General features: G+C 71.0%; 54 protein-coding genes and 1 pseudogene (2 of these 55 running past the window's edge). 38 read left to right on the top strand and 17 right to left on the bottom strand.

Annotation, left to right across the window (positions count from 1 at the left end; translation table 11 throughout):
* The 9 genes from steA to ACTMTI_RS20705 all read left to right on the top strand — a co-directional run.
* Positions 1 to 626, top strand: partial view of a putative cytokinetic ring protein SteA gene (gene steA / locus ACTMTI_RS20745; RefSeq protein WP_441122076.1) — the 3' portion only. Its footprint begins 571 nt before the window's first position; 626 of the gene's 1197 nt are visible here — the last part of the coding sequence; the start codon falls outside the window, past its left edge; it ends in the stop codon at positions 624 to 626.
* Entirely contained in the window at positions 623 to 1600 is a 978-nt protein-coding gene (locus ACTMTI_RS20740) for a copper transporter (protein ID WP_441122075.1), read from the top strand. The genes steA and ACTMTI_RS20740 overlap by 4 nt, the downstream gene beginning before the upstream one ends.
* A gap of 1 nt (position 1601) precedes the next feature.
* Positions 1602 to 2462, top strand: a complete 861-nt coding sequence (locus ACTMTI_RS20735) for a hypothetical protein (RefSeq protein ID WP_441122074.1) — start codon at positions 1602 to 1604, stop codon at positions 2460 to 2462.
* A gap of 127 nt (positions 2463 to 2589) precedes the next feature.
* Positions 2590 to 4200 carry a murein biosynthesis integral membrane protein MurJ gene (murJ, locus tag ACTMTI_RS20730; protein ID WP_441122073.1) on the top strand — a complete coding sequence of 537 codons (1611 nt, stop codon included), beginning with the start codon at positions 2590 to 2592 and terminating at the stop codon, positions 4198 to 4200.
* 342 nt (positions 4201 to 4542) lie between these two features.
* Positions 4543 to 6045 carry a glycosyltransferase gene (locus tag ACTMTI_RS20725; RefSeq protein ID WP_441122072.1) on the top strand — a complete coding sequence of 501 codons (1503 nt, stop codon included), beginning with the start codon at positions 4543 to 4545 and terminating at the stop codon, positions 6043 to 6045.
* Positions 6046 to 6222: 177 nt separating this feature from the next.
* The gene (locus ACTMTI_RS20720) at positions 6223 to 7206 is read left to right on the top strand and encodes a TerC family protein (protein ID WP_441122071.1); all 984 of its coding nucleotides are present in this window, start codon (positions 6223 to 6225) and stop codon (positions 7204 to 7206) included.
* A 107-nt stretch (positions 7207 to 7313) separates the two neighbouring features.
* Positions 7314 to 7955, top strand: coding sequence for a phosphatidylserine decarboxylase (locus ACTMTI_RS20715; protein ID WP_441122070.1), 642 nt, complete (start codon positions 7314 to 7316; stop codon positions 7953 to 7955).
* Positions 7942 to 8769, top strand: a complete 828-nt coding sequence (pssA, locus tag ACTMTI_RS20710) for a CDP-diacylglycerol--serine O-phosphatidyltransferase (RefSeq protein WP_441122069.1) — start codon at positions 7942 to 7944, stop codon at positions 8767 to 8769. The genes ACTMTI_RS20715 and pssA overlap by 14 nt, the downstream gene beginning before the upstream one ends.
* Positions 8770 to 8805: 36 nt before the next feature.
* Positions 8806 to 9081 (top strand): hypothetical protein, encoded by a 276-nt coding sequence (locus tag ACTMTI_RS20705; protein ID WP_441122068.1) that lies wholly within the window; start codon positions 8806 to 8808, stop codon positions 9079 to 9081.
* A 452-nt stretch (positions 9082 to 9533) separates the two neighbouring features.
* On the opposite strand, the gene ACTMTI_RS20700 is transcribed toward ACTMTI_RS20705, so the two are convergent.
* The 3 genes from ACTMTI_RS20700 to ACTMTI_RS20690 are packed head-to-tail and all read right to left on the bottom strand — an operon-like array spanning position 9534 to position 10984.
* Positions 9534 to 10190 carry an MBL fold metallo-hydrolase gene (locus tag ACTMTI_RS20700; RefSeq protein WP_441122067.1) on the bottom strand — a complete coding sequence of 219 codons (657 nt, stop codon included), beginning with the start codon at positions 10188 to 10190 and terminating at the stop codon, positions 9534 to 9536.
* The gene (locus ACTMTI_RS20695; RefSeq protein ID WP_441122066.1) at positions 10187 to 10621 is read right to left on the bottom strand and encodes a hypothetical protein; all 435 of its coding nucleotides are present in this window, start codon (positions 10619 to 10621) and stop codon (positions 10187 to 10189) included. Before ACTMTI_RS20695 ends, ACTMTI_RS20700 begins: the two co-directional genes overlap by 4 nt.
* Positions 10622 to 10639: 18 nt before the next feature.
* Complete coding sequence (locus ACTMTI_RS20690) at positions 10640 to 10984, bottom strand: maleylpyruvate isomerase N-terminal domain-containing protein (protein ID WP_441122065.1); 345 nt, start codon at positions 10982 to 10984, stop codon at positions 10640 to 10642.
* Positions 10985 to 11199: 215 nt separating this feature from the next.
* Between ACTMTI_RS20690 and uvrA the strand changes: the two genes are divergently transcribed.
* The 8 genes from uvrA to whiA all read left to right on the top strand — a co-directional run bounded on the left by uvrA (position 11200) and on the right by whiA (position 21289).
* Positions 11200 to 14040, top strand: a complete 2841-nt coding sequence (gene uvrA, locus ACTMTI_RS20685) for an excinuclease ABC subunit UvrA (protein ID WP_441122064.1) — start codon at positions 11200 to 11202, stop codon at positions 14038 to 14040.
* Between the two features lie 337 nt (positions 14041 to 14377).
* Entirely contained in the window at positions 14378 to 14782 is a 405-nt protein-coding gene (locus ACTMTI_RS20680) for a Rieske (2Fe-2S) protein (RefSeq protein ID WP_441122063.1), read from the top strand.
* Between the two features lie 102 nt (positions 14783 to 14884).
* On the top strand, positions 14885 to 15376 hold the full coding sequence (locus ACTMTI_RS20675; RefSeq protein ID WP_441122062.1) for a Rieske (2Fe-2S) protein: 492 nt from the start codon (positions 14885 to 14887) through the stop codon (positions 15374 to 15376).
* Between the two features lie 46 nt (positions 15377 to 15422).
* Positions 15423 to 15884, top strand: a complete 462-nt coding sequence (locus ACTMTI_RS20670; protein WP_441122061.1) for a Rieske (2Fe-2S) protein — start codon at positions 15423 to 15425, stop codon at positions 15882 to 15884.
* Between the two features lie 213 nt (positions 15885 to 16097).
* Entirely contained in the window at positions 16098 to 18002 is a 1905-nt protein-coding gene (gene uvrC, locus ACTMTI_RS20665; RefSeq protein ID WP_441122103.1) for an excinuclease ABC subunit UvrC, read from the top strand.
* A 209-nt stretch (positions 18003 to 18211) separates the two neighbouring features.
* On the top strand, positions 18212 to 19078 hold the full coding sequence (rapZ, locus tag ACTMTI_RS20660) for an RNase adapter RapZ (RefSeq protein ID WP_441122060.1): 867 nt from the start codon (positions 18212 to 18214) through the stop codon (positions 19076 to 19078).
* Positions 19079 to 19275: 197 nt separating this feature from the next.
* Entirely contained in the window at positions 19276 to 20235 is a 960-nt protein-coding gene (locus ACTMTI_RS20655) for a gluconeogenesis factor YvcK family protein (RefSeq protein ID WP_441122059.1), read from the top strand.
* 73 nt (positions 20236 to 20308) lie between these two features.
* Complete coding sequence (gene whiA, locus ACTMTI_RS20650; protein ID WP_441122058.1) at positions 20309 to 21289, top strand: DNA-binding protein WhiA; 981 nt, start codon at positions 20309 to 20311, stop codon at positions 21287 to 21289.
* Positions 21290 to 21599: 310 nt separating this feature from the next.
* Here whiA and ACTMTI_RS20645 read toward each other — a convergent pair whose 3' ends face one another.
* Positions 21600 to 22235 carry a hypothetical protein gene (locus ACTMTI_RS20645; RefSeq protein WP_441122057.1) on the bottom strand — a complete coding sequence of 212 codons (636 nt, stop codon included), beginning with the start codon at positions 22233 to 22235 and terminating at the stop codon, positions 21600 to 21602.
* A gap of 185 nt (positions 22236 to 22420) precedes the next feature.
* Here ACTMTI_RS20645 and gap point away from each other — a divergent pair, with 185 nt between their 5' ends.
* From gap to ACTMTI_RS20620, 5 genes are all read left to right on the top strand, one after another.
* Positions 22421 to 23425, top strand: coding sequence for a type I glyceraldehyde-3-phosphate dehydrogenase (gene gap / locus ACTMTI_RS20640; RefSeq protein WP_441122056.1), 1005 nt, complete (start codon positions 22421 to 22423; stop codon positions 23423 to 23425).
* Between the two features lie 151 nt (positions 23426 to 23576).
* Complete coding sequence (locus tag ACTMTI_RS20635; RefSeq protein WP_441122055.1) at positions 23577 to 24764, top strand: phosphoglycerate kinase; 1188 nt, start codon at positions 23577 to 23579, stop codon at positions 24762 to 24764.
* 1 nt (position 24765) lies between these two features.
* Entirely contained in the window at positions 24766 to 25551 is a 786-nt protein-coding gene (gene tpiA, locus ACTMTI_RS20630) for a triose-phosphate isomerase (protein WP_441122054.1), read from the top strand.
* 99 nt (positions 25552 to 25650) lie between these two features.
* Positions 25651 to 25881, top strand: coding sequence for a preprotein translocase subunit SecG (gene secG / locus ACTMTI_RS20625; RefSeq protein ID WP_441122053.1), 231 nt, complete (start codon positions 25651 to 25653; stop codon positions 25879 to 25881).
* A gap of 75 nt (positions 25882 to 25956) precedes the next feature.
* Entirely contained in the window at positions 25957 to 26301 is a 345-nt protein-coding gene (locus ACTMTI_RS20620) for an RNA polymerase-binding protein RbpA (RefSeq protein WP_090942943.1), read from the top strand.
* Between the two features lie 52 nt (positions 26302 to 26353).
* On the opposite strand, the gene ACTMTI_RS20615 is transcribed toward ACTMTI_RS20620, so the two are convergent.
* Together ACTMTI_RS20615 and ACTMTI_RS20610 are read right to left on the bottom strand one after the other, a co-directional pair.
* A complete protein-coding gene (locus ACTMTI_RS20615) occupies positions 26354 to 27961 on the bottom strand; it encodes an amidohydrolase (protein ID WP_441122052.1) in 1608 nt (535 codons plus the stop codon).
* 185 nt (positions 27962 to 28146) lie between these two features.
* Complete coding sequence (locus tag ACTMTI_RS20610; protein WP_441122051.1) at positions 28147 to 29523, bottom strand: NAD(P)/FAD-dependent oxidoreductase; 1377 nt, start codon at positions 29521 to 29523, stop codon at positions 28147 to 28149.
* 267 nt (positions 29524 to 29790) lie between these two features.
* Between ACTMTI_RS20610 and ACTMTI_RS20605 the strand changes: the two genes are divergently transcribed.
* Positions 29791 to 30813 (top strand): GNAT family N-acetyltransferase, encoded by a 1023-nt coding sequence (locus tag ACTMTI_RS20605; RefSeq protein WP_441122050.1) that lies wholly within the window; start codon positions 29791 to 29793, stop codon positions 30811 to 30813.
* A gap of 141 nt (positions 30814 to 30954) precedes the next feature.
* Here the strand turns inward: ACTMTI_RS20605 and ACTMTI_RS20600 are convergent.
* Positions 30955 to 31404: pseudogene (locus ACTMTI_RS20600) on the bottom strand (Clp protease N-terminal domain-containing protein); the annotation flags it as partial.
* Between the two features lie 72 nt (positions 31405 to 31476).
* Here ACTMTI_RS20600 and ACTMTI_RS20595 point away from each other — a divergent pair.
* The 3 genes from ACTMTI_RS20595 to ACTMTI_RS20585 all read left to right on the top strand — a co-directional run bounded on the left by ACTMTI_RS20595 (position 31477) and on the right by ACTMTI_RS20585 (position 33909).
* Complete coding sequence (locus tag ACTMTI_RS20595; RefSeq protein WP_441122049.1) at positions 31477 to 32241, top strand: hypothetical protein; 765 nt, start codon at positions 31477 to 31479, stop codon at positions 32239 to 32241.
* A 65-nt stretch (positions 32242 to 32306) separates the two neighbouring features.
* The gene (locus ACTMTI_RS20590) at positions 32307 to 33191 is read left to right on the top strand and encodes an oxidoreductase (RefSeq protein ID WP_441122048.1); all 885 of its coding nucleotides are present in this window, start codon (positions 32307 to 32309) and stop codon (positions 33189 to 33191) included.
* A gap of 142 nt (positions 33192 to 33333) precedes the next feature.
* A complete protein-coding gene (locus ACTMTI_RS20585; protein ID WP_441122047.1) occupies positions 33334 to 33909 on the top strand; it encodes a TetR/AcrR family transcriptional regulator in 576 nt (191 codons plus the stop codon).
* On the opposite strand, the gene ACTMTI_RS20580 is transcribed toward ACTMTI_RS20585, so the two are convergent.
* On the bottom strand, positions 33906 to 34652 hold the full coding sequence (locus ACTMTI_RS20580; protein WP_441122046.1) for a class I SAM-dependent methyltransferase: 747 nt from the start codon (positions 34650 to 34652) through the stop codon (positions 33906 to 33908). The two genes, ACTMTI_RS20585 and ACTMTI_RS20580, sit on opposite strands and share 4 nt — an antisense overlap.
* A 99-nt stretch (positions 34653 to 34751) precedes the next feature.
* Between ACTMTI_RS20580 and add the strand changes: the two genes are divergently transcribed.
* A complete protein-coding gene (gene add, locus ACTMTI_RS20575; RefSeq protein ID WP_441122045.1) occupies positions 34752 to 35774 on the top strand; it encodes an adenosine deaminase in 1023 nt (340 codons plus the stop codon).
* A gap of 7 nt (positions 35775 to 35781) precedes the next feature.
* Here add and pgl read toward each other — a convergent pair whose 3' ends face one another.
* The 6 genes from pgl to tkt all read right to left on the bottom strand — a co-directional run bounded on the left by pgl (position 35782) and on the right by tkt (position 43969).
* Entirely contained in the window at positions 35782 to 36555 is a 774-nt protein-coding gene (gene pgl, locus ACTMTI_RS20570; protein WP_441122102.1) for a 6-phosphogluconolactonase, read from the bottom strand.
* A gap of 2 nt (positions 36556 to 36557) precedes the next feature.
* Positions 36558 to 37472 (bottom strand): glucose-6-phosphate dehydrogenase assembly protein OpcA, encoded by a 915-nt coding sequence (gene opcA, locus ACTMTI_RS20565; protein WP_441122044.1) that lies wholly within the window; start codon positions 37470 to 37472, stop codon positions 36558 to 36560.
* A gap of 70 nt (positions 37473 to 37542) precedes the next feature.
* Positions 37543 to 39144 carry a glucose-6-phosphate dehydrogenase gene (gene zwf / locus ACTMTI_RS20560; RefSeq protein WP_441122043.1) on the bottom strand — a complete coding sequence of 534 codons (1602 nt, stop codon included), beginning with the start codon at positions 39142 to 39144 and terminating at the stop codon, positions 37543 to 37545.
* Between the two features lies 1 nt (position 39145).
* Complete coding sequence (locus tag ACTMTI_RS20555; protein WP_441122101.1) at positions 39146 to 40777, bottom strand: glucose-6-phosphate isomerase; 1632 nt, start codon at positions 40775 to 40777, stop codon at positions 39146 to 39148.
* Positions 40777 to 41868, bottom strand: a complete 1092-nt coding sequence (gene tal, locus ACTMTI_RS20550) for a transaldolase (protein WP_441122042.1) — start codon at positions 41866 to 41868, stop codon at positions 40777 to 40779. The genes ACTMTI_RS20555 and tal overlap by 1 nt, the downstream gene beginning before the upstream one ends.
* A 7-nt stretch (positions 41869 to 41875) precedes the next feature.
* Positions 41876 to 43969: a transketolase gene (tkt, locus tag ACTMTI_RS20545; RefSeq protein WP_441122041.1), complete on the bottom strand. Its 2094-nt coding sequence runs from the start codon at positions 43967 to 43969 to the stop codon at positions 41876 to 41878.
* A 274-nt stretch (positions 43970 to 44243) separates the two neighbouring features.
* On the opposite strand from tkt, the gene ACTMTI_RS20540 reads away from it, so the two are divergent.
* Genes ACTMTI_RS20540 through ACTMTI_RS20530 form a run of 3 tightly spaced genes read left to right on the top strand, consistent with a single transcriptional unit; the run spans position 44244 to position 46643 of the window.
* Positions 44244 to 45188, top strand: coding sequence for a heme o synthase (locus ACTMTI_RS20540; RefSeq protein ID WP_441122040.1), 945 nt, complete (start codon positions 44244 to 44246; stop codon positions 45186 to 45188).
* Positions 45189 to 45205: 17 nt separating this feature from the next.
* The gene (locus ACTMTI_RS20535) at positions 45206 to 45466 is read left to right on the top strand and encodes a hypothetical protein (protein ID WP_441122039.1); all 261 of its coding nucleotides are present in this window, start codon (positions 45206 to 45208) and stop codon (positions 45464 to 45466) included.
* Positions 45453 to 46643 carry a PrsW family intramembrane metalloprotease gene (locus tag ACTMTI_RS20530; RefSeq protein ID WP_441122038.1) on the top strand — a complete coding sequence of 397 codons (1191 nt, stop codon included), beginning with the start codon at positions 45453 to 45455 and terminating at the stop codon, positions 46641 to 46643. Before ACTMTI_RS20535 ends, ACTMTI_RS20530 begins: the two co-directional genes overlap by 14 nt.
* Here ACTMTI_RS20530 and ACTMTI_RS20525 read toward each other — a convergent pair.
* Together ACTMTI_RS20525 and ACTMTI_RS20520 are read right to left on the bottom strand one after the other, a co-directional pair.
* On the bottom strand, positions 46619 to 47293 hold the full coding sequence (locus ACTMTI_RS20525; protein ID WP_441122037.1) for a SanA/YdcF family protein: 675 nt from the start codon (positions 47291 to 47293) through the stop codon (positions 46619 to 46621). The genes ACTMTI_RS20530 and ACTMTI_RS20525 overlap by 25 nt on opposite strands.
* Positions 47294 to 47388: 95 nt before the next feature.
* Positions 47389 to 48375, bottom strand: a complete 987-nt coding sequence (locus tag ACTMTI_RS20520) for a COX15/CtaA family protein (RefSeq protein ID WP_441122036.1) — start codon at positions 48373 to 48375, stop codon at positions 47389 to 47391.
* A gap of 103 nt (positions 48376 to 48478) precedes the next feature.
* Here ACTMTI_RS20520 and ACTMTI_RS20515 point away from each other — a divergent pair, with 103 nt between their 5' ends.
* Genes ACTMTI_RS20515 through ACTMTI_RS20480 form a run of 8 tightly spaced genes read left to right on the top strand, consistent with a single transcriptional unit; the run spans position 48479 to position 56173 of the window.
* The gene (locus ACTMTI_RS20515) at positions 48479 to 49627 is read left to right on the top strand and encodes an NAD(P)/FAD-dependent oxidoreductase (protein WP_441122035.1); all 1149 of its coding nucleotides are present in this window, start codon (positions 48479 to 48481) and stop codon (positions 49625 to 49627) included.
* Positions 49624 to 49866 (top strand): (2Fe-2S)-binding protein, encoded by a 243-nt coding sequence (locus ACTMTI_RS20510; protein ID WP_441122034.1) that lies wholly within the window; start codon positions 49624 to 49626, stop codon positions 49864 to 49866. The genes ACTMTI_RS20515 and ACTMTI_RS20510 overlap by 4 nt, the downstream gene beginning before the upstream one ends.
* On the top strand, positions 49863 to 51563 hold the full coding sequence (locus ACTMTI_RS20505; RefSeq protein ID WP_441122033.1) for an NAD(P)/FAD-dependent oxidoreductase: 1701 nt from the start codon (positions 49863 to 49865) through the stop codon (positions 51561 to 51563). Before ACTMTI_RS20510 ends, ACTMTI_RS20505 begins: the two co-directional genes overlap by 4 nt.
* Positions 51564 to 51587: 24 nt before the next feature.
* Positions 51588 to 52481, top strand: a complete 894-nt coding sequence (locus ACTMTI_RS20500) for a dihydrodipicolinate synthase family protein (RefSeq protein WP_441122032.1) — start codon at positions 51588 to 51590, stop codon at positions 52479 to 52481.
* Entirely contained in the window at positions 52478 to 53479 is a 1002-nt protein-coding gene (locus ACTMTI_RS20495; RefSeq protein ID WP_441122031.1) for a proline racemase family protein, read from the top strand. Before ACTMTI_RS20500 ends, ACTMTI_RS20495 begins: the two co-directional genes overlap by 4 nt.
* A gap of 29 nt (positions 53480 to 53508) precedes the next feature.
* Positions 53509 to 54474 carry a proline racemase family protein gene (locus tag ACTMTI_RS20490; RefSeq protein WP_441122030.1) on the top strand — a complete coding sequence of 322 codons (966 nt, stop codon included), beginning with the start codon at positions 53509 to 53511 and terminating at the stop codon, positions 54472 to 54474.
* Positions 54471 to 55490 (top strand): ornithine cyclodeaminase family protein, encoded by a 1020-nt coding sequence (locus ACTMTI_RS20485; RefSeq protein WP_441122029.1) that lies wholly within the window; start codon positions 54471 to 54473, stop codon positions 55488 to 55490. Before ACTMTI_RS20490 ends, ACTMTI_RS20485 begins: the two co-directional genes overlap by 4 nt.
* Before the next feature lie 14 nt (positions 55491 to 55504).
* Positions 55505 to 56173: a GntR family transcriptional regulator gene (locus tag ACTMTI_RS20480; RefSeq protein WP_441122028.1), complete on the top strand. Its 669-nt coding sequence runs from the start codon at positions 55505 to 55507 to the stop codon at positions 56171 to 56173.
* Between the two features lie 10 nt (positions 56174 to 56183).
* On the opposite strand, the gene ACTMTI_RS20475 is transcribed toward ACTMTI_RS20480, so the two are convergent.
* Positions 56184 to 56616: the 3' end of an EamA family transporter gene (locus tag ACTMTI_RS20475; protein ID WP_441122027.1), read on the bottom strand. 488 nt of this gene lie beyond the right edge of the window; the window shows 433 of its 921 coding nt (coding positions 489-921); its start codon lies off the right edge, out of view; its stop codon occupies positions 56184 to 56186.

Raw genomic sequence — 56616 nt, 5'->3', positions numbered from 1 at the left:
TGGTCCGCGGTTACCACTACAAGGAAGACATCGCCACCCTGCGTCCCTACATCCGCGAATACCGGCCCGTGCTCGTCGGCGTCGACGGCGGCGCCGACGCGCTGCTGGAGGCCGGCTACCTGCCCGACGTGATCGTGGGCGACTTCGACTCCGTCTCCACCAAGGCCCTGACCTGCGGCGCCGAGCTGGTCGTGCACGCCTACCGCGACGGCAGGGCCCCCGGCCTGGAGCGCGTGCACCAGCTGGGCCGCGAAGCGGTGATCTTCCCCGCAACCGGCACCAGCGAGGACATCGCGATGCTCCTGGCCGACCGCAAGGGCGCCGAGCTGATCGTCGCCGTCGGCACCCACGGCACGCTGGAGGAGTTCCTCGACAAGGGGCGCTCCGGCATGGCCAGCACTTTTCTCACCCGGCTGATCATCGGCAGCAAGCTCATCGACGCCAAGGGCGTGAGCAGGCTCTACCGCAGCCGGATCACGACCTCCCAGCTGCTGCTCCTGGTGATCACCGCGTTGATCACCATGGGGGTCGCGCTCTTCCTCTCGCCGATCGGCCAGACCTGGCTGAACGGCCTGCAAGACGCCTGGAACTCGTTCATCTTCTGGCTGGTCGGACTCTTCTCGTGATCGATTTCCGCTATCACCTCGTCTCCATCGTCGCGATCTTCCTTGCCCTCGCGGTGGGAATCGTGCTGGGCACCACCCTGCTGCAGGAGCCCGCGGTCAAGTCGGCGCAGGAGGTGACCGCCCAGCTGACCAAGACCAAAGATGAGCTGCGGGCGCAGATGGACGTCCTGCAGAGCCGCGAGGCCGGCAACGACGCGGTCATCTCCGCCCTGACGCCCGCCCTGGTGGCAGGAGACCTGACCGGCCAGCGGGTGCTGCTGATCGAGACGCCGGGCTCCAGCGCCGCCGTGCGCGAGGCCACCCAGCAGGTGCTCGACCAGGCGGGCGCGGATGTCACCGGACGCGTGGCGTTGACGGAGAAGCTCCTCGACCCCGCGGGCAAAGGCGTCCTCGACGGCCTGGTCAACCAGTTCAAACCGGCCAACACGATCTTCCCGGCCACCACCACCAGCTGGGATCGCGCCGCCACACTGCTGGCCTCCGCCCTCGTCACCAACGACCCGGCCCAAGCGGGCACGCCCAACACCGCCACTCCCGACGTCGTCGGCACGTTCGAGGCGGGCGGGCTGCTCACCGTCGACGGTGACCCCACCAAGCGGGCCACGCTCGCGGTGATGTTCGCGCCGGAGAAGCCGTTCGAGGGAGACGACGCCGAGGTGATGGCCGGAGCCCTGGTCTCGGTCGCCGGCGGCTTCGACGCGGCGGACAAGGGCACAGTCGTCGCCGGGGCCGCCGCCACCACCGCCGTTCCCGGCGACGTCATCAGCTCCCTGCGCGACGACAGCGAGATCTCCAAGGGGGTCTCCACCGTCGACACCGCCGATATGCCGGTGGGCCGCGTCGTGCTCGTCGACGCTCTCCGGGAGCAACTGGCCGGTCGCGCGGGCCAGTACGGCATCGGCAGGGGAGCCTCCGTGCCGCTGCCCCCGTTGACGTCCGCCACTCCGACCCCCACCACCCAGTCAGGGAGCTGACATGCCTGCCAGCCGGGCCCGTGGCCTGCTCTACGCCCTCGCCGGTGCCGCGATCGGCGCCGCGGCCGCTCGCGCCGCCTACGCGGCGTTCACCCGCAACCGGCCGGCCGACCTGGGCGGCCGCTGGACGCGCAAGAACCACCGGGGCGAGCCCATCACGCTGCTCGAAGGCCCCGCGTTCGTGGCCGGCTCGGGCGCGGCGGCCGCTCTCACCCCCGGCCTCCCCGGCCGGCTGCGCCTGGCCGCCCTCGTCGCCGGCGCGGGCAGCGGCGCGCTCGGCGCCTACGACGACCTGTACGGCACCACGTCCTCCAAAGGCTTCAAAGGGCACCTGAGCGCGCTCGCCCGCGGCGAGGTCACCAGCGGCGCCGTCAAGATCCTCGGCATCGGCGCCACCGGGCTCGCCGCCGCCGCCCTCGTCTCCGAGGGCCCCGTGGACACCGTGGTCAACGGCGCTGCCATCGCCGGCGCCGCGAACCTCGCCAACCTCTTCGACCTGCGCCCCGGCCGCGCCATCAAGGTCGGCCTGCTGACCGGCGGGCCGCTGCTGGCCGCCGCCGTCTTCCGCGACTCGCGCGCCGCGGCGCTGGCCGCCGTGCCGATCGGCGCCGCCGCCGCGCTGCTGCCCGAGGATCTCGGCGAGCGCGCCATGCTCGGCGACGCGGGCGCCAACTCTCTGGGCGCCCTGCTCGGGCTCGCCGCGGTCACCAAGCTCGGCAGGCCGGGCCGCTACGCGCTGCTGGGCACAGTCGTGGCGTTGACCGCGGCCGCGGAGAAGGTCAGCTTCACCAAGGTCATCGCCGGGAACCCGGTGCTCAACCGCATCGACATGCTGGGCCGCCGCCCCGTCGACACCGTGTGACCCGACCGGCGCGATTGTCGGTGCGGCCTGCCAGGATGTCTGCTGCCATGCGGGTCCTGACCGGGTGTCGCCGCAACACGCGGGGCCGGATGGCGCAGGGCTTGGCGGTGCGGGCTGGGGAGGCCGGGTGGGTGTCGTGACGGCGCGGGGCGTCGCCGGTGGGGCCATGCTCATCGGCGCGATCACCGTGCTGGCGCGCATCACCGGCTTCGCCAAGCAGTACGCCTTCGCGCAAACGGTCGGCACCAACTGCCTGTCCACCGCCTACATGACGGCCAACCAGATCCCCAACATCGTGTTCGAGGTGGTCGCCGGCGGGGCGCTGGCCGGAATGGTCGTCCCGGTGCTGGCGGGTGCGGCGGCCGGGCGCGACTCCGACGGGCGGGTGAGCTGGATCAGCTCGGCGCTGCTGACCTGGGTCGTCGTCGTGCTGGTCCCGCTGGGCGCGCTCACCGCGCTGCTCGCCGGGCCGATCACCGGATTGTTCTTCGGCCCGACCCTCGATGACTGCCCGAACATCGAGGCGGTGACCACCATCGCCACCCGGATGCTGGTCGTCTTCGCCCCCCAGATCCCTCTGTACGGCATCGCCGTGGTGCTCTACGGCGTGCTGCAGTCGCACAGGCGCTTCGCCGGGCCCGCGGTCGCGCCGCTGGTGTCCAGCATCGTGGTCATCGTCGCCTACCTGCTGTTCGTGCCGCTCAGCGAGGGATATGACGACCCCGCCACGGTGCCGGGCCCCGCCGAGCTGGCGTTGTCCGTGGGGACCAGTCTGGGCGTGCTGTCCCTGGTGCTGACCGTGATCGGTCCCACGGCCGCGCTGGGGCTGCGGTGGCGGCCGACCCTGCGCTTTCCCGAGGGCGTGGCCGCGCAGGTGCGCAGGCTCGCCCTGGCCGGCATCGCCGCCCTCCTCGCCCAGCAGGTCGCCATGATCGTGGTGGTGGTGCTGTCCAACAGGGCGATCGGCAACGCGGCCATCACCGTCTACAACTACGCGTGGGCGATCTACCTGGTGCCGTACGCGGTGCTCGCCGTACCCATCGCCACCAGCGCGTTTCCCCGGTTGTCCGGGCAGGCGGGCGATCCGGCGGCCTTCTCGGCGCTCGCGGCGCGCACCACGCGCGCCGTGGTGCTGGTGTCCGGGCTGGCCGCCGGGGTGCTGGCCGCCGCCTCCGGGCCCGTCGCCGAGGTGTTCCTCTGGGACAAGAGCGAGGTGCCCGCCGTCCAGATGGCCAGGACGATCGCCCTGTTCGCGCCAGGATTGATCGGATACGGGCTCATCGCGCACCTCAGCCGGGTGCTGTACGCGGCCGGGCGCGGCCGGGCGGCCGCCACCGGCACGGTCGTGGGCTGGGCGGTCGTGGTGGTCGCACAGGTGGTTCTCGTGCCGGTGCTGCCCGAGGCGTGGAAGATCGGCGGGATGGCGCTCGGGATGAGCGTGGGCATGAGCGCTGGTGGAGCGCTGCTGCTCGGCTCCGTGGCCAGGGCACGGGGGAGCGCGGCCGTGGCAGGGCTGGCCAGGGCCGGGGGCGCGGCGGTGGCCGGGGGGCTGCAGGGATACCTGGCGGGGGCCGCTGTGGTGGGGTGGCTCGGCGTGCGGGGGCTGTGGCCGAACGTGTGGGCCACGCTGCTGGCCGCCGTCGTGGCGCTGGTGGTGGGAGCGCTGGTCGTGGCGGTGCTGGATCGGGCGGACGCGCGCGCGGTGGCCGGGCTCCTGAAGCGGGGCGGAGCGGGCTGAGGCCGGTCATGCGTGATGGAGAGCGGGCGGGACGCACTGAAGGCCGGTCATGCGTGATGGAGAGCGGGCGGGACGCACTGAAGGCCGGTCATGCGTGATGGAGAGCGGGCGGGACGCACTGAAGGCCGGTCATGCGTGATGGAGAGCGGGCGGGACGCACTGAAGGCCGGTCATGCGTGATGGAGAGCGGGCGGGACGCACTGAAGGCCGGTCTTGCGGGCCTACAGGCTGTAGGGGCGAGTCGGCCACCGCTGCTGCTGCGGTGGCCGGCCGGCGTGGGAGTGTGGTGGTGTGGCGGTCCCGGTGAGTGCGCGTTTGGGGCGGCCGAGGAAGGAGCGGGTTGTGCGGGTGGCTTTCGTGCTGGGCACCACGTCCGGTGGCACGGGGCGGTATGTCCGGATGCTGACCGAGGGACTGGTGGGGCGGGGGCACCGCGTACTCGTCGTGGGGCCGCGCAGCGTTGAGGAGCAGTTCTCGTTCGCCGGGGCGGGTGCCCGGTTCGTGGAGGTGGCCGTCTCGGATCGGCCGCATCCCGTCAACGACCTGCGTACGGTGCTCGCGATCAGGCGACTGACCCGGGACGCCGATGTCGTGCACGCTCATGGGCTGCGGGCCGGGGCGCTGGTCGCGCTCGGGGGGCGCGGGAAGAGGCTTGCCGCGGCACGGGGGCGGATGCTGGTCGTCACCTTGCACAACGCGCTGACGGCCGGCGGGTTCGTTGGGCTGGTCTATGGCGTGCTGGAGCGCATCGTGGCGCGGCGGGCCGATCGCGTGCTGGTGGTGTCGCCGGATCTCGGTGCGCGGATGGAGGGGCTGGGGGCTCGGGACGTACGGGCCGCCGTGGTGCCCGCGCCCCCGCTGCGGCCGGTGAAACGCACCCCCCAGGAGATCAGGGACGAGTTGGCGGCTGGGGAGCGGCCCATCCTCCTCACGATCGCCCGGCTCGCCCAGCAGAAGGGCCTCGAAACCCTCCTCGACGTGGCAGCAGGGCCGTGGAGGGGGCAAGACGCGGCGGCCGGGGCGGCGCGGGACAGTGGAGCGCAGGCACGCGCGGCCCAGGGCGCGGCTCGGGAGGGCGCGGCTCGGGAGGGCGCGGCTCGGGAGGGGGCGGCGCCGGATGGCGTGGCCTGGGAGGGCGTCGCTCGGAATGGCTACGGCGCGGCACCAGACGGCGCGGCAGGGGCAGGAGACGGCGCTTCTCCAGACAGCGCTTCTCCAGACAGCGCGGCACGGCATGGCGGGTCGCGGGATGGTGTGGCGCGGGATGGTGTGGCAGGCGGTGCTGCGGGAGGTGGCGGGGTCCGGGGCATCGCCGGGGACATTGGGACCGTAGAAAACGCTTTGGCGTCGGGGGACGCTGTGGCGGCGACGGACAGGGCAGTGACGGCGGGCGGTGCGACGGGGGCGCCCCTTTTCGTGGTGGCGGGCGAGGGGCCGTTGCGCGCGGAGCTGGAGCGCAGGATTGCGGCCGAGGGATTGCCTGTGAAGCTGCTCGGGAACCGGGACGACATCCCCGACCTTCTGGGCGCCGCCACCGCCGTGCTGGCAGCCAGCCGGTGGGAGGGGCAGCCGCTCAGCATCCGGGAGGCGCTCATGGCCGGGAAACCGGTGATCGCCACGGCTGTGGGAGGTATTCCGGAAATAGTGGGGGATGCCGGGATTCTTGTTCCGTACAGGGACGTTCAAGGGCTGCGGCAGGCCGTACGCACGCTGCTGGAGGAGCCCGGAGCTGCGGGAAGGCTGGCGGCGGCGGCCGCGCGGCGGGGGCGGGAGATGCCCGACGGTGACGCCGCGGTGGTGAGCGTGCTGGCCGGATACGCTTTTCAAGATCAAGAGGATGATTAGGTAGGGATAAGGCGTTCTCGTATACTGCCTGGGTTAGGGAGGGGAGTATCCCTTCGCGACAGCCTCGTCATCACGGTGCAGCCCCGATCCACGGGGCCCCCGGGGCTGCCGGTCCGCAGTTTCGGCGGGCGGGAGAGACCTCCGGCACTGAGTCCTGTATGCCGGAGGGTTTGTGACGTGATCGTACCCGCGTGGGCCTGGATCGCCGTGATCGGCGGTCTTCTTGTTGTCCTGGCCGTTGACCTTTGGATCGTTGACCGCGGAGAAGCTCGTGAGTTCTCCATGCGGCAGGCCGGTTACTGGGTGACGTTCTACGTCGTCCTCGCCGTGGCGTTCGGGCTGCTCCTGTGGGGCGTATACGGGGGGGACAAAGCCGGGGAGTTCTTCGCCGGATACATCACCGAATACAGCCTCAGCGTCGACAATCTCTTCGTCTTCTTCATCATCATGAGCAGGTTCGCCGTGCCACGGGCGTACCAGCACAAGGTTTTGCTCGTGGGCATCCTGCTCGCGCTGGTCATGCGCGGTATCTTCATCGCGCTCGGGGCCGCGGCGCTCGAGCGGTTCAGCTGGCTGTTCTACGTCTTCGGCGCCTTCCTCGTCTACACCGCGATCAACCTCGTCCGCCAGCACCTCAAGCACGAGGAAGAGGAATTCAAGGAGAACGTCCTGCTCAGGTGGGTGCGCAAGGCGTTCCCCACCACCGAGGGGTACGTCGGCTCCAAGGTCACCGTCAAGATCGACGGCAGGCGCATGGTCACGCCGATGCTCATCGTGATGATCGCCATCGGGAGCACCGATCTGCTGTTCGCCCTGGACTCGATTCCAGCGATCTTCGGGCTTACCAAGGATCCCTTCATCGTCTTCACGGCCAACGCGTTCGCCCTGATGGGACTGCGTCAGCTCTACTTCCTGCTGGGCGGGCTGCTGCAGCGACTGGTGTACATCAGCTATGGTTTGGCGTTCATCCTCGGGTTCATCGGGGTTAAGCTGGTATTGGAGGCCTTGCACGCCAGCCATGTCTCCTGGGCGCCCGAAATTCCCATCTGGGTCTCGCTCTCGGTCATCGGCGCCACCATGGTCATCACCACCGTGGCCAGCCTGGTCAAAGCTCGCATCGACGCACGCGAGGGCGAGGCAACGCACCCGGAGCAGGTCTAGCGAAATGGGCTTCGAGGCGCTTTGCTTGTGTAGTTGTGCCGTGTAATAGTTGCGGGTCCGTAACAGCGCGGCAAAGCGCCCAGTCCAGTAACCACCAAAGGTTGTACGTGTCAGACGATTCTGCTAAGTCGAGCCGCGTCAGGCTCGCGCGCGGGGTCTCCCCGTGGCTCTTCCCGACGGCGGCCGCAGCGGCCGCCACTGCGCTGCTGACGCGCAAGGACCGGCGATGGGCGCTCGCGGCGGTGCCGCTGAGCGCGCTCACCGGGGGGATGCTCTGGTTCTTCCGCGACCCCGACCGCACGCCGGGCGAGGGACGCATCCTGTCGCCCGCCGACGGTGTGGTGCAGAGCATCGACCCGTGGCCAGACGGCCGCACCCGGGTAGCGATCTTCATGAGCCCGCTGAACGTGCACGTCAACCGGGCCCCCCTTGCGGGAAATGTCGCCTCCGTGCAGCATGTGGCAGGTGGGTTCCTGCCGGCGTTCAACAAGGACAGCGACCAGAACGAACGCGTGGTGTGGCATTTCGAGACCGCGCTCGGCGACATCGAGATGGTGCAGATCGCGGGCGCGGTGGCGCGCAGGATCGTGCCCTACATGAGCGCCGGCGCGAAGGTCGAGCAGGCCGAGCGGATCGGGCTCATCAGGTTCGGTTCGCGGGTCGACATCTACCTTCCCGAAGGAATTTCTCCCGCGGTCTCCGTGGGGGAGAAGACGGTTGCGGGGGTGACCAGAATTGACCGCGGCTGACGCCGGCAGCTGGCAGGCGGAAGAGGAAGAACCTCGCGGCCCCGTCGGCAAGGCGTTCCGCCTCTCCGCCGCCGACTCCCTTTCGCTGGGCAACGCGGTCTGCGGCTTCCTCGCGGTGTGCGTCCTGGCGTACTCCGCCATCAAGCAGCTCCAGGTCGCGGGCGGTCACTTCGCGCCGGATCCGAGCTACTTCGCCACCGCCGTCGTGCTGCTGCTCATCGGGGCGACGTGCGACCTGTTCGACGGCCTCGTCGCGCGGCGCTTCCGCGCCTCCGCGATGGGCGCCGAGCTCGACAACCTGGCCGACGTCATCAGCTTCGGGTTCGCGCCCGCGTTCATGGTCGTGATCTGGGGCGGGTTCACCGAGCAGGTGCCGTTCACCGCTGTGCTGGTCGCCGCGGCGTCCGTGCTGGTCGCGGGGGTCGTACGGTTGGCGAGATTCGCCTGCGTCAAGACCAAGAGCGGCGACTTCATGGGGTTGCCCATCCCGATGGGCGCCATGACGGTGATCTCCATCGTGCTGCTGTTCCAGCCGAGCATCTGGGCCCTGCTCGCCGTGCTCGGCGTGGCGTGGCTGATGGTCAGCCGCATCGAATACCCCAAGCCGAAGGGGCAGCTCGCGGCGGTCGTCCTCGGGTGGATCATGGTCAATGTGGCGTTCCTCACCGTCTGGGTCGCCTGGCCCGAAGGTGGCGATCTGCCGATCAAGATCGGTGCGACCATGCAGATCGCGCTCGTGGCGGCGATCCCGCTGCGGATGCTGTTCTACAAGCGCGAGCAGCGCAAGGAAGCCGCCGAGCGGATCGGCAACTGACGAGATTTTTCGCCGGTTTTCGGCTTTGATGGAGCCATGTCGGCCACGCCGCGCGAGCACACGCGTACCTACTATCTCGGCAAACTGGCCGCGGAGCTGGAGCAGCGCGGGCTGACGGCCACGCTGCGCGCATATCCGCCCGCGTTGCGGATCAGCGATCCGGACACCGTCTTGCTGGCTGAGACCGTCGACTGCGTGCCGCTCTCCGAGGGGTGGTTCTACCGGTGGTCGTGGGGCGAGCTCGTCGGCCTGGCCGACGATCCCGCCCTCGCGGCCGACCGGATCATGCACGTTCTCGCCGCCCGTCAGTGAACGTCGCCGCCGGCCGGCTCCGCCAAGCCCCGGGACGTGTCGCCTCTCGCCAAGCCGGGCCGGGCGGCATTCGCATCGGTGCCTGCGCGGCCGGTCATCCCGCTGTGCCACACGATCAGGCGGCACAGGCAAGGGCACGGGCGAGGCGCATGCAGGCGCAAGCGGGCCACCGGCATAGTCAGGGCGCAGGCATGAGCGAGGCGCGAGCGGGGCGCGGGCAGGCGCGGGGCGCCGCCCGACCGGCGGCCGGGCCGGCTCGCGCGTCGCGAGGTCGGCGCGGCTCGGTGGTGTCGCGGAGTTGGCGGCGGCGCCGGCCGACGGCGTAAAGGGCGGGGCAGGCGCCGGAAGGACGGCGCCTCAGGATCGGCAGCGTCAGGTGCGGTTCGGCGGCGGTGTCGGTAGGGGCAGACGCCCCGCACGGGGTGGCTACCCGGTGCGGGACGGGTGGTCGGCTACCAGCCTCTGGCCTTCCACTCCGGGAGCGACGGGCGTTCGGCGCCGAGCGTGGCGTCCTTGCCGTGTCCCGGATAGACCCAGGTCTCGTCCGGGAGCCGGTCGAAGACGCGTTCCACCACGTCGGTGAAAAGCTGGTTGAAGCGCTCCGGGTCCTTCTGGGTGTTGCCGACGCCGCCGGGGAACAGGGAGTCGCCCGTGAACAGGTGAATGCCGGCCTCGCCCCCGTCGTACAGGAGGGCGATCGAACCCGGCGTGTGGCCGCGCAGGTGGATGACCTCCAGCGTGATCTCGCCGAAGGAGATCGTGTCGCCGTGCTCCACCGCGCGGTCCACCGGCAGCGGGAGGGCGGGAGCGTCCAGGGGGTGAGCGATCACCTGCGCGCCCGTGACCTTGGTCACCTGCTCCAGCGCCTGCCAGTGGTCGCCGTGCTGGTGCGTCGTGACGACGATGGAGATCGGCTGGTCGCCCATCAGGGCCAGCAGCCGGTCGGAGTCGGCCGCCGCGTCGATGAGCACGGCTTCACCGGTCCGCGCGCAGCGCAGCAGGTAGGCGTTGTTGTCGAACGGCCCGACGGCGAGCTTGCAGATCGTCAGCGCAGGCAGCTCGCGCACGTCGGCAGGGCCGCCGACCTGGACGTCACCTGTGTAGGTCATGGGTAGTCCTTTGGAGGCGTCGCGGGAAGATCAGCGGGGGCCGGCATCGTCAGCCACGGCGGCGGCGCGGGAAGCCCTGTGCCACCGGGGCCTTGAACGGACGGCTGTCCCACGGGCACCAGACTAACGCCCTTGCCGTCCGACCGACCGGTCAGCCAGGCGAGGACGTCAGCCGGGGAGCCCTCGACGGCGGGACCGGAGCCCAGGCCGTGCCAGGTCTCGACGATCTCGCCGCCGATTCTGAGCACGATCTCGCTCACCGTGCTCCGCTCGTACGGCCAGGCCTTCCTGCAGTCGTGCAGTTCGCGGCGGACGAACGGCTCCGGCCAGTTCGCGGGGCCGTACCCGGCGTCGAGGTCCACGTGGTGGATGTCCACTTCACGGAGGCGGCGGACCAGGATGTACCAGGCCGGGTGCGGGGGCGGCCGCATGCCCTCGACCGGCGCGGACTACGCCTCCTCGGGCATGTCGCGGATGGCGGCGGCCAGGCGGGCGGCGCTGTCCTCGATGCCGGCCAGGAGCCGGGCGGCCGGCTGGGCGGCGGTGACCGCGATCTCGGCGGCCCTGGACTCGAAGGATGTGTACTGGGGGGTTCGGATGCCGGTTCGCGCCCAGGTCAGGAGGTTGATGTAGGAGTCGGCGCTCTTCGCGACGTGGGTGAGCACGTGGCCTCTGGTCCAGCCGGGCAGGAGGGACGGGGCGGCGACGTCGGCGTCGGAGAGCGTCGCCGCCGTGGCCAGCAGCTGGTTGATGGCCGAGGCCAGCTCGGCCGACAGAGCGGATAGAACCGTCATGTCTAGATATTTCATCATCCGGGTGCCTGGGCCGGCGGCTGGCATAAAACCGCAGCTCAGATCGTTGCTTTCGGAAGGTCCCCTGCCAGATGGCGGATGGCCTTAACCTGTTAGGGACGGATTTTCGGGGGCCGCAGAACGGGCCGCCGAAATTGTCGGAGACCCCGTCTACCATCCCCCGTGGACCTATCCGCCTTTCGACATCCGGGATCACCGTGGCAGACCGCCTGATCGTGCGTGGTGCACGTGAACACAACCTCAAGGACGTCTCGCTCGACCTGCCGCGAGACGCGCTGATCGTCTTCACCGGCCTATCCGGCTCGGGCAAGTCGAGCCTGGCCTTTGACACGATCTTCGCTGAGGGGCAGCGGCGCTACGTCGAGTCCCTGTCGGCGTACGCGCGCCAGTTTCTCGGCCAGATGGACAAGCCCGACGTCGACTTCATCGAGGGCCTGTCACCGGCGGTGTCGATCGACCAGAAGGCCACCAGCAAGAACCCCCGCTCGACCGTCGGCACCATCACCGAGGTCTTCGACTACCTGAGGCTGCTGTGGGCCCGCATCGGCAAGCCGCACTGCCCGGTGTGCGCGCGCCCGATCGCCAGGCAGATGCCGCAGCAGATCGTCGACCGGGTGATGGACCTGGAGGAGGGCACCAGGTTCCAGGTGCTCGCCCCCGTCATCAGAGGCCGCAAGGGCGAATACGCCGAGCTGTTCCGCGAGCTGCAGACCAAGGGCTTCGCCAGGGCCAGGGTCGACGGCACCGTCGTGCGGCTGGAGGAGCCGCCGACGCTGAAGAAGTACGAGAAGCACGACATCGAGGTCATCGTCGACCGCCTGTCGGTCAAGGAGACGGCGAGGCGCAGGCTCACCGACTCGGTCGAGACGGCGTTGCAGCTGTCCGGCGGCACGATCACACTCGAGTTCGTCGACCTGCCCGAAGACGACCCGGGCCGGGAGCGCTTCTACTCCGAGCACCTCTACTGCCCCTACGACGACCTGTCGTTCGAGGAGCTGGAGCCGCGCTCGTTCTCGTTCAACTCGCCGTTCGGCGCCTGCCCCGAGTGCACGGGTCTGGGCACGAAGATGGAGGTCGACCCCGACCTCGTGGTGCCCGACCCGGAGCGGACGCTCGGCGACGGCGCGCTCCACCCCTGGTCCGGTGGCCACACCAGCGAATACTTCGTCAGGCTGATCGAGGCGCTGGGGCACACGGTCGGGTTCACCCTCGACACGGCGTGGGAGCGGCTGCCGAAGAAGGCGCAAAAGGCGCTGCTCTACGGCTACGACGAGCAGGTCCACGTACGCTACAGCAACCGTTACGGCAGGCAGCGCTCCTACTACACCACCTACGACGGCGTCATCCCCTGGGTGCAGCGCAGGCACGCCGAAGCGGAGAGCGACTCCAGCCGCGAGCGGTTCGAGGGCTACATGCGGGAGATCCCGTGCCCCGCCTGCAAGGGAGCCAGGCTCAAGGCGGTGACCCTGGCCGTGACGGTGGCCGACAAGTCGATCGCCGAGGTGGCGGCGATGTCGATCGGCGAGTGCGCGAAGTTCCTGGCCAACCTCAAGCTGTCCGACCGTGACATGCACATCGCCGAGCGGGTCGTCAAGGAGATCAACGCCCGCCTGGGCTTCCTGCTCGACGTCGGCCTCGACTACCTGACCATGGACCGCGCCGCCGCCACCCTCGCGGGCGGCGAGGCGCAGCGCATCAGGCTCGCCACCCAGATCGGCTCCGGCCTGGTCGGCGTCCTGTACGTGCTCGACGAGCCGTCCATCGGCCTGCACCAGCGCGACAACATGCGGCTGCTCGACACGCTGATCAGGCTGCGCGACATGGGCAACACGCTGATCGTGGTCGAGCACGACGAGGACACGATCGCGGCCGCCGACTGGGTGGTCGACATCGGCCCCGGCGCCGGCGAGCACGGCGGTCAGGTCGTCGTGTCCGGCACCGTCCAGGAGCTCCTGACCAGCGAGGAGTCCCTGACCGGCCAATACCTGTCCGGCCGCAGGAGCATCCCCATCCCTGCCCAGCGCCGCAAGCGCGACAAGAAGCGGCAGATCACCGTCAAGGGGGCGCGCGAGCACAACCTCAAGGGCGTCGACATCGAGTTCCCGCTGGGCGTCTTCACGGCGGTGACGGGTGTGTCCGGGTCGGGTAAGTCGACGCTGGTCAACGACATCCTCTACAACGCGCTGGCCAAGGAGCTCAACGGGGCGCGCACGGTGCCGGGGCGGCACTCCCGGATCAACGGCATGGACCAGGTGGACAAGGTCGTCCACGTCGACCAGTCGCCGATCGGGCGGACGCCGCGCTCCAACCCGGCCACGTACACCGGCGTCTTCGACCACATGCGCAAGCTCTTCGCGGCCACGACGGAGGCGAAAGTGCGCGGCTACCAGCCCGGGCGCTTCAGCTTCAACGTCAAGGGCGGGCGCTGCGAGGCATGCGCCGGCGACGGCACCATCAAGATCGAGATGAACTTCCTGCCGGACGTCTACGTCCCCTGCGAGGTCTGCCACGGAGCCCGCTACAACCGGGAGACGCTGGAGGTCCACTACAAGGGCAAGACCATCGCCGAGGTCCTCGACATGCCGATCGAGGAGGCCCTGGAGTTCTTCGACGCGATCCCCGCGATCAAGCGCCATCTGAAGACGCTCAACGACGTCGGGCTCGGTTACGTCCGCCTCGGACAGCCGGCCACCACGCTGTCCGGAGGTGAGGCGCAGCGCGTCAAGCTCGCCTCCGAGCTGCAGCGGCGGCAGACCGGGCGGACGATCTACGTGCTGGACGAGCCGACCACCGGCCTGCACTTCGAGGACATCCGCAGGCTGCTCGGGGTGCTCGGGCGGCTGGTCGACAGCGGGAATACCGTGATCGTCATCGAGCACAACCTCGACGTGATCAAGACGGCCGACTGGATCATCGACATGGGGCCCGAGGGTGGGTCCCGTGGCGGGACGCTGGTGGCCAGTGGCACGCCTGAGGAGGTCGCGCTGGTGGAGGACAGCCACACGGGGCGGTTCCTGCGGAAGATCCTCTCCTTCTGACCCCGCTTATCCTGCGGTTCCTCCGCGCTGGGTGATGACGACCGGGCGATCGAGGCCGGCCGGGCGGGTGCCGAGGGCCTCGGTCGGCCCCGGCCCGTCGGCTCCGCCATCGGCCGGGGATGGCTCTTCCGCCATCGGCCGGGGATGGCTCCTCCGCCATCCGTCGGGGATGGCCCTTCCGCCCTCCGGCGGCGTGGATCCCGTCCGGTCGGTGAGCCGATCGCCGGACCGAGGGGTGGCGCCAATAGAGTTGTCCCAGTTAGAACCTGGCCTGCAGGGGGTCAGCGGCAACGCGGAGGGTCAGCGGTACATGACGGTTACGGGGTGGGGCGCAGCCATGCCCGAAAACGGGCTCGGGCGGCGGGAGATGCTGGGCGCGGCCGGGGTGGCGGCGTGCGGGCTGGCGCTGGCCGGATGCAGTGTGGAAGACACCAAGGCTCAGCAGAGCCTCAAAGGCAAGGTCATCGCGAAGACGGCCGACGTGCCCGTGGGCGGCGGCATGGTGATCGAGGACCTGAAGATCGTGCTGACGCAGCCCGCGCAGGGCGTCTACAAGGCGTTCAGCGCGATCTGCACCCACAAGGGCTGCGCGGTCAGCACGCCCAAGGAAAACGTCATCCGGTGTGCCTGCCACGGCAGCGAGTTCGCCGCCGACTCCGGGAAGGCCACCAAGGGCCCCGCCATCGCCGGGCTGGCCGCGTTCCAGGTCAAAGTCGAGGGCGACGGGATCGTGGTGGCCTGAACAGGTAATTGTGCGTAGTGACCAGGATTGGGCTCGGGCACGCTGAACCGGCGCCAGGGCGCTGGCCGTACCTGAAGTGAAGACAACCTGGGAGGACGCACCATGACGGAAACGACGCGCCGGACGATGGTGCTCGGCGCCGGTGGCGCCGGGCTCGCGGCGGTTCTGACGGCGTGTGCGAGCTACGGTTCGCCGACGATAGAAGCGAGCGCTGAGCCGCCGGCCGAGGAGCCCGCGGAGGAGCCCGTGGAGGAGCCTGCGGAGGAGGCGTCGTCCGACGCACCGAAGAAGAAGACCCAATCGAAGGCCAAGGCGCTGGCCGACACCAGCGACATCCCGCAGGGGGGCGGGAAGATCTTCGAGGACCAGAAGATCGTGGTCACCCAGCCGACCGCCGGCGAGTTCAAGGCGTTCAGCGCGGTCTGCACCCACGCGGGCTGCACGGTCGCCAGCATCTCGAACAAGACGATCAACTGCCCCTGTCACGGGAGCAAGTTCAACATCAACGACGGGTCCGTGGCCGACGGGCCCGCGAGCGAGCCGCTGGCGGAGAAGAAGATCACGGTGGACGGGGACAAGATCAATCTCGCATAGCGGGCGTCTCATAATTTTCTCACCTGAGTGCGGTTGGGTGAGGCGCATGGGAAATGACCTTCAGAGCCGCCGGGCGGTGATCGCGGGCGTGGGCGTGGGTGGCCTGTCGCTGGCGATCACCGCCTGCAGCGGTGGCGCCGATACCGCGGCGACGACCGACGCCACCGCCGAGTCGAGTGCCCCCGCATCCAGTGCCCCCGCGTCCAGTGCGCCGCAGGCCGGTGGCGCGCTGGCCAAGACCGCCGACATCCCCGTCGGCGGCGGCACGATCTTCAAGGACCAGAAGATTGTCGTGACGCAGCCCACCGCGGGCGAGTTCAAGGCGTTCAGCGCGGTCTGCACGCACAAGGGTTGCGCGGTCGGCAGCGTCGAGGGCGGGGCGATCGTCTGCCCGTGCCACAACAGCAAGTTCAACATCACCGATGGTGCGGTGACGGCCGGGCCGGCCGAAAAGCCGCTGCCCGAGCAGCAGATCAAGGTCGAAGGCGACGAGATCACACTCGCGTAGCTCCGGCCGAAGGCCGCTGGAGAGGGCGATCAGGTGAAGGGCCACTGGTCTTCGGCGGCCCGCGGTGTGGGCGGCCCGCCGCCTGGTGGGCCGGAGGGAGCTCGTCGTGCCCGGGGGTGTACGGCGGGCCGCTCCGGCGCCCGGCCCGCGACGGGTCACCTTGTCGGTCAGGGCTACTAGGCTTTGGGCGTGGCGAGATCTACTGGCAGCCCCTTGAGTTTCCGGCCCAAGCCGGGTTCGATCCCCGATTCGCCGGGGGTCTACCGGTTCAGGGATGCGCACGGCCGGGTGATCTACGTGGGCAAGGCCAAGAGCCTGCGCCAGCGGCTCAACTCGTACTTCGCGGACTTCTCCGCGCTGCATCCGCGCACGCAGTCGATGCTGACCACGGCCGCCGACGTCGACTGGACCGTCGTCGGCACCGAGGTCGAGGCGCTGCAGCTCGAATACTCCTGGATCAAGGAGTTCGACCCGCGCTTCAACGTGAAATACCGCGACGACAAGTCCTATCCCTACCTCGCGGTCACCATGGGCGACGACTTCCCCCGGGTGCAGGTCATGCGCGGGGCCAAGCGCAAGGGCACGCGTTATTTCGGGCCCTACTCGCATGCCTGGGCCATCAGGGAGACCGTCGACCTGCTGCTGCGGGTCTTCCCCGTACGCACGTGCAGCGCCGGGGTGTTCAAGCGGGCCGGGCAGATCGGCCGGCCATGCCTGCTCGGCTACATCGACAAGTGCTCGGCGCCGTGCGTCGGCCGGGTCACCCCGCAAGAGCACCGTGAGCTGGCCGAGGACTTCTGCGACTTCATGGCGGGCAATACCGGTCGCTTCATCAAGCGGCTGGAGAAGGAGATGCGCGACGCCGCCGCCGAGCAGGAATACGAGCGCGCGGCCCGGCTCAGGGACGACATCCAGGCGCTGCAGCGGGCGCTGGAGAAGCAGGCGGTCGTGCTGGGCGAAGGCACCGACGCCGACGTGATCGCGCTGGCCGAGGACCCGCTCGAAGCCGCCGTGCAAGTCTTCTACGTGCGCGGCGGCCGCATCCGCGGCCAGCGCGGCTGGGTGGTCGACAAGGTCGAGGAGACCACGCCCGGCGAGCTGGTCGAGCAGTTCCTGCTGCAGATGTACGCCGAGGCGAGCCCTGAGTCGATGCCCCGCGAGGTGCTCGTGCCCGCCCTGCCGCCCGACAGCGAGGCGGTCGCCGAACTGCTGGCCGAGCAGCGCCGCGCCCGCGTCGAGCTACGCGTGCCGCAGCGGGGCGACAAGCGGTCGCTGATGGAGACCGTCGAGCGCAACGCCAAGGAGTCGCTGGCGCAGCACAAGATCCGCCGCGCCAGCGACCTGACCACGCGCAGCAAAGCGCTGCAGGAGATCGCCGACGCGCTGGACCTCGACCAGGCGCCGCTGCGCGTCGAGTGCTACGACGTCTCCCACCTGCAGGGCGAGAACGTCGTGGCGTCGATGGTGGTCTTCGAGGACGGACTGGCGCGCAAGAGCGAATACCGGCGCTTCGCCGTCAAGACCAAGGAGGGCGACGTCGCCTCGATCCACGAGGTGATCATGCGGCGGTTCCGCCGCTACCTGGAGGAGCGCTCCGCGACCGGCGAGCTGGCCGCCGACGACGACAACGGTCACGGCCCCATCGATCCCGAGACGGGCAAACCGCGCAAGTTCGCCTACCCGCCCAACCTGGTGGTGGTCGACGGAGCCGGACCCCAGGCGGCCGCCGCGCAGCGGGCGCTGGACGAGCTCGGCATCGACGACGTGGCCGTGTGCGGGCTGGCCAAGCGGCTGGAGGAGGTGTGGCTGCCGGGCGACGACCAGCCGGTGATCATGCCCCGGTCAAGCGAAGGTCTCTACCTGCTGCAACGTGTGCGGGACGAAGCGCACAGGTTCGCCATCACCTACCACCGTTCCAAGAGGTCGAAGACGGTGAAGGAGAGCGCGCTCGACGGCGTGCCCGGCCTCGGTCCGGCCCGCAGGCAGGCGCTGCTCAAGCACTTCGGCTCCGTGAAGAAGCTGCGCGAGGCCACTGCCGCCGAGATGTGCGAGGTCCCCGGCATCGGCCCGTCCCTCGCCGAGGTCATCGTGTCGACGCTGAAGGGAGACTCACCTTGATCCCGCCACGAGGCTCCGGCCCGTACGCCGGAACCCACGGCCGAGCCGCTATGGTGGATGGCGTGCCGCGATGACCGAGCCGGGCGTGTGGGACGGCCGCCGTGCGGCGAGCGCCCAGGTCGTGGGGCCGGCCGATGGCGCCGGCCGGAAGGGGCGTTGACATGGACACCCGCGGTGCCGGTGACCGGGCTGACGGACGGAGTGAGGCGATGAGCAGCGACCGGGCGTTCGTCATCGTGACCGGCATGTCCGGGGCGGGGCGGAGCACCGCGGCCAAAGCGCTCGAGGATCTGGGCTGGTTCGTCATCGACAACCTGCCGCCAGGGCTGCTGTTCGCGATGGCCGAGGAGGCAGGCAAGGTCAAGCTGGCCGCCGACAAGGTGGCGGCCGTCGTCGACGTGCGCAGCCTGGCCTTCACCACCGACCTCAACGCGGCCATCGAGGAGCTCGAAGGGCGCGGGGTGGGGGTCCGGGTGGTGTTCCTGGAGGCCAGCGACGAGGAGCTGGTGCGCCGGTTCGAAAACGTCCGCAGGCCGCACCCGCTGCAGGGCGAGGGGCGGCTGGTCGACGGGATCGCCCGCGAGCGGGGCATCCTCCGCGAGGTGCGGGCCAACGCGGACCTGGTGATCGACACCTCCAGCCACAACGTCCACGAGCTGCGCAACAAGATCGTCACTTATTTCGGCGGCGAGGACCGGCCGGGGCTGCGGCTCAACGTGGTGTCCTTCGGGTTCAAATACGGCCTGCCGGTCGACGCCGATCTCGTCGTGGACTGCCGGTTTTTGCCCAACCCGCACTGGGTGCCCGAACTGCGGCCGATGAACGGGCTGGAGGCCGCCGTCAGCGACTACGTCCTGGGCCAGCCTGGGGCCAAGGAGTTCCTGGACGCCTATGAGGAGGTCTTGCGGGTGGTCGCCGGCGGATACGCCCGCGAGGGCAAGAGCTACGCGACGCTGGCGGTGGGCTGCACGGGCGGCAAGCACCGCAGTGTGGCCATGGCCGAACAGGTCGCCGCCCGCCTGCGCGACCGCGGGATGGAAGTCCAGGTGAGCCACCGGGATGTGGGGCGGGAGTGACCGATGAAGGCTTCACACCCGCGGCTTCGCCGGATCCGGTAGCGGCGGACTCGGGCGGTGGCCCGATCCCGCCGGTAGATCTTTCGCGCTCGGCCGGGGCCGGCGGTGGCGTGTCTCCGGTGGGCGGCGCGCGATCGGTGGAGATCGGGGCGTCTTCTGCGCGGGGTTCGCGCTCGGCTGAGGAAGGGTGGGATGGCGTGCCGTTCCCGCGCGGGCAGTACGCGGAGTTCGGACCCCGCGTGGTGGCGCTGGGCGGGGGGCACGGGTTGTTCGCGTCCCTGTCGGCATTACGGGTCGTCACCGACCGGCTGACCGCGGTGGTGACCGTGGCCGACGACGGCGGCTCCAGCGGGCGGCTGCGCCGTGAGCTCGGCGTGCTGCCGCCCGGCGACCTGCGGATGGCGCTGGCCGCGCTGTGCGGCGACGACGAGTGGGGCAGCACCTGGAGCGAAGTGGTGCAGCACCGCTTCCGCAGCGAGGGCGAGCTGCACGGGCACGCCGTCGGCAACCTGCTCATCGTGGCGCTGTGGGAGCTGCTCGGCGACCCTGTGGCCGGGCTCGACTGGGTCGGGCGGCTGCTGGGTGCGCACGGCCGGGTGCTGCCGATGGCGTCGGTGCCGCTGGACATCGTGGCCGAGGTGGAGCTCGACGGCGTCATCTCGACCGTGTGCGGGCAGGTCGCGTGCGCCTTGACGCCCGGTCGCGTCCAGGCCATCTCCCTGGTCCCGGAGGACCCGCCCGCGCGGCCCGAGGCCGTCACGGCGGTGCTGGAGGCCGACTGGGTGGTGTTCGGGCCCGGGTCGTGGTTCACCAGCGTGCTGCCGCACCTCAAGGTGCCCGAGCTGGCCAGGGCCCTGCACGAGACCAGGGCCAAGCGGCTCGTCACGCTCAATCTGGCACCCCAGGTAGGCGAGACCGACGACTTCTCCCCGCAACAGCATCTCGAGGTGCTCGGGCAGCACGCGCCCGACCTGTCCATTGACGTCGTACTCGCCGACACCGGAGTGGTCGACGACCCCGGCGCGCTGGAGAAGGCCGCCGCCGCGCTCGGCGCCCGGCTCGTCATGGCCGACGTGGCGGCCGCCGACGGCTCTCCGAGGCATGACCCACGACGTCTTGCCTCCGTCCTGGACGAGATTTTCCTCCAGAAGCGTTGATCCTGGTCGGCGTGGCGCGAAGGTGCGAGAGACTGACGAGAGCCGGTCTGAATGGGGGAGAGGACTAACGCTTATGGCAATGACAGGTGTGGTGAAAGATGAGCTGAGCCGCCTGCCGGTGCTGAAGCCGTGCTGCCGCAAGGCGGAGGTTTCGACGCTGCTGCGGTTCGCCAGCGGCCTGCACCTGGTGGGCGGGCGGATCGTGATAGAGGCGGAGCTCGACACCAACGCCACCGCACGGCGACTGATCAAGGACATCGGCGAGGTGTTCGGCCACAAGGCGGAGGTGCTCGTGCTCGCGCCTGCCGGCCTGCGCAAGGGCTCGCGCTACGTGGTGCGCGTCTACCGCGACGGTGAGGCGCTCGCCCGCCAGACGGGCCTGATCGACAATCACGGCCGCCCGGTGCGCGGCCTGCCGCGCCAGGTCGTGGCGGGCGCCGCGTGCGACGCCGAGGCGGCGTGGCGGGGCGCGTTCCTGGCGCACGGCTCGCTGACCGAGCCGGGGCGGTCGATGTCGCTCGAGGTCACCTGCCCGGGGCCGGAGGCGGCGCTCGCGCTGGTGGGCTCCGCGCGGCGGCTGAAGATCCATGCGAAGGCGCGCGAGGTGCGGGGGGTTGACCGGGTCGTCGTGCGCGACGGTGACGCGATCAGTGCGCTGCTCACCCGGCTAGGGGCGCATGACAGCGTGCTGGCTTGGGAGGAACGGCGGATGCGCCGCGAGGTGCGGGCCACCGCGAACCGGCTGGCCAACTTCGACGACGCGAACCTGCGGCGCTCGGCGCGGGCCGCGGTGGCGGCGGGCGCGCGGGTGCAGCGGGCGCTGGAGATCCTCGGTGAGGAGGCCCCTGACCACCTGGTGGTGGCCGGGCGGCTGCGGGTGGAGCACAAGCAGGCGTCTTTGGAGGAGCTGGGACAGATCGCGGATCCGCCGCTGACCAAGGACGCGATCGCCGGGCGGATCCGGCGGCTGCTGGCCATGGCCGACAAGCGCGCCTCTGATCTCGGCATCCCCAACACCGAGGCGAATCTGACCGTCGACATGCTCTCCCCATGAGGGGCGCCGTTCTGACGGCTGAGGAAGCGGGCCGGTCGTGCCGTAGGCGTGCCCGGGGGTTTCATGTTTTACGGCCGGCGGAGTGAGCCGCACGCGCCGACGTCGGTGCCCGTCTGTCATGGCCGGTCGTGAAGGCTCACGGGGTGCTCGCCGTGACGAGCGCACGCTTGGCCGGTTTCCGCGGTTGTTCTGACCGCGGTTCTCGGGAGGATGGGGTGGCTGGTCCCCGGGCACTTCGGGTGCGTCGGGGAGGGGGCTCGGCGTGGCCGGGTGAGTGATGCGTTTGTGCGCGGACTGCGCGATGTGACGGTCAGCCCCCGGCGGGGTTGCGTGGGGTGAACAGGTCGCCGGCGGGCTTGTGGGCCGGGGACTGGGCGGGCTCGAACGGGGCCCGGTACTCCGGCTCTTGCGTCTCCTCCTGGGCCTGCTCGGCCGCGTGCGTGCGCTGGGCGCGGCGGACGCGGGCCACTCGCAGAGTGACCAGCATGAGCGCGGCCAAGGCTGACATGGCGATGTAGAGCCAGGCCGGCCACGTCTCCGTCAGCGGTTCGCGGTAGAGGGAGAGCGCTTGGGGGAGGCCCGCCCTGACGTTGTCCGTGGTGATGTCTGCCAGGTCGGCCGGGGTGCCCTTGCCGCGCAGGGCGGAACCGATCATGATCGACGAGCCCGCGATCTGCCCGGCCACCACGGCCCCGCCCGCGTACAGTGCGGCCATGGGAGGCAGGATGCCGCTGCGCGGGCGTACCGCGCCCATGCTCAGAGAGATCAGCAGGGCGATCGCGAGGGACAGCGCCAGGGAAAGAGGCACGCCGTTGCCGAACGCCGTGAGGGCGACGGGCAGGCGCCCCTGGAACAGCACGGCGGCCCCCAGCGCGGCCGCGCAGATCAGTGCGGCGACGAGACCGATGACGAGTCCGGGAAGCAGGCCGGACCGCTTATGTGACATCTCAGCCCCCAGAGAATGCACGAATTTACTCCGACGAGTCGGGCACTTTACTCGAAGCGCACAAATCATGCCTCCGAAACCGTGATACGCAGGGCGGGGGCTGTAGTGGTCTAAACCAATTTGGGTCCGATAAGGTTCGTGGTTGAGGTTTCAGCCCGGCATCTGATACGAGGAGATCGGTTCCCGTGAGCATCCGCGTAGGCGTCAACGGCTTCGGCCGCATCGGTCGCAATTTCTGGCGCGCTGTCGCCGCCAGTGGCAAGGACATCGAGATCGTCGCGGTCAACGACCTGACCGACAACGCGACCCTCGCTCACCTGCTGAAGTACGACAGCATCCTCGGCCGCCTGCCCTACGAGGTGAAGGCCACCAGTGACGAGATCACGGTCGACGGCAAGGCGATCAAGGTCTTCGAGGAGCGCGACCCCGGCAAGCTGCCCTGGGGCGACCTCGGCGTGGACGTGGTCCTGGAGTCCACCGGCCTGTTCACCGACGCCACCAAGGCCAAGGTGCACGCCGACAACGGCGCGAAGAAGGTCATCATCTCCGCCCCGGCGAAGAACGAGGACTTCACGGTCGTCATGGGCGTCAACGACGGCGGCTACGACCCGGCCAAGCACACCATCATCTCCAACGCCTCCTGCACCACCAACTGCCTGGCGCCGATGGCCAAGGTCCTGCACGACTCCTTCACCATCGAGAAGGGGCTGATGACCACCATCCACGCCTACACGCAGGACCAGAACCTGCAGGACGGCCCGCACAAGGACCTGCGCCGCGCCCGCGCCGCCGCGCTCAACGTGGTGCCCACCTCCACCGGCGCCGCCAAGGCCATCGGCCTGGTCCTGCCCGAGCTCAAGGGCAAGCTCGACGGCTTCGCCATGCGCGTGCCGATCCCCACCGGCTCGGCCACCGACCTCACCGTCGACGTCAGCCGTGACGTCACCGTCGAGGAGGTCAACGCCGCGGTCCGCGCCGCCGCCGAGGGCCCGCTCAAGGGCATCCTCAGCTACACCGAGGACGAGATCGTCTCCTCCGACATCGTCACCGACCCGGCCTCCTGCATCTTCGACGCCGGCCTCACCAAGGTCATCGGCAACCAGGTCAAGGTCGTCGGCTGGTACGACAACGAGTGGGGCTACTCCAACCGCCTCGCCGACCTCATCGAGCTGGTGGGCCGCGGCCTCTGACGCCGGTGCCGACACCATGAGCCCGCGAGGGAGTGCCGTTGCCTGGAGGAGCGGCGGGAGCGTAGCGACCAGAGCGGGGGAAGGTGGCGGCATTTGGCGACCGAGCCGCCTCACGGAGTGAGGCCATGAGCACGATTAGAGGAGCATGAGCATGCGCACGCTCGACGATCTCGACGTGAAGGGGCGGCGCGTGCTCGTGCGCGCCGACCTCAACGTCCCCCTCGACGGGGAGACGATCACCGACGACGGCCGCATCCGCGCGTCGGTGCCGACGATCAAGGCCCTGGTCGACCGGGGTGCCAAGGTCGTCGTCTGCGCCCATCTGGGCAGGCCCAAGGGCAAGGCCGAGCCGAAATACTCGCTCCGGCCGGTGGCCGCGCGGCTCGGCGAGCTGCTCGGCCAGGAGGTGGCCTTCGCCGCCGACGTGGTGGGCGACAGCGCCCGGGGCACCGTTGAAGCGCTCCAGGACGGCCAGGTGGCGCTGCTGGAGAACCTCCGCTACGAGCCGGGCGAGGAGTCCAAGGACGACGCCGCGCGCGGCGCCTTCGCCGAGAAGCTGGCCGGGCTGGCCGAGCTCTACGTCGGGGACGGGTTCGGCGCGGTGCACCGCAAGCACGCCAGCGTCTACGACGTGCCCGAGCTGCTGCCGCACGGGGCGGGCGGGCTGGTCGTGGCCGAGGTCGAGGTGCTGAAGAAGCTGACCGAGGACCCCGCGCGGCCCTACGCGGTGGTGCTGGGCGGCGCCAAGGTCTCCGACAAGCTCGGCGTCATCGCCAACCTGCTGACCAAGGTCGACCGGTTGCTGATCGGCGGCGGCATGGCGTACACCTTCCTCAAGGCCCAGGGCCACGAGGTCGGCAATTCGCTGCTCCAAGAAGACCAGCTCGATCAGGTGCGCGGCTTCCTCGACGAGGCCGCCAAGCGCGGCGTCGAGCTCGTCCTGCCCGTCGACGTGCTGGCCGCGGTCACCTTCGCCGCCGACGCCGAGCACGACGTGGTCGAGGCCACGGCGATCCCGGCCGACCGGGAGGGGCTCGACATCGGGCCCAGGACCCGCGAGCTGTTCGCCGCCAAGCTGGCCGACGCCAGGACCGTGTTCTGGAACGGCCCCATGGGCGTGTTCGAGTTCGACGCGTTCTCCGGCGGCACCAGGGCGGTGGCCGAGGCACTGATCGCCTCCGACGCGTTCACCGTGGTCGGCGGCGGCGACTCCGCGGCCGCGGTGCGTAAGCTGGACCTCCCCGAGGATGGTTTCTCGCACATTTCCACCGGTGGCGGAGCCAGCCTCGAATACCTTGAGGGCAAGACCCTCCCCGGACTCGCCGCCCTGGAGACGTGAGTTGACACAGCAGCGCAAGCCGCTCATCGCCGGCAACTGGAAGATGAACCTCAACCACCTCGAGGCCATCGCGCTGGTCCAGAAGCTGGCCTTCGCTCTCAATGACAAGGACTTCGACAAGGTCGAGGTCGCCGTCCTGCCGCCGTTCACCGACCTGCGCAGCGTCCAGACCCTGGTGGACGGTGACAAGCTCAGGATCGTGTACGGCGCGCAGGACCTGTCGCAGCACGACGGCGGCGCCTACACCGGTGAGGTGTCGGGCGTCATGCTGGCCAAGCTCGGCTGCTCCTACGTCGTGATCGGCCACTCCGAACGGCGGCAGTACCACGGTGAGGACGACGACCTCGTCAACGCCAAGGTGCAGGCCGCCTACCGGCACTCGATCACCCCCATCCTGTGCGTGGGCGAGGGCCTTGCGGTGCGCCAAGAAGGCGGCCACATCGCGCACAGTCTCGGCCAACTCGACGGAGCGCTGCGCAAGATCTCCGCCGAGCAGGCAAAATCGATAGTGGTGGCCTACGAGCCGGTGTGGGCGATCGGCACCGGCGAGGTGGCCACCCCCGAGGACGCCCAAGAGGTCTGCGGCGCATTGCGAATCAGACTCGCTGAGCTCTATGACTCCGAAGTGGCCTCGGCGATCCGTATCCTTTACGGAGGCTCGGTCAAGTCAGGCAACATCGCAGGGATCATGGCACAACCGGATGTCGACGGCGCGCTCGTGGGCGGTGCCAGCATCGACGCCGGGGACTTCGCGAAGATCTGCCGGTTCTCCGATATGCCGGGCTAACTGAGTCGTTCTGGGGGTGCGACTTGACAGCAGGTCGTACCCTCAAGAGGCAAGTTTGAATCGTCACGCGTAACAGAGCATTGAAGGAACAGGCATACCGTGGAAATCGGAATCTCCATCGCCCTCATCCTGGCGAGCCTTCTCATGATCCTGCTCGTCCTGCTCCACAAGGGCAAGGGTGGTGGCCTGTCTGACATGTTCGGCGGCGGTTTCTCGTCGAACTTCGGTGGTTCCTCGGTGGTGGAGCGCAACCTCGACCGGCTGACCATCATCACCGGCACGATCTGGTTCGTCTGCATCATCGCTCTCGGCCTGCTCGTGCGGCCCTGAGCAAACAAAGTTAACGCGTGACAGTGATTCTCCCCCCGTGTTCTTACGCGGGGCGATCGAGCGAGGAGTTCATCCGTGGGTAGTGGCAACGCGATCCGTGGCAGCCGAGTCGGCGCCGGCCCTATGGGGGAGGCCGAGCGCGGCGAGGCAGCTCCGAGAGTGCGGGTCTCGTTCTGGTGCGCCAACATGCACGAGACGCGCCCCAGTTTCGCCAGCGATGCGGCGGTCCCCGAGCTGTGGGATTGCCCACGTTGTGGCCTCCCAGCCGGACAGGACGAGGAGGCCCCGCCTGCCCCGCCTAAGAACGAGCCGTACAAGACGCACCTGGCTTATGTGAAGGAGCGCAGGAGCGACAAGGACGGCAAGGCGATCCTCGAGGAGGCACTGGAGCGCCTGCGTAACAACAAGTCCCCCTGGTAATAACGCATGGCGAAGGGCCCCGGGCACGTGTGCCGGGGCCCTTCGGCATCCGTCAGGGGCGTTCGTAGACCGGCTCGCCGTCCACGAACGTCATCCGCACCCGCGTCGTCCAGATGTCCCGCGGCGCGAGCTCGAACGGATCCCGGTCCAGGACCACCAGGTCGGCCGGGCGGCCCGGCTCGATGACGCCCGCCGGGGAGCAGTTGATCCAGGCCGAGCCGGCGGTGTACGCGGTCATGGCCGTGGCCAAGTCGAGGCGCTGGCCCGGCAGGAACGGCGTCTGCGCGGTCGGGTAATCGGCGTGGACCGAGCCGCCCGGCTCCGTACGGTTCACCGCCACGTGCATGCCCTGCAGCGGGTCGGCGCTGGAGACCGGCCAGTCACTGCCCGCGCAGAATCGCGTCCCGTGATCGAGCAGGTCCTTGAACGGATACTGCCAGGACGAGCGCGGCTCCCCGAGGTAGGGCAGCGTCAGCTCGTCCATCTGCGCGTGGTGCGTGGCCCACAGCGGCTGCAGGTTGGCCGTGACGCCCAGGGCGGCGAAGCGCGGCACGTCCGCGGGCTCGATGATCTGCAGGTGGGCGATGTGGTGGCGGTTGGCGGGGTTCGTGCCTTCGAAGCTGTCCAGCGCCTCGCGCACGGCCCGCTCGCCGATCGCGTGGAAATGCACCTGGAAACCCAGCCTGTCCAGCTCCGCCACGTACTTCTTGAGCTTGTCCGGCTCCACGTACGACAGGCCCGTGCCACCACACAGGCAGTACGGCTCAAGTGTCGCGGCCGTGAAGTTCTCCGTGATGCCGTCCTGCATGATCTTGACCGAGGTGGCCTTGAAGCGGTCGAGGCCCTCGGCCGAGGCCCGGCGCCGGACCAGGTCGTCGAGCTGGTCCAGGCCACGCGTCCGGTCCCACCACAGGGCGCCCGTCACCCGCGCCCGTAGCCGCCCCTCGCGGGCCGCCGCCAGGTAGGTGGGCAACTGGTCGCCGGAGCCCGCGTAGGAGCCCACGATGGCGTCCTGCCAGCCGGTGACGCCCAGCGAGAACAGGTGCCGCTGCGCGTCCGCCAGCGCGTTGTCCAGGTCCTGGGGGGCCGGGCGGGGGGTTCGCAGGCCGACCAGGTCCATCGCGCCCTCGTGCAGGACACCGGTGGGGGTGCCGTCCGGGTCGCGCTCGATGCGGCCGTCCGCCGGGTCGGGGGTGTCCTTGGTGATTCCGGCCAGATCGAGGGCGCGGGTGTTGACCCAGGCGGCGTGGTGGTCGCGCTGGATCAGGTAGGCCGGGCGGTCGAGGAAGTCCAGGTGGTCGCGATGGGGGAGGCCGTTCGGGAACGCCGACATGTCCCAGCCACCGCCATCAATCCACTCTTTCTCACGATTTTTCGCGGCATAGTCGGCGATCTTCGCTATGTACGCGTCTAGGCCGTAAATCTCCGACAAATCGCACTTCGCCCGTTCCAGGCCCGCCTGGATCGGGTGGATGTGCGCGTCGATGAATCCCGGCGTCAGCAGGGCACCGGCCAGATCCACCGTCTCGTGGGACGGCGCCTGACGGGCCAGCTCCTCCTCGCGGCCCATCGCGGCGATCACACCATCGGTGACCAGCACGGCCGCCGCCACGACGCCACCGGGGGCGAAGACGCGCCCTCCTCGGAAGAGGATGTTCATCCAGGGTCTTCCTCTCATGGGTCACACACACTTTGCGGGCGCCGGCTGCACCACCGACGCCCATCCTTCGTCACCGTCCCATCCTCCCGGCGGTGCGTGGGCCACCGGCGTACGCCGCCATGCCGGGGGCCGTGCGCTGTTGGGTCGCACGCCCCGGGTGGCGGGGCGTGCGGCGGCGCCGCCCTTCAGTGGCCGGTGATGAGGTCGGCGAGGCGGGCCAGGGCCGAGGTGCGCGGGCGGGAGCGTTCGCGGTGGTCGGCCACGCGGTACAGGCGGTACATCGTGTGCACGCCGAGCCATCGCAGCGGCTCCGGCTCCCACGGGCGGACGCGGCGGCCGACCCAGGGCAGCGTCGTCAGCTCCGTCTCCTCACCGAGGACCAGGTCCCGGAGCGTGCGGCCGGCCAGGTTCGTGGTGGTGACGCCGTGCCCGGTGTAGCCGCCGGCCCAGCCCAGGCCCGTGGCCGGGTCGACGTGGACGGTCGAGCACCAGTCGCGCGGCACCCCGAGCACTCCCGACCAGGCGTGCGCGACCGACGAGGAACGGGCGGCGGGGAAGAACTCGGTCAGCAGCCGCCACAGGGCCTCGACCGTCCACTCGTGCGTGTGGCCGCGCGCGTCGATACGGGAGCCGTACAGATAGGGCCGGCCACGGCCGCCGAAGGCGATGCGGTCGTCGGCGGTGCGCTGGGCGTACATGTAGTAGTGCGCCATGTCCCCGAGCAGCTCGCCGCCGCGCCAGCCGACCTCCTCCCAGAACGACGGAGGGAGGGGCTCGGTGACGATCATGGAGCTGTTCATGGGCAGCCACTGGCGGCGCAGGCCGCGCAGGCGGGCGGTGAAGCCCTCCGTCGCGCGGATCACGTGGCCGGCCGTGACGGTGCCGTACGGGGTGACCGCGCGATGCGGGGCGATCTCCGTCACCGGGGTGCGCTCGTAGATGGGCACGCCGAGGTCGCGGACGACCCTGGCCAGCCCCTGGGCGAGCTTGGCGGGCTGGATGCGGGCGCAGTGCGGGCTCCAGGAGGCGGCCAGCGCCCCGGCCACCCGTACGTGCTCGCCGGGGTCCACCAGGCGCAGGTCGGGCTCGCCGATGCCCCAGGCGCGGGCCGCCGACACCGTCTCGCGCAGCCGGGCCGCCTGGGCGGGGGTGCGGGCCACGTTGACGACGCCGCCCTTGACGAGGTCGCAGTCGATGGACTCCTTCTCGCAGACCGCGATGACCTCGTCGATGGAGGCGTACATCACGCGCTGCAGCCGCCGCGCGCCCTCGCCGTAGCGCGCGTGGGAGCCCGCCAGGTCGCCGGTCAGCCAGCCGCCGTTGCGGCCGGAGGCGCCGAATCCGGCGAACTCCTGTTCCAGCACCACCACGCGCAGGGACGGGCGGGCACGCTTGAGGTAGTACGCGGTCCACAGGCCCGTGTATCCGGCGCCGACGATCGCCACGTCCGCCTGCAGGTCGCCGTCCAGCCTGGGGCCGGGGGCGGGCACGCCGGTGGACCGGTACCAGAAGGACACGTCACCGTTCACGAACTCAGACGACAAGGGAACACGCACGCTCATGCTCCCGTATCCTGCTATATCCGGACACTGTGTCGCATCTCGCGACGAAATTCGTGACAGAGCCTCTATCGGCCAGTTCCTCAGCGCTCCCCGCCGTCCCGTCGGCGCCGCCCGTCGTGCCGGTAGCCGCCGCCCCGCGCGGGCGATGGCCGGCCGCGCCCGGTGGGCGTCGAGGCGAAGCACGGCAATATCCGGATATATGGGTTCATTCCGCGATGAAACACGTCGTTAGCGGACGTGTAACAGTCGCCAGGCATGCTCAAACGCATGGGATTCTTGCGCATCCGCACCACGGTGGACGAGCGGCCAGGACGGCTGGCCTCCCTCGCCTCGGCCCTGGCCGAGAGGGGTGGCAACATCCTCGGCCTCAGTGTTCAGTCCGACGCCGACGGAACCGTTGACGAGTTCGTCGCCGACATCCCCGCCAGCCCCGAGACCGTGCGCGAGGCCCTGGAGGCGGCCGGCGGCCGCCGGGTCCAGGTGGTGCCCGCGACCGCCCACGAGCTGACCGACGAGCCCACCAGAGCGCTGCTGCTGGCCTCCAGGCTGCGCGCCATGCCGTGGCGGCTGCCCGAGCTGCTGGCCGAGCTGCTGCGCGCGGACGACGCCAGGTGGATCTATGGTGAAGCGGTGAGTGATCTACCCGACCCGACCCAGCTCGTCGTGCCCGTGGCGGCCCGCCGTGCGGTCCGCCTGCGCCGCGCCGAGCTGCCCTTCACCCTGACCGAGGCGGCCAGGGCCGCGTCCTTCGCCAGGCTCGCCCAGCCGGCGGGTGAGCAGAGCGGCACCGAGCGCGCGGTCAAGCTCGCCGACGGAGTGGAGGTCACCGTACGCCCGCTGACCTCGATCTACCGCGAGGCCGTACGCGACCTGCACGACCGCTGCTCGCCCGAGTCGCGCAGGTTCCGCTACTACACCTCGATGCCCGCGCTGCCGTCGCGCATGTTCGACCGGCTGTGCGACAGGAGCAGGGGATATTCGCTGGTCGCCGGGCATGACGGGCAGGTCGTGGGGATGGCCAACCTGATGTTCACCCCCGACCCCGGCATCGCCGAAATGGCCGTCCTCGTCGAGGACCGCTGGCAGGGGCGCGGCCTGGGTGCCGCGATGGCCAGGATGCTCGTGTGCTCCGCGCGCGACCTGGGGTACGCCGAGGTCCGGGCCACCATGCTCTCCGACAACGTCAGAATGCGCAGGCTGCTGATCTCCCTGGGCGCCACCCTCGGCTACACCGAGGACCCCGGCGTGGTGGAGGCCAGGCTGCCCGTCGGCGCGCTGGCGTCAGCCTAGGCCCTCCTCGTCCTGCCGCTCCGCGGGCTCCTGCCGCGCGGGCGGCTGGATGCCCAGGTGGCGCTCGATGCGTTCCAGGCTCTCCTGGATCTGGGTGAGCCGCTCGTTCATCGCGTGGGGGCCGGAGAAGAACATCTCGGTGGGCCGTTCCTTGGAGCTGCGGCGCAGCTCGTCGAGCAGGCGCTGGCGCAGGTCGGCCAGGTCCGCGCCGGCGTCCGTGAGCGCCCGGGCCGCCAGCCCCTCGCCTTCCCTGATCAACCCGAGCAGGATGTGCTCGGTGCCGATGTAGTTGTGGCGCAGCTGGAGCGCCTCGCGCAGCGACAGCTCCAGCACCTTCTTGGCGCGCTGGGTGAAGGGAATGTGCGCCCCCGGCGGCTTGCTGTCGTGGCCCGTCTCGCGCTGCACGAAGGCGCGTACGTGCTCGAGCTCCACGCCGCAGCCGTCGAGCACCAGTGCCGCCAGCCCCTCGCCCTCTCTGATCAGCCCGAGCAGGATGTGCTCGGTGCCGATGTTGTTGTGGACCATCATCCGCGCCTCCTCCTGGGCGAGGACGACGACCCTGCGCGCGCGGTCGGTGAAGCGTTCGAACACCGGGGCCTCCGTTCGGCTGGGGCTGTCTCCACTATGCGCTAGAAACCAGCGGATGTGGGGTATTTGTGCTGTGTGGATCTTGACGAGGTGGCCGACCGTCTTTACGCGCTCCCGCCGCCGGAGTTCACCGCCGCCCGCGAGGCCGAGGCCCGCGCGGCCAAGGACGCGGGCGACGCAGGGCTCTCGCGCGACATCGCCAAGCTGCGCAAGCCCACAGTGTCGGCCTGGGCGGTCAACAGGATCGCCCGCGAGCACCCGGAGGAGCTGGCCGAGCTGCTCGACGTGGGGGAGCGCCTGCGCGCGGCCTGGCAGGAGCAGGACGCCGACGCACTGGCCGAACTGACCCAGCGCCGCGGCGTGGTCACCGGCAAGCTGGGCCGGCTCATCAGGCAGGTGGCGGGCCTGTCTCCGGCGGCGGCCGCCGAAGTGGACCAGACCCTGGACGCCGCCGTCGTCGACGCCGACGCGGCCGCTCAGGTGCGGCAGGGCCACCTGGTCAAGCCGCTCAGCTACAGCGGCTTCGCGCCCGCCCCCATCCTGCGCGAGCGGCCCGCCGCCAGGCGGAAGAAGACCCCTGAGGACCAGGCCGCGGAGGCGAGGGAACGCGAGGAGACCGAGGCCAGGAAGGCCAGGGAGCGCCAGGAGGCCGAGGCCGCGCACCGCGAGTGGCGCGAGGCCGTGGAGGCCGCCACCGAGGAGTACGACGAGTGCGCCGAGCGCGTCGCGACCCTGGAACGCAAGCTCGCCAAGGCCCGCAAGAAGCTCGACGACAGCCGCCATCGGCTGGAGGTGGCGCAGCGGGAGGAACGGCGGGCACGGCAGCGGCTCGATCAATGAGCTATGGTGTACGAAACGGTTTCGTACACCACGAGCCGCGTACGCACCCACACCTTGGAGCGGCGATGACCACCTGGACCCCTGCCTCCATGCCCGACCTGACGGGCAAGACCGCCATCGTGACCGGCGCCAACAGCGGCATCGGCCTGCCCACCGCGCTGGAGCTGGCCCGGCACGGCGCGCGCGTCGTCGTGGCCGCGCGCTCGGCCGGCAAGGGCGGCGCGGCGGTCGACCTGATTTTGCGGGAGGTGCCCGGCGCGCAGGCCGAGTACGCCCACCTCGACCTGGCCGACCTGGCCTCCGTCCGGGAGTTCGCCGCGGGCGTGGACCGGGTCGACCTGCTGATCAACAACGCGGGCATCGGCCTGATCCCCAGGCAGGAGACCAAAGACGGCTTCGAGCTGCAGTTCGGCACCAACCACCTGGGCCACTTCGCGCTCACCGGCCTGCTTCTGCCGCTGCTGCTCGCCCGCCCCGGCGCGCGCGTGGTGACCGTGTCCAGCGTCGCGCACACCATGGGCAAGATCGACTTCGATGACCTGGGCCTGGAGCGCGGGTACAGCCGGTTCAGCGCGTACGGGCGGTCCAAGCTCGCCAACCTGCTCTTCATGCTGGAGCTGCAGCGGCGCGCCCAGCGGGCGGGGACGGGCCTGATCTCCGCGGCCAGCCACCCGGGCACCACCGCCACGAACATCGTCAAGCTGGGGCCGCTGCAGCCTCTCCTGGGCGTGTTCTTCCAGTCGGCCGAAGCCGGGGCGCACCCTTCGCTGTACGCCGCCACCTCGCCCGACATCCGCGGCGGCGAGTTCGTCGGCCCCAAGTGCAAGATCCTCACGCCTTCGGAAAGGGCCAGGTCCGAAGAGGACGCCCGTCGGCTCTGGGATGTGTCCATCGAACTGACGGGCGTGCGATTCGAGGAGATCGCCTACAGGCCGACTTCTCAGCCCTGAAGCTTGCCCGCCACCCGGGCACGTGCCGCGCCGCGGCGCCGGCAACAGGCCGTTGAGTAACATCAGAGCCGCAAAGAACAAGCCGGTTGACCCGGGTGGGACGCCCGAGGTCGCCGAACCGATAGTGCTGAAGGACGTGTACGTGGCTCCACTCGACCCTGAGCGTGACAGGGCCATTCTCGACGCCACGATGGAACTGCTGTCGGAAGTCGGCTACGACCGGATGTCGGTCGACCAGATCGCCAAGCGGGCCAGGGCCAGCAAGGCCACCATCTACCGGCGCTGGGCGGGCAAGCCGGAGCTGGTGGTGGACGTCATCTGCCGCAGGTTCGACATGGACGCGCCGCCGGGGCAGGACACCGGCTCGCTCCGCGGCGACCTGGCGTCCATCTTCGCGGGTCTGTGCGAGGCGGTGGAGCGCAAGCACACGGTGGTCATCGGGCTGTCCTCGACGCTGGTGTCCAACCAGGAGCTGGCGCGCACGCTGCGCGCGCACATGCCGACGAAGAACCTCGGCGACGTACGGGCGCTGGTCGAGCGGGCGGTGGAGCGCGGTGAGCTGGGCGCGCCCGTCGATGCCGCGCGGCTGTTCGCGGTCGCCGAGGCGCTGGTGTGGCATCGGATGATCTTCACCGGGCCGCCGTTCGGCGCGGAGTTCGTCGCGGAGTCCGTGGACGGTGTGCTGATGCCGGTGGTGACCGCCTGGTCGAAGGGCTAGCCCGGGCAGCGGGTCGCGTGCGCCAGGTAGGCGCACACCGGGAAGCCGTCGCGCTCGTATGGTGCCGTGAGCCGGATGTAGTGGGCTCTGATCCGCTCCACGACCTCCGGCGGCTGCCTGCCGATCACCGCGAACCGCTGGCCGCCCGCCTGCACGATGTCCGTCCACCAGGCCCCGGGATCCACCTGGTGGCACCACCGTACGGTCTCCACGGCCGCCCCCACGAACCCCGCCTCGGCGAGCAGGGCGGTGAAGCGGTCCGGGGTGTCGCTGGCCGTGAACGGCCGGGGCGGCGGCTCGTACGGGACCCCGGCCGCGGTGATGGCGTCGGCGAAGACGTTGGTGGCGGTCATCTCGTCGGCCTTCCACCACGTCAGGGCGAGCGTCCCGCCCGGGCGCAGCACGCGATGCAGCTCCTTGAGCGAGTCCCCAGGGTCGGAGACGTGATTGATGACGAAATTTCCGGCCACACCGTCAAAAGACCCGTCCTCGAACGGGAGCTCGGGAAGCGCGGCCTGCCGGATCGTCGCGTAGGGGTGCCGGCGGGCGGCCAGCTCGATCATGTGCGGATCGGCGTCGACGGCGATGACCTCGGCGCCTAAGGCGAGCGCGGCCGCCGTCACCACGCCGGTGCCGCAGCCGACGTCGAGCAGGCGGGCGGCATGCGCCCGGTCGAGGAGGGGGCCGACGGTGTGGGAGCTGAGCTGAGCGAAGCCGCGATCGTACGCTTCGGCGTTGGTCACGTGATCCAGGGTATCCCAGCCGCAGAACCTAACATCTTCCTGTGAAGTTTCGCCAGAAAGGCTATTAAGTCGGGAAATGTCGCGTCTAAGGTCGTCCCCATGACCCTCGACGCCTTCATCGACGCGCTGCCCAAGGTCGAGCTCCACGTCCACCTGGTCGGCTCGGCCTCGGTCCCCACCGTGCTGGAACTGTCGCGCCGCCACCCCGGCAGCACGGTCCCCACGACGGAGGAGGAGCTGCGCCGCTTCTACAGCTTCCGCGACTTTCCGCACTTCGCCCGGGTGTACCGAGCCGTCAACCAGCTCGTCCGCGAGCCGGAGGACGTGGCGACGCTCGTGCTCGGCCTGGCCCGCGACCTCGCCCCCCAGGGCGCCCGCTACGTGGAGCTGCAGGTCACGCCGTACGCCCACCACGTGGTCGGCATGCCCATGCGCGAGGTCACCGAGGCCCTCGACCTGGCCGCCCGCCGCTCGCTGGCCGAGCACGGCGTGGAGATGACGTACATCTTCGACATCCCCGGCGAGTACGGCGAGGAGGCCGCGAAGGTCACCCTCGATCACGCGCTCCAGGAACCTCCCGCCGCATTGGTAGGTTTCGGCATAGGCGGGATAGAGCAGGAACGCCTGAAATATCGGGACGCCTACCGTTCGGCGTTCTCCGCGGCCCGCGCCGCCGGACTGCACAGCGTCCCGCACGGCGGCGAGATGACCGGACCCGAGAGCATCTGGGAGGTCATCGAGGGCTACGGCGCCGAGCGCATCGGCCACGGCATCAACTGCCTCGCCGACCCCCGCCTGGTCGCCCACCTGCGCGAGACCCAGCTGCCGCTGGACGTCTGCCCGACCTCCAACGTGTGCACCGGCCAGATCACCCGCATCGCGGACCATCCGCTGCCCCGGCTGCTGGAGGAGGGCCTGTACGTGACGCTCAACAGCGACGACCCGCCCATGTTCGCCACCACCCTGGCCGGCGAGTACCGGGTCGCGGCGGAGGCCTTCGGGCTCGGGAAGGAGGAGCTGGCCCAGCTCGCCCGCAACGGCGTCCGGGCCTCCTACCTGGCCGAGGACCGCAAGCAGGCGCTGCTCAAAGAGATCGACGACCTGCTCGCGGCCGGGAACTGAGACCGGATCAGGGCGACGCCAGGCGCCCCAGCCCCGGCGGGATCTTCCCCGCCGCCGCCCGGTCGAGCAGGAACAACGTCCGCCCACGGCCCCGGGCGCCCGCGGCAGGCACCTGCACGGGACCGGATTCCGACAGCGCCAGGCGTACCGCGCCCGACTTCTCCTCGCCGGCCGCCACCACCCACACCTCGCGCGAGGCCTGGATGGCGGGCAGCGTCAAAGAGATCCGGATGGGCGGCGGCTTGGGGGAGCCGTGCACGGCCACCACCGGGCGCGTGTCGTACAGCGCGGGCATGCCCGGGAACAGCGAGGCCACATGCGCGTCCGGGCCCATGCCGAGCAGCATCACATCGAAGCTCGGCACCGGCCCGTGGTCCTCGGGGCGGGCGGCGGCGCGCAGCTCGGCGGCGTAGGACTCGGCCGACTCCTCCGCCGTCATGCCCGCGTCGGGACCGCGCATGACGTGCACCCGCTCCTGGTCCACGTCCACGTGGTCGAGCAGGGCCGCGCGGGCCCCGGTCTCGTTGCGTTCCTTGTCGCCGGAGGGCAGGAACCGCTCATCGCCCCACCAGACGTCCAGGCGCCGCCAGTCGACGGCGTCGCGGGCGGGCGTCGCGGCGATGGCCGCCAGCGTGGCGACGCCGACCGTGCCGCCGGTCAGCACGATCGACGCCGACCCCTTGGCCGACTGCAGGTCGACCAGCCGCGTGATGATCCGCGCCGCCACCGCCTTGGCGAGGACGTCGGCGTCGCGGTGTACGACTACGTTGGGAACGCTCACCATCATCCCTTGTACGTGCGGGCGAAGCACTTGACCGCGGTCTCGTAGATCTCGTCGGTGTCGAGCCTGCGCAGCTCCTCGGCCATCAGCTCCGAGGTGTGCCGCCGGGCCAGGGCCACGTTCCTGTCCGGCTGCCCGGGCCGCGACAACGTGGCCAGCCGGGCGTCCGTCCTGACGACGGCGAGCTCGCCCTCGTCCAGGAGCAGGCGTACGGCGGTGATCCCGGGGCCGGCCGAGTCGACGACCTTGATGTGCAGCCCGAGCCGCTCCGACAGCCAGGCGGCCAGCAGCGTCGCGCTCGGGTTGCCCGGAGAGGCCTCCACGACGCCCTCGAGCACCTCGCCCACCGGCTGGTCGAACGCGGCCGCCAGCAGGCTGCGCCACGGCGTCAGCCGGGCCCAGGACAGGTCGGTGTCGCCGCGGTCGTACCCTCTGGCCCTGGTCAGCAGCGACTTGACGCCGCCGTCGTCGAAGCCCCGGGCGTCGGTGATGCGCCGCTGCGCCAGCGCCCCGATGGCGTCCTTGGACGGCACGTCGGGGGCCGTGCCCGGCCACCACGCCACCACCGGCGTGTCGGGCAGCAGCAGCGGGCTCACCACGGAGTCGGCGTGCTGGGTCAGCTCGCCGTACAGGCGCAGCACCACCACCTCGCCCGGCGTGGACTCGCCGATGCGCAGCTCCGCGTCCAGCCTGATGGCCTCCTCGGGCTCCCGCTTGATCACCACGATGATGCGCGACGGGTGCTCGCGGGCCGCCTCGGTGGCCGCGCGCAGGGCGTCGTACTGGTGGCGCTCCTCGCAGACCACCACGAGCGTCAGCACCATGCCGACGGCGGGCGCGCCCATCTGGTGGCGCAGGTGCGTGAGCTGCGCCGAGATCTTCCCCGCCGTCGTGTCCGACAGCATGAACGTCGTCACGAGCCCTCCTTCGTCGGTCTCGCGACGACAGTCGTGCTGTGTCTCATTGTTCCCTCGCTACGCCCAGTCACTAGAGTCTCCTCCACACGCGCCCGTCGCGGGCCATCATGGCGTTCGCGGACTCCGGCCCCCACGAGCCGGACTCGTACGGCTCCGGCTGGCCCTGCGTGGCCCAGAACTCCTCGATCGGGTCGAGGATCTTCCACGACAGCTCCACCTCCCGCTGGTGCGGGAAGAGCGGCGGGTCGCCGATCATCACGTCGAGCAGCAGCCGCTCGTACGCCTCCGGCGACGACTCCAGGAACGACTCGCCGTAGGCGAAGTCCATGGAGACGTCGCGCACCTCCATCGCGGTCCCCGGCACCTTCGAGCCGAACCGCACGGTGATGCCCTCGTCCGGCTGTACCCGGATGACCAGCGCGTTCTGGCCGAGGATCTCCACGTCGTCCTTGCTGAACGGCAGGTGCGGCGCCCGCTGGAACACCACCGCCACCTCCGTCACCCGGCGGCCCAGGCGCTTGCCGGTGCGCAGGTAGAACGGCACCCCCGCCCACCGCCGGTTGGCGATCTCCAGCTTGATGGCGGCGTACGTCTCGGTGGTGGAGTCGGTCGAGATCCCGTCCTCCTGCAGATAGCCGACGACCTTCTCGCCGCCCTGCCAGCCCGCGGAGTATTGCCCGCGCGCGGTGTTGAGACCCAGGTCGGCCGGCAGTTGCACGGCCTTGAGCACCTTCTCCTTCTCCCGCCGCAGCGCGGAGGCCTCGAAGGAGGTCGGGTCCTCCATCGCGACGAGCGCGAGGAGCTGCAGCAGGTGGTTCTGGATCACGTCGCGGGCCGCGCCGATGCCGTCGTAGTAGCCCGCGCGCCCGCCGATGCCGATGTCCTCGGCCATCGTGATCTGCACGTGGTCGACGAAGCCGCGGTTCCAGATGGGCTCGTAGAGGTTGTTGGCGAACCTCAGCGCCATGATGTTCTGGACGGTCTCCTTGCCCAGGTAGTGGTCGATCCGGAAGATCGAGCTCTCCGGGAAGGCCGAGGTGGTGATCTCGTTGAGCTCGTGCGCCGACTGCAGGTTGTGCCCGAACGGCTTCTCGATCACCACCCGCCGCCACGATCCGTCGGGCGCGTCGGCCAGCCCGGTCCGCTTGAGCTGCTCCACCACCAGGGGGAAGAACTTCGGCGGCACCGACAGGTAGAACGCGTAGTTTCCGCCCGTGCCGCGGGTCTGGTCGATCTCAGCCAACGCCATGGCCAGCGCGTCGAACGCCCCGTCGTCCGAGAACTCGCCCGGCACGAAATGGATGCCCTCGAGGAGCTGCTTCCAGACCTCCTCGCGGAACGGCGTCCTGGCGTGCGCCTTGACGGCGTCGTGCGTCAACTGGGCGAAATCCTGGTCCTTCCAGTCCCGCCGGGCGAAGCCGACCAGCGAGAAACCGGGTGGCAGCAGCCCCCGGTTCCCCAGGTCGTAGATCGCCGGCAGCAGCTTGCGCTTGGCCAGGTCACCGGTCACGCCGAACAACACCATCACGCACGGTCCCGCCACCCGTGGCAGCCGCTTGTCGCGCGGGTCGCGCAGCGGGTTGGCGGCGGCCACTTCGATCGTGGTGGCGGTGCCCGCGACGGCCGCCGCCGCGGTGATGGCTTCCTCAACGGGTGCTGCCGGGTCTGTCATCTCAAACCTCCTGTGCGGCTGCGAGCAGGCGCGCGACGCCTGCCGCGCGGTCGGTCAAATGCAGGCGTACGGCGGGCCGCCCGCGCGTTTCGAGCGCCTCCAGGTCGGCGAGCGCCTGGGCGAGCTGGAGGCGGCCCAGCGTGCGGGGGCGGCCGGGAACCGCGACGTCCTCGGCCACCGCCCCGGTGATCTGCAGGAACACGCCGTTCGGCGGCCCGCCCTTGTGGTATTGGCCGGTCGCGTGCAGCAGCCGCGGCCCCCACCCGAACGTCACCGGCCGGTCGGTACGCATCGCCAGCAGCGCCCGCAGCGTGGCCGGGTCGGCCATCATCCAGGCGTCGGTCATCTGCTCGAAGTCGGCCCCGTCGGGCACCGGCGCGTCGAAGGCCGCCAGCCGGTCCAGGTAGGCCATCACCGTCAGGTAGCCGTCATGGGGTATCGCGTGCAGCAGCTCGGTGAACACCCCGGGCAGGTCCTTGGCCTTCGCCGGCCCGTAGACCTCGACGGGCCCGTCCACCAGCGTCGGCGCGCCGCCGGGCAGGTCGGGCAGGGACAGCAGGGCCGCGGCGCGGTCCGCCGGCTCGGCCACGTCGGGCCGGTCGAACGGGTCGCTCCCCAGCAGGAGCGCCGCGACGGCGGCGGCGTACTCCCAGACCAGCAACTGCGCGCCCAGCGGCCCGTCCACGCGCACGTCGCCGACGTCGGACTCGATGGCGACGACCAGCTCGTCGCCGCTCTCGTTGGGGTCGGCGCCCACGACAGGCAGGATCCCCCTGCCCTGCTTGCCGGTGGACTGCGCGATCAGCTGCTCGATCCAGTCGGGCAGCCCGGGCATGGCGGAGAGCTGGTCTTCCAGCAGCAGTTTGTCGCGTCCGGCCAGTGCCGCGCCGCCGATCGCGGCTCCCAGGTCGAGCCCGGGGTTGCCGTCGTCGCGAGACAGCAGCGGCAGCACCTCATCGGCCTCGTCGAGCAGCCGCGCCACGTCGGCCCCCGCCAGCGCGCTCGGCACCAGCGCGGCCGCCGACAGGGCCGAGTCCCAGCCGTCCGCCGGCGCGCCGCCGGTCGGCTGCGTATCGCGACCGCCCTCCGGCACCACGCGGTAGCCGCCGTCCACGGCCCGCCGCTCCAGCGGCGAGCCCGGTCCGGCGACGACCACGATCCGGTCCGCGGCCGCGATGCCGGCCTGCGTGAACAGCTCCTCGTAGCCGTGCAGGACGCAGTCGGTCTCCACGGTGGAGCCCGCCACCACCAGGAGCGTGGACTCCAGCGGCTCGGCCAGCGCGCGGCGCACCTGCCCGGGGTCCGTCGTGTCGAGCACGGTGAGCGGCACGTCGGCGGTGGCGCAGATCACCTCCGCGGCCAGCGCCGGGCCGCCCGTCGCGGCCAGCACCACGTTGGTCAGGCCCGCGGCGCGGGCCCGCTCGGCGAGCTCGCCCAGCTCGGGCAGCAGTTCGCGGGCGGCGTGGGGCAGCGTGCGCCAGCCGAACCCGGCCGCCGCCCCCGCCTCGGCGTCCTCGCCCCACAGCGTGGGGTCGCCGGCGGCGAGCCGCGCGGGCACGCCGTCGGCGATGAGGCGCCCCGCGACGGAGGAGGCGGCCGAAGCCACCCCTCCGTCGCGGTAGGACACTTCCATCACGGGACCAGGTTCTTGGTGACGCTCTCGAGCAGCTCGTTCCAGGACGCCTCGAACTTCTGCACGCCCTCGTCCTCCAGCAGCTTCACCACGTCGTCGTAGTCGACGCCGGCGTCCTTGAGCGCCGCCATGGTGTTCCAGGCGTCCTCGTAGAACGGCCGTACGGTGTCGCCGGTGACGTTGGCGTGGTCGGCGGTCGCGTCGAGCGTCTTCTCCGGCATCGTGTTGACGGTGCCGGGCGCGACGAGCTGGTCGACGTAGAGCGTGTCCGGGTATTCGGGGTTCTTCACGCCGGTCGAGGCCCACAGCGGGCGCTGCGGGCGGGCGCCGGCGGCGCGCAGGCGCTGCCACCGCTCGGAGTTCATGACATCCTCGAACGCCGCGTACGCCAGGCGCGCGTTGGCCACGCCCGCCTTGCCCTTCAGCTCGGGCTTGCCGAGCTTGTCGAGCCGCTTGTCGATCTCGCTGTCCACCCGGCTGACGAAGAACGAGGCCACCGATTCGATCGTGGCCAGGTCGATGCCCTTGGCCTGCGCGGCCTCCAGGCCCGTCAGCCAGGCGTCCATGACCGCGCGGTAGCGCTCCAGCGAGAAGATCAGCGTGACGTTGACGCTGATGCCCTCGGAGATGGCCTGCGTGATCGCCGGCAGGCCCGCCAGGGTCGCCGGGATCTTGATGAACAGGTTGGGCCGGTCCACCAGCCACCACAGCGCGCGGGCCTCGGCCACGGTCTTGTCGCTCTCGTGGGCCAGGCGCGGGTCCACCTCCAGCGACACACGGCCGTCCACGCCGCCGGTGGCGTCGAAGACGGGGCGCAGCACGTCGGCGGCCCAGCGGATGTCGTAGGCGGTGATGGCGCGCACCGCCTCGTCGACGCTGACCCCGCGCAGGGCCAGGTCGTGCAGCTGCGCGTCGTAGGCGTCGCCCTTGCTGAGCGCGCCGGCGAAGATCGTCGGGTTGGAGGTCACCCCGACGACGTTCTTCTCGCGCATCAGCTGCTCGAGGTTGCCGCTGCGCAGCCGCTCCCGGCTGATGTCATCCAGCCAGATGGCCACGCCCTGGCCGGACAGCTTGTTGAGGATCTCGCTCATCGTCTCTTCAGTTTCCCGTCGTCTCGCCCTTGTCATGACCCAGCTTGGCCAGGCTCGCCTTGGCCGCAGCCGCCACGCGCTCCGGCGTCAGCCCGAACTGCTCGTACAACGTCTTGTACGGGGCGGACGCACCGAAGTGTTCGAGACCGACCACTTCGCCGCACTCGCCGACGTATTGGTGCCAGCCGAGCGCGATGCCCGCCTCGACCGCGACCCGAGCCTTGATCGCCGAGGGCAGAACCGTCTGCCTATATGCGATGTCCTGCCCGTTGAACCACTCGACACACGGCATCGACACCACACGCGTGGGGATGCCCTGGGCCTCCAGGATGTCGCGGCCCTCCACGGCGATCTGGACCTCGCTGCCGGTGGCGATGATGATCACCCTGGGCTCGCCGTCGGACGCCTCGCGCAGCACGTAGCCGCCGCGGGCCACGCCGTCGGCGCTGGTGCCCTCGTAGACCGGCAGGTTCTGCCTGGTCAGCGCGAGCGCGGCGGGCCTGTCCTTGTGCTTGAGCACGGCCTTCCACGCGTACGCGGTCTCGTTGGCGTCGGCCGGGCGGACCACGTCCAGGCCGGGGATGGCGCGCAGCGACCACAGGTGCTCGATCGGCTGGTGGGTCGGGCCGTCCTCGCCCAGGCCGATGGAGTCGTGCGTCCACACGTAGGTGACCGGCAGCTTCATCAGCGCGGCCAGCCGCACGGCCGGGCGCATGTAGTCGGAGAAGACCAGGAACGTGCCGCCGTACGCGCGGGTGCCGCCGTGCAGGGCGATGCCGTTGAGTATCGCGCCCATGGCGTGCTCGCGGATGCCGAAGTGCAGCGTGCGGCCGTAGCGGTGACCGGGGAACTCCTTGGTCTGGTATTCCTCCGGGATGAAGGACGGCTCGCCCTTCATCGTGGTGTTGTTGGACTCCGCCAGGTCGGCCGAGCCGCCCCACAGCTCGGGCAGCACCGGCGCCAGCGCGCTCAGCACCTCGCCGGAGGCCTTGCGGGTGGAGACCGACGTGCCCGTCTCGAACGACGGCAGCGCCGTGGTCCAGGAGGGCGGCAGCGCGCGGTGGGAGATGCGGTCGAGCTCGGCGGCGCGCTCGGCGTTGGCCAGGCGCCACTCGGCGAAGCCCTTCTCCCATTCGGCGTGCGCGGCGCGGCCGCGCTGGATCACGCCGTGGGCGTGTGCCAGCACCTCGTCGGGGACGTCGAAGGTCTTGGACGGGTCCATGCCCAGGACTTCCTTGGTGGCGGCGACCTCCGCCTCACCCAGGGCCGAGCCGTGGATCTTGCCGGTGTTCTGCTTGTTGGGGGCCGGCCAGCCGATGATCGTGCGCAGCCGGATGAACGACGGCCGGTCGGTCTCCGCCTTGGCGGCCTCCAGCGCGGCGTGCAGCGCCTGCACGTCCTCGACGTAGTCGCCGGTGGTGGTCCAGTCGACGCTCTCGGTGTGCCAGCCGTAGGCCTCGTAGCGCTTGACCACGTCCTCGGACTTGGCGATCAGCGTGTTGTCCTCGATGGAGATGTGGTTGTCGTCCCACAGCACGATGAGGTTGCCCAGCTTCTGGTGGCCGGCGAGCGAGCTGGCCTCGTGGCTGATGCCCTCCTCGATGTCGCCGTCGCTGACGAAGCACCAGATGTGGTGGTCGAACGGCGAGGTGCCGGTCTCGGCGTCGGGGTCGAACAGGCCGCGCTCGCGGCGGGCCGCCATCGCCATGCCGACCGCGTTGCCCAGACCCTGGCCCAGCGGGCCCGTGGTGGTCTCGACGCCCGCCGTGTGGCCGTGCTCGGGGTGGCCGGGCGTGAGGCTCTCCCACTGGCGCAGCCGCCTGAGGTCGTCCAGCGTCAGACCGTAGCCGGAAAGGTAGAGCTGGAGGTAGAGCGTCAGGCTGGTGTGGCCGCACGACAGCACGAAACGGTCGCGCCCGATCCAGGTGGGATCGGTGGGGTCGTGACGCATCACACGCTGGAACAGCAGGTATGCGGCGGGGGCCAGGCTCATGGCGGTGCCGGGGTGACCCGAGCCCGCCTTCTCCACTGCGTCCATCGCCAGTGCTCGAACGACATCGACCGCCTGCTTGTCCAGGTCGGTCCATTCAAGGGCTGGCACGAGTTCGGTGCTCAAGTGCTCGATCTCCGGAATCTAGTTGTCATCGGTTGTGCCGGTTGGCTAACCCGCCCACACGGGACCCTAACCGAGTGGAGATGGCGATCGATTCCCATTCCCACCCTCACGTGTCCATGTCTGGCGCAAGCCCCCCATTGGCCGGACCGGCCGACCCTGCGACTACAGTTTGTTTGTTCGCAGGGGCGTGCGCCACGCCCACCCATGGATCCGCTCTTATCAGAGGTTACGCGTTGACTCCGCACAGGCTGGAAGCGCCTTGACGGTGCTGACCAACAGGCAGGCGACGGCCCCATCACCGCAGGTGGAGGCGCCTCGCTCGATCGTCACGATCGTGAAGGCCTACATCGCGCTCACCAAGCCGCGGATCATCGAGCTGCTGCTGATCACGACGCTGCCGGTGATGTTCCTCGCGGCCGGCGGCCTGCCGCCGCTGTGGACGTCCATCTCGGTCATGGTGTTCGGCACCCTGTCGGCGGGCAGCGCCAACGCGCTCAACTGCTACGTTGATCGCGACATCGACCAGAAGATGCGCCGCACCCGCCGCCGGCCGCTGGCCCGGCACCAGGTCTCGCCCCGGGGCGCGCTCGTCTTCGGGATCGTGCTCGGGATCCTGTCCACCATCGGCCTGTGGGTCACCACCAACTGGCTCGCGGCGACGCTGTCCACCGCGGCGATCCTGTTCTACGTGCTGGTCTACTCGATGATCCTCAAGCGGCGCACCGCCCAGAACATCGTGTGGGGCGGCATCGCGGGCTGCATGCCGGTGATGATCGGCTGGGCGGGCATCACCGAGCGACTCGACTGGGCTCCCTTGGTGCTGTTCGGGGTGGTGTTCTTCTGGACGCCGCCGCACACCTGGACGCTGGCCATGCGCTACAAGGAGGACTACGCGGCGGCCAAGGTGCCGATGCTGCCCGTCGTGGCCACCGAGCGGCGGGTCATCCTGGAGTCCATCGCCTACACGTGGGCGACCGTGCTGTGCTCGCTGGCGCTGTGGCCGGTGGCGGACACCACGCTGTTCTACCCGGCCGTGGCCGCCGTGCTGGGCGTGATGTGCCTGTGGGAGGTGCACCGCCTGCTGGCCCGGCTCAACGCCGGCAAGAGCGGCGTGGACCTGCGGCCCATGCGCTTCTTCCACTGGTCCAATGCCTACCTGGCGCTGCTCTTCCTCGCGGTCGCCATCGACCCGTTGCTGGCCTGATCGGACGGGTCCCGGCCGTGGAATCGGACGCGGAGGAAGTGCACGACCTGCATGTCTGGACGGTGACGAGTGGCTATCCCGCGCTGCCGGGCCACGTGATCGTGGCGAACGGCTCCGGCCGCCACGGCCGCCGCACCGACCTGCCGCACGACCGGTTCGCCAGCGGCCACACCACGCTCCGGGCCGATCAGGGCGTCCCCGGCCTCGAGCGGCACCGCCCGGACCCACACGGACCCCGGCACTCTGATCCGTTAAAGTCACCCTATGGCGACCCGTGATCCACGCTGGGTGTTGAAGGACCGCCCGTCGTTCGCGTTGATCATCGGGCTGGTCGTCACCGGCATCTGCGCCATGGTCTCGTTCTCCTTCGACTTGATCAACGGCGCGCCGGTGCAGTTCTTCATCGCGCTGACGCTGGCGCTGGCCCCGGTGCCGCTGCTGCTGGCCGGGGTGCTGGCGCTGGACCGGATGGAGCCGGAGCCGCGCAGTAACCTGATCTTCGCCTACGCGTGGGGCGCCGGCATCGCGGTGCTGGTCGCGGGCGTGGTCAACTATCTCAACCTGCACTACATCATGGACACCGTCAGGCTGTCGGAGGCCAGCGCGCGCAACATCGCCGCCACCTTCGGCGCGCCCGTGGTCGAGGAGACCATGAAGGGCATGGTGCTGCTCGGGCTGCTCAGGTTCCGCAGGGCCGAGCTCGACGGGCCGACCGACGGCATCATCTACGCCAGCATGGTCGGCCTCGGCTTCGCCATGAGCGAGAACGTCAGCTACTACCTCGCCGCCCTCTCCGGCTCCGGCGTCAAGGGGCTGGCGGTCACGGTGGTGCTGCGCGGCATCCTGTCGCCGCTGGCGCATCCGCTGTTCAGCTCGATGATCGGGGTCGCCGTCGCGTACGCGGCCCAGCGCAGCGGTCCTGAGCGGGTCTTCTACCTCCTGGCGGGCTGGTCCGGCGCGATGATCCTGCACGGCCTGTGGAACGGCCTGGCCTCCTACGGCGGCTTCCCCGGGCTCGTGGTGGCCTACCTGACGCTGCTGCTGGTGCTGATCGTGCTCATCGGCGTGGTGTTCAGGGACCGGCGGCGCATCGTCGCGCTCATCCAGCGCTACCTGCCTCCGTACGAGCCGACCAAGCTGGTCAGCCAGGCCGACATCTTCATGCTGTCGACGTTCTCCAGGCGCCGTCAGGCCCGGCAGTGGGCCAGGGCGCACGGCGGCAAGCGCGGGCTGCGCGCGATGCGCGACTACCAGCTCGCCGCCACCGAGCTGGGCCTGCTGCACGAGCGGGCGGCCCGCCACATGGTCGACGATCACACCTTCCACGTGGAGCAACGGGCGCTGCTGGAATGCATGAGCACCGCCCGCGCGGACTTCCCCGTGCCGTCGCTGCACACCGGCTCGTTCGCCAGGGGCACGCCGCCGCCCGGCTACGCGCCGGGCGCGCCCGGCTGATCCAGGATGCGGGTGAGCGAGACCTCGCGCGGCCCCGGATAGACCGGGTCGGAGTGCAGGATCATCGCGTCGGCGAACGCCTTGGCGGTGGCGAACAGCTCGCGGGCGGCGTAGACGTACGTGGTCGAGGCCCACCGCCGGACCGAGTCGTCACCCACCCCGAACGCCTCCAGTCCGGCCGTCCGGCACAGCGTCACCGCCCTCGGCAGGTGGAACTCCTGCGTGATCACGGTCACCCGCTCCGCCCCGAACACCTTGCGCGCCCGCACGCACGAGTCCCAGGTGTCGAATCCGGCGTAGTCCAGCACCATCACCGCGTCCGGTACGCCCTTGCCCCGCAGGTAGTCACGCATGACCGTGGGCTCGTCGTAGTCCTTGCGGCTGTTGTCGCCCGACAGCAGCAGGGCCCGCACCTTGCCGGCCTGATAGAGCTCGGCGGCGATGTCGAGCCTGCGGGCCAGCATCGGCGTGGGCGTGGCGCCGTAGAGGCCCGCGCCCAGCACCAGCGCGGCCTGCGCCGCCGGCACCCGGGCCGGCCAGCCGCCGCCCTCGGCCGTCGCCCGGTGCTCCGAGCTGCTGAGCCAGGCCCACGTCATGGGCGCGAGGGCGAGCACGCTGACCAGCACCAGACCCTGGTACGTCCGGCGCAACCCCTTCCGAGAGGGGCGGACTTTTCCCAGCAAATCGCACCCTTTCCCGGCCGGGGGAGTGGCGGACTTTTCACCACACACCCTGGCATACCGCGTCAGACGGTGGCGGGTGCTTCGGTGGGGGAGTGGCCGGCGGGGACGGGCTCGGGAGCCCGGGTGCGCAGCGAGGTGACCACCCTGAGCGCGGCGATCCACACCACGGTCGAGCCGAGGACGTGCAGCAGCACCAGCGCGGCGGGCACGGCCAGGAAGTATTGCGTGTAGCCGATCACGCCCTGGAGCAGCTCCACCGTGAACAGCGCCGCGACCGCCCGCCGCGCGCCGCGCGTCGAGTTGCTCACGTGCAGGGCGAACATCAGTGAGAACGTCAGCCCCACCACGATGTAGACGATGTCGGCGTGCAGCCGCGCCACGGCCTCGATGTCGAGGTCGAAGCGCGAGGCCATCACGTCGCCGGAGTGCGGGCCCGTGCCGCTCACCACCACGCCTGCCACCAGCAGCGCGAACACCGCCGCGAGCAACACGTAGCCGAGCCTGCGGATGTCGCGGTGCGTCACCCGGCGGGCCGGGCCGTCGCCCTCGCCGGCGCGGGCGTACAGCATCCAGCAGGCGGCGATCAGGCCCATGGAGATGAGGAAGTGCATGCCCACGGTGAACGGGTTGAGCATCGTGCTGACCACCAGCCCGCCCCACAGGGCCTGGGCCAGCACGCCCGCCGGCTGCAGCAGCGCCAGCCGCACCAGGGCCGGCCTGCGCGGCGCCAGCCGCAGCGCCGCGATCACGCACGCCGCCCCGACCGCCAGCACCAGGAACGTCAGCAGCCGGTTGCCGAACTCGACCAGCATGTTGAGCATCGACACCTCGGGGTGCGCGACCGGGATGAAGCTGTCCGGCGTGCACTTGGGCCAGGTCGGGCAGCCGAGCCCCGAGCCGGTGACGCGCACCCCGGCGCCGGTCACCGCGATGCCCGCGTTGGCCACCACGGACGCCAGTGCCCAGCCCCGCATCGACTGCGTGGTGGGCGCCCAGAAGGAGAACAGGCGCCGCACGAGAGGATGGGGATGGTCGGTGGGTAGCTTCACGTCATCGATGGTACGGGCCGGTACGGCCGGTCCCGTCACCGGGAACGGGGCTTCTCAACCCATCAAGGTATGTGACATATTACTGCTAGGGAGGGAGGTGGGGATGTCCGACGTGATCGTCGTCGGCGCCGGTGTGGTGGGGGCCGCCTGCGCCTACTACGCCGCGCGGGCCGGACTCGACGTGACCGTACTCGACCGGGGGCCCGTGGCGGGCGGCACGACGGGCGCGGGCGAAGGCAACGTGCTGGTCTCCGACAAGGAACCGGGTCCCGAGCTCGAGCTGGCGATGCTGTCCAACCGGCTCTGGCGGGACCTGGCCTCCCTCGGCGGGTTCGAGTTCGAGGCCAAGGGCGGGCTGGTCGTCGCCGAGACCGCCGAGATCCAGCGGCAGCTCACCGATCTCGCCGCGAAGCAGGAGGTCGAGCACGCCGTCGTGGCGAGCGGGTCGTTGCGCGACTACGAGCCGCACCTGGCCGATGGCCTGGCCGGCGGCGTCTACTACCCGCAGGACGCCCAGGTCCAGCCCATGCTGGCGGCCGCCACCCTGCTCGAGCAAGGTGCGGACAGCTACGGCCGCGGCACGCTCCGCCTGCGCCTCGGGGCCGAGGTGACCGGATTCACGCGATCGGGGGAGCGCGTGACCGGCGTCCGCACCACCCACGGTGATGTCCTCGGCGGCGCGGTGATCAACGCGGCGGGCACCTGGGGCGGCGAGGTGGCCGCGCTGGCGGGCGTGCACCTGCCGATCCTGCCCAGGCGCGGGTTCATCCTGGTCACCGAACCGCTGCCGGAGCCCCTGATCAGACACAAGGTCTACACCGCCGCCTACGTGACGAACGTGGCCAGCGACTCGGCCGATCTGGAGACCTCGGCCGTCGTCGAGGGCACCCCGGCGGGGACCGTGCTCATCGGGGCCAGCAGGGAGCGGGTCGGGTTCGACAGGACGATGTCGGTGCCGGTGCTCGCCCGGCTGGCCGAGCAGGCGGTCGCGCTGTTCCCCGCCCTGCGTGAGGTGCGGGTCATCAGGTCGTACTGCGGGTTCCGGCCGTACTGCCCCGACCACCTGCCGGTGATCGGCGCCGACCCGCGGGCGCCCGGGCTGTACCACGCGTGCGGGCACGAGGGCGCCGGCATCGGGCTCGCCCCGGCCACCGGACACCTGCTCGCGCAGGTCCTCACCGATGACCAGCCCGACCTGGACCTGCGCCCCTTCCGCCCGGACCGCTTCCCCTTCGCCGAGGAGGCCTCTTGACCTTCCACATCACGCTCGACGGCCGGCCGGTGCCGGTCGTGCCCGGCCAGACGATCGGCGCCGCGCTGCACGCGGCCGGCGTCCGCTCGTGGCGCACGACCCGGTTCGGCGGGCGGCCCCGGGGGCTGTTCTGCGGGATCGGGGTCTGCTTCGACTGCCTGATCTCGGTCAACGGGCGGGCGCCCGAACGCGCCTGCCTGGTCGAGGCCGCGCCCGGTGACGAGGTGACGACGTCGTGACGTACGACCTGGTGGTCGTCGGCGGTGGCCCCGCCGGGGTGGCGGGCGCGCTCACGGCGGCGCTGGCGGGGCTGCGGGTGGCGCTCGTGGACTCCGCGGCACGGCTCGGCGGCCAGTACTTCCGCCACCCCGTCACCCCGCCGCCCGGGATGGAGCGGTTCCTGCGGCAGGAGCGGGCCCTGGGCGACCGGGCGGACGTGCTGCTACGGCACCAGGTGTGGACCCTCACCCGCGACGACGACCTGATCGTGCACTGCGTCGACGCCGCGGGGCAGGCGGCTGCCGTGCGGGGGCGCCGGGTGCTGATCGCCACCGGCGGGTACGACCGGCCGCTGCCGTTCCCCGGCTGGGACCTGCCCGGCGTGCTCACGGCGGGCGGCGCCCAGGCGCTGCTCAAGGGCAACAGCGTCGTGGCGGGCAGGCGGATCGTCGTCTCCGGCACCGGCCCCTTCCTGCTGCCCGTGGCGTCGGGGCTGGCGGCGGCCGGGGCGCGGGTGCTCGGCGTGTTCGAGGCGGGTGGCGGGCTCGGCCTGGCCAGACATCCCTTGCTGGCCCTGGACAAGGCGGGCGAAGCCGCCCGGTACGCGATGAGCCTGGCCCGGCACCGGGTGCCGTACCTGACGCGCCGGGCGGTGGTCGCGGCCCACGGAGAGCGTGAGGTCGAGGCCGTCACCGTGGCCCGGCTCGACAGGGCGTGGAACGTTCTCGCCACCCGCGTCATCGAATGCGACACCGTGGCCACCGGATACGGGTTCGTGCCGCAGATCGAGCTGGGCGTGCAGCTCGGGTGCGGGACCCGGCACGACGTGGACGGCAGCCCCGTGCTGACCGTCGACGACGCCCAGCGCACCACGGTCGCCGGGGTGTGGGCGGCGGGCGAGCCGACCGGCGTGGGCGGGTGGCGGCTGGCCGAGCTCGAGGGTCGCATCGCGGGCCGCTCCATCGTGGCCGACGCCCGCGGCTCCGCGGCCACCCCCACCACCGCGGCGACCGACGTGACGGCCGCGACCGCCGCGATCATGCTGCCTGGCAGGCGAGAGGCACCGCCCGCCACACCTACGGCGGCATCCGGCACACCCGCCCCGGCACCCGACGGAGCCGGCACGGTGCCTGTGCACGGCGCGGCCGGCAAGGCCGATGTGTCCGGCGCGGCCGACGAGGCGCATGTGCCCGGCGCGGTCGGCGCGGCCGATGGCCACGCGGCGGTGCCCGGCGCGGCGGGCGAGGTCGGCCAGGGCGCGGCCCGCCAGGGCGCGGCCGGTGGCGTGGGGTCTGTACGGGGCGAGGCGGGCGCCGGGGTGCTGGCGCGGCGGCGGGAGCGGTGGCGGGCGTTCGGTGTGGCGTTGCTGCGGGCGTACCCCCTCGAACCCGGCTGGCTGGGGTGGCTGCGTGATGACACGCTGGTGTGCCGGTGCGAGGAGGTGCCACTGGCGCGGGTACGGGAGGCGCAGGCCCTCGGCGCCACCGACGCGCGCTCCATCAAGCTGCTGGCCAGGCCGGGCATGGGCTGGTGCCAGGGCCGCATATGCGGCTACGCCGTCTCCTGCCTGGCCGGAGAGCCGCCGCAGCCGCCCCGCCGCCCCATCGCCCAGCCCGTCACTCTCGGCGCCCTCAGCGATGCCGCCGGTCCCCGTGATGCCGCCGGTCCGCGTGACGCCGCCGTCCCGGGCGACCCCGACGATTCCCCAGCCCACTGAAACACCCGACATGGAGGACTCCTGATGGAACATCGCAGCAAGCCGTGGCACGGCGTCATGGTGGCCACCGCGCTGCCCCTGCGCGACGACCTGTCCGTCGACTTCGACGGCTACGCCGAGCACTGCCGCTGGCTGGTCGCGAACGGCTGCGACGGCGTCGTGCCCAACGGATCGCTAGGCGAGTACCAGACGCTGACCCCGCAGGAGCGCACCCGCGTGATCGAGACGGCGGTCGCGGCCGTCGGCGGGACCAACGTGATGGCCGGGGCGGGCGCGTACGGTGCGGCGGAGTCGCGCCGATGGGCCGAGCAGGCGGGCGAGGCGGGCTGCGGCTCGGTGCTGTTGCTGCCGCCGAACGCCTACCGGGCCGACGAGCGGGCGGTCGTCGCGCACTACCGGGAGGTCGCCAGGGCAGGGGTGCCAATCGTCGCCTACAACAACCCGTACGACACCAAGGTCGACCTGACCCCCGCGCTGCTGGCCAGGCTGCACGACGAGGGCCTGATCGTGGGGATCAAGGAGTTCAGCGGGGACCCGCGGCGCGCGTACGAGATCGCCGAGCTGGCGCCCGAGCTGGACGTGCTGATCGGCTCCGACGACGTGCTGCTGGAGCTGGCCGTGGCCGGGGCGGTGGGGTGGATCGCCGGCTACCCCAACGCGCTGCCCGCCTCCAGCGTGGCCCTCTACCGGGCCGCGGTCGCCGGCGATTTGGACACGGCGCTGCCCCTTTACCGGAAGCTGCACCCGCTGCTGCGCTGGGACTCCAAGACCGAGTTCGTCCAGGCCATCAAGCTGTCCATGGACCTCGCGGGCCGCTACGGCGGGCCGTGCCGGCAGCCCAGGCTGCCGCTGACCGGCGAGCAGGCCGCCGTCGTGCGGGCCGCGACCGAGAAGGCACTGGCAGAAGGGCTGCGATGAGGACCAAACGGGTTTTCCACGCCGTCGACTCCCACACCGAGGGCATGCCCACCCGCGTGATCACCGGCGGGATCGGCGTGATCCCCGGCGCGTCCATGGCGGAGCGGCGGGTCTACTTCCGCGACCACCTCGACCACATCCGCACCCTGCTGATGACCGAGCCACGCGGCCACGCCGCCATGAGCGGCGCCATCCTGCAGCCGCCCACCAGGCCGGACGCCGACTTCGGCGTGCTGTTCATCGAGGTGTCCGGGCTGCTGCCGATGTGCGGGCACGGCACCATCGGCGTGGCCACCGTGCTCGTCGAGACCGGCATGGTCGAGGTCGTCGAGCCGGTCACCACCGTGCGCCTGGAGGTCCCGGCCGGGCTGGTCGTGGTGGACGTGGCCGTCGAGGACGGGATGGCCATGTCGGTGACCCTGCGCAACGTGCCCTCGTACTGCGACCGGCTCGGCGCCGCCGTGACCGTGCCCGGATTCGGGGAGATCCGGTACGACCTGGCGTACGGCGGCAACTTCTACGCCATCGTCGGCCTCGACTCCTACGGCCTGCCGTTCGACCGCAAGGCCAAGAACGAGATCATCGCCGCCGGGCTCGCCACCATGGAGGCGATCAACGCCACCGACGAGCCCGTGCACCGCGAGGACGACCGCATCCGCGGCTGCCACCACGTCTACTTCGCCGCCCCGGGCTCCGACGCCCACCACTCGCGGCACGCCATGGCCATCCACCCAGGATGGTTCGACCGCTCCCCGTGCGGCACCGGCACCAGCGCCCGCATGGCCCAGCTGCACGCCCGCGGCGAGCTGCCGCTCGGCCGGGACTTCGTCAACGAGTCGTTCATCGGCACCCGGTTCATCGGCAGGCTCCTGGAGGAGACCACGGTGGGCGGCGGGCCCGCGGTCGTCCCCTCGATCACCGGCCGCGCGTGGATCACCGGGACCGCCCAATACTTCCTGGACCCGCGCGACCCGTTCCCGGCGGGCTTCGAGTTGTGAGCGAGCGCAGCGAAGGCGCGGCAGGGACCATGATCACGACGGTCGACTACCACACGGGCGGGGAGCCGTTCCGCATCGTGACCGGCGGCGTGCCGGAGATCCCCGGCGCGGACGTGCTCGCCCGCCGTGCCGCCGCCATGGAACGGCTCGACGACGTGCGGCGGCTGCTGTGCCATGAGCCGCGCGGCCACGCCGACATGTACGGCTGCTTCCTCGTCCCCCCGAACGACCCCGGAGCCCGCCTCGGCGTGCTCTTCTGGCACAAGGACGGCTTCTCCACCGCCTGCGGCCACGGCACGATCGCGCTGGGCGTGCACGCGGTGCGGGAAGGGCTCGTCCAGGCCGATCCAGACGGCGAGACGGACGTGGTGATCGACGTGCCGTCCGGGCGCGTCACGGCACGGGTACGCAGTTCGCGCGGGCGGGTGGAGGCGGTGACGTTCGTGAGCGTCCCGTCGTACGTGATCGCACGCGACGTGGCCGCCGGCGGCGTGCAGGCGGACCTGTCGTACGGCGGCGCCATCTACGCGTCCGTGCCCGCCGGGGCGCTGGGCCTGTCGGTGGAGCCGGCGCACCTGACGGCGCTCATCGAGCACGCCCGGCGCATCAAGGCCGACCTGGCCGGGCACCCCGCCGCCCGGCACCCGTCCGACGACCGGCTGTCGGGCGTCTACGGGGTGATCTTCTACGACGAGCTGCCGGACGTGGCCGGGCGGGCCCATCAGCGCAACGTCACCGTGTTCGCCGACGGGGAGGTGGACCGCTCGCCGTGCGGCTCGGGCACCGCCGCCAGGATGGCGCTGCTGCACGACGCGGGGCTACGGGGCACGCTGGTGCACGACAGCATCGTCGGATCCACGTTCCTGGCCCGTGTGGCCGAGGTGAGGGAGGAGGGCGTCGTGCCGGAGATCGAGGGCATGGCGTACCGGACCGGCCGGCACGTCTTCGAGCTCGACCCCGCCGATCCCATCGGCACGGGGTTCACGCTGCGATGACCGGGCTGCCGTATCTCGACGCCGCCACCCTGGAGCGGCTGGTGCCGGTCGGGCGGGCCGTGCGGATCCTGGAGGACGCCCTGCGGGCCGGGCTCGACCCCGAGGCCACGCCGCAGCGGCCGGTCGTGGACGTGCCTGCCGGGCAGCTCCTGCTGATGCCCGCCGCGGCCGGCCGGTACGCGGGCGTGAAGGCCGTCACCATCGCCCCCGGCAACCCCGGGCGCGGGCTGCCCCGCATCCAGGGGACGTACCTGCTGTTCGACGGCGAGACGCTGGCGCCGCTGGCGGCCATGGACGGCATCGCGCTCACCTCGCTGCGCACCCCCGCCGTCTCCGCGCTGGCCGTCCGCCACCTGGCCGATCCCCGGGGCGGGAAGCTGGTGGTGTTCGGGAGCGGGCCGCAGGCGTGGGGGCACGTGCTGGCCTTCCGGGAGGTCCGGCCCATCGAGGACGTGACGATCGTCGGACGCGACCTGGGGCGCGCGGAGGCCCTCGCCGCCCGCTGCCGCGCCCTCGGCCTGCCCGCCCGCGCGTCCGGCCCGGCACCCGTGCCCGCCACCGCGGCGAACGGGCCGGCCCCGGCGACGGACCCGCCCGCCTCCGTGACCGGCCCCGGCGTCACGACCCCGGCGGTGGCGGCGGCGGTGGCCGAAGCCGATCTCATCGTGTGCTGTACGACGGCGAGAAACCCCCTGTTCCCCGGTATGCTCGCCCGCGACGGCGGCACCGTCGTCGCCGTCGGGTCGCACGAGCCCGGCGCCCGGGAGCTCGATGGCGATCTCATCGCCCGCGCCACCGTGGTCGTCGAGGCCAGGGCGGCCGCCCTGGAAGAGGCCGGGGATGTGATCATCCCGATCCGTCAAGGTACGATCACGACTGGTCATATCGCCGGAAACCTCGCCGAGCTGATCGCTGGAGAGGTGGTCGCCGGTCCGGGGCCGCGCGTGTTCAAGAGCACGGGCATGGCGTGGGAGGACCTCGTGGTCGCGGCTGCCGCTTACGAGGCGTGGACTTAGGAAGGGATGGGCGGATGGCTGCCGAGGGTCGGCTCGACCTGCCGATGGTGGGGGAGCGCCTGAGCCTGCGCGAGCAGGTCGCGCACGCGCTGCGCGCCGCGCTGATCACCGGCGAGATGCGGCCGGGGGTGGTCTACTCCGCGCCCGTGCTGGCCGCCCAGTTCGGCGTCTCCGCCACGCCGGTCCGCGAGGCCATGCTCGACCTCGCCAAGGAGGGCCTGGTCGAGGCGGTGCGCAACAAGGGCTTCCGGGTGACCGAGCTGTCCGACCGCGACCTCGACGAGCTCACCGAGATCCGCCAGCTCATCGAGGTGCCCACCGTGGCGCGGCTGGCGGACATCTCGCGCGCGGAGGAGTTCGAGCGTCTCAGGCCCATCGCCGAGGAGATCGTCGCGGCCAGCGAGCGCGGCGACCTGCTCGCCTACGTCGACGCCGACCTGCGCTTCCACGTGGAGCTGCTGACCCTGTCCGGCAACGCCCACCTGGTCTCGGTCGTACGCGACCTGCGCAACAGGGCCAGGCTCTACGGCCTGTCGCAGCTCTCCGAGCGCGGCGCCCTGGCCGACTCGGCCAGGGAGCACCTCGCCCTGCTCGACGCGCTCAAGAGCGGCGACGGCAAGGCCGTCGGGCAGATCATGGGCGAGCACATCGGCCACGTACGCGGCATCTGGGCCGAGCACTGACCTCCGGGCATCACGCCTGCTTCTTGGACCTGCGGGTCGAGCCCAGGCTGGCGGCCACGATGCAGATGACCGCCGCCCACTGCTGCGCGTGCAGGATCTCGCTCAGCAGCAGCACCCCGATCAGCGCCGCCACCGCCGGCTCCAGGCTCATCAGGATGCCGAACACCTGCTTGGGCATCCGTCGCAGCGCCTGCAGCTCCAGGGAGTAGGGGATCACCGACGACAGCAGCCCCACGCCCAGCCCGATCAGCAGCAGCTCCGGCTGCAGCAGGTCGGCGCCGCCCGTCGTGACGCCGATCGGAGCGATCAACACAGCCGACACGATCATCGCGAACGACAGCCCGGTCGTGCCCGGGAAGCGCTGCCCCGCCGCGGACGACAGCAGGATGTATCCGGCCCAGCAGGCCCCCGCCACCATCGCGAACGCGATGCCGGCCCAGCTC

This window comes from Nonomuraea sp. H19 (assembly GCF_052068215.1).
Lineage (GTDB): Bacteria > Actinomycetota > Actinomycetes > Streptosporangiales > Streptosporangiaceae > Nonomuraea.
Note: the sequence above shows the minus strand (reverse complement) of the source record. Positions and strands in the feature narration are given on the sequence as shown.

What these genes read in the sequence shown, in the direction of transcription:
- tal (WP_441122042.1), bottom strand. Translation starts at nt 41,868, where the DNA reads ATGAGCGAGATCCTCAACAAGCTGTCCGGCCAGGGCGTGGCCATCTGG.
- ACTMTI_RS20480 (WP_441122028.1), top strand. Translation starts at nt 55,505, where the DNA reads ATGGCTGCCGAGGGTCGGCTCGACCTGCCGATGGTGGGGGAGCGCCTG.
- add (WP_441122045.1), top strand. Translation starts at nt 34,752, where the DNA reads ATGACCCTCGACGCCTTCATCGACGCGCTGCCCAAGGTCGAGCTCCAC.
- ACTMTI_RS20490 (WP_441122030.1), top strand. Translation starts at nt 53,509, where the DNA reads ATGATCACGACGGTCGACTACCACACGGGCGGGGAGCCGTTCCGCATC.
- ACTMTI_RS20500 (WP_441122032.1), top strand. Translation starts at nt 51,588, where the DNA reads ATGGAACATCGCAGCAAGCCGTGGCACGGCGTCATGGTGGCCACCGCG.
- ACTMTI_RS20495 (WP_441122031.1), top strand. Translation starts at nt 52,478, where the DNA reads ATGAGGACCAAACGGGTTTTCCACGCCGTCGACTCCCACACCGAGGGC.
- ACTMTI_RS20615 (WP_441122052.1), bottom strand. Translation starts at nt 27,961, where the DNA reads ATGAACATCCTCTTCCGAGGAGGGCGCGTCTTCGCCCCCGGTGGCGTC.
- ACTMTI_RS20605 (WP_441122050.1), top strand. Translation starts at nt 29,791, where the DNA reads ATGGGATTCTTGCGCATCCGCACCACGGTGGACGAGCGGCCAGGACGG.
- ACTMTI_RS20735 (WP_441122074.1), top strand. Translation starts at nt 1,602, where the DNA reads ATGCCTGCCAGCCGGGCCCGTGGCCTGCTCTACGCCCTCGCCGGTGCC.
- ACTMTI_RS20700 (WP_441122067.1), bottom strand. Translation starts at nt 10,190, where the DNA reads ATGACCTACACAGGTGACGTCCAGGTCGGCGGCCCTGCCGACGTGCGC.
- ACTMTI_RS20705 (WP_441122068.1), top strand. Translation starts at nt 8,806, where the DNA reads ATGTCGGCCACGCCGCGCGAGCACACGCGTACCTACTATCTCGGCAAA.
- ACTMTI_RS20485 (WP_441122029.1), top strand. Translation starts at nt 54,471, where the DNA reads ATGACCGGGCTGCCGTATCTCGACGCCGCCACCCTGGAGCGGCTGGTG.
- ACTMTI_RS20555 (WP_441122101.1), bottom strand. Translation starts at nt 40,777, where the DNA reads ATGGAAGTGTCCTACCGCGACGGAGGGGTGGCTTCGGCCGCCTCCTCC.
- ACTMTI_RS20635 (WP_441122055.1), top strand. Translation starts at nt 23,577, where the DNA reads ATGCGCACGCTCGACGATCTCGACGTGAAGGGGCGGCGCGTGCTCGTG.
- ACTMTI_RS20515 (WP_441122035.1), top strand. Translation starts at nt 48,479, where the DNA reads ATGTCCGACGTGATCGTCGTCGGCGCCGGTGTGGTGGGGGCCGCCTGC.
- ACTMTI_RS20675 (WP_441122062.1), top strand. Translation starts at nt 14,885, where the DNA reads ATGACGGAAACGACGCGCCGGACGATGGTGCTCGGCGCCGGTGGCGCC.
- ACTMTI_RS20610 (WP_441122051.1), bottom strand. Translation starts at nt 29,523, where the DNA reads ATGAGCGTGCGTGTTCCCTTGTCGTCTGAGTTCGTGAACGGTGACGTG.
- ACTMTI_RS20590 (WP_441122048.1), top strand. Translation starts at nt 32,307, where the DNA reads ATGACCACCTGGACCCCTGCCTCCATGCCCGACCTGACGGGCAAGACC.
- ACTMTI_RS20695 (WP_441122066.1), bottom strand. Translation starts at nt 10,621, where the DNA reads ATGCGGCCGCCCCCGCACCCGGCCTGGTACATCCTGGTCCGCCGCCTC.
- rapZ (WP_441122060.1), top strand. Translation starts at nt 18,212, where the DNA reads ATGAGCAGCGACCGGGCGTTCGTCATCGTGACCGGCATGTCCGGGGCG.
- ACTMTI_RS20670 (WP_441122061.1), top strand. Translation starts at nt 15,423, where the DNA reads ATGGGAAATGACCTTCAGAGCCGCCGGGCGGTGATCGCGGGCGTGGGC.
- ACTMTI_RS20530 (WP_441122038.1), top strand. Translation starts at nt 45,453, where the DNA reads ATGGCGACCCGTGATCCACGCTGGGTGTTGAAGGACCGCCCGTCGTTC.
- ACTMTI_RS20690 (WP_441122065.1), bottom strand. Translation starts at nt 10,984, where the DNA reads ATGACGGTTCTATCCGCTCTGTCGGCCGAGCTGGCCTCGGCCATCAAC.
- ACTMTI_RS20645 (WP_441122057.1), bottom strand. Translation starts at nt 22,235, where the DNA reads ATGTCACATAAGCGGTCCGGCCTGCTTCCCGGACTCGTCATCGGTCTC.
- ACTMTI_RS20680 (WP_441122063.1), top strand. Translation starts at nt 14,378, where the DNA reads ATGCCCGAAAACGGGCTCGGGCGGCGGGAGATGCTGGGCGCGGCCGGG.
- whiA (WP_441122058.1), top strand. Translation starts at nt 20,309, where the DNA reads ATGGCAATGACAGGTGTGGTGAAAGATGAGCTGAGCCGCCTGCCGGTG.
- zwf (WP_441122043.1), bottom strand. Translation starts at nt 39,144, where the DNA reads ATGACAGACCCGGCAGCACCCGTTGAGGAAGCCATCACCGCGGCGGCG.